Below are 57671 nucleotides of genomic sequence, written 5' to 3'. Positions count from 1 at the left end.
CTCCAGACGCGATCATTGCTTCCATCGCAGCCTTCACCACTGTTCCATCAATCGGTTCCTTCGGATTTTCGATTGATAAACGAGCGGGTTTCCCATACTCTGTCACAAACTCCAATTCTAATGTTTTAGCCATTTCATTCACCTCCCCCTATCCGTTATTTTCCCATTACGCTAGTAATTCAGAACTGTCGACTCTCTCCATGCTGTTGAGAGAATCATTGGACAAATTGATAACAGCTTGTGCTGCTTGTAGAAGTTGGTCAGCTGTCGCTAACTTTTGGATATTGTTGAAAGTTTTCGCCTTTAGAATCGGTTTACCGTCATCTTCCATCCCCACCTGGAACACCAAACGCAGCTTAGACGTTGCTATAATTGCTCTTGCCATCGTAATCACCTCCTTTCACCCCTTTATATATGGAAAAGTAGGCGAAAAGGACAGGGTCCTTGAAAATAAATTTTTAAAAAAGGATTTAGCTCATTTTAGTGAGTTAAAATTTCATGGCATTGAGTTGTATAGAAGGTTTGCCTTAAGCTATGAATAAACATTAAACCGACACCTTTTTTACTGCAAAGGAGTGGAGAAATATTGATTTAGAGGGATTTTAACAAAAACTAATCAAACATTTGGTTAGAATATTGGTATAGGGAAAATGATAGAAGAATGTTAAGTAAGGGAGAATTTAATTTTTTTTCAGGGATAGTGTGGAATTTTCAGAGAAAAGCCAGCAAGGGATTCGACAAAAAATTTCCTTGGAAATGAGAAAATACGTTATATACAAGTCAATATTCCAGAACTAATCAAACGTTTGATTAGGGAGGAGTTCGTAGAAAACAGTCGAATGTTATACTAATCATTAGAATTTAAGGCGCAGTTCAATAACGAGATGAAAGAAGTGTAGCTATGAAGTTAAAGAAAATACACCATATTGCTGTTATTTGTTCTAACTATGAAGTATCAAAGGATTTTTATGTAAGAATTTTAGGGCTTGCTCCAATAAGAGAAGTGTATCGAGAGGAAAGAGACTCTTATAAACTAGATCTCGAGGTGAATGGCCAATATCAAATTGAGCTGTTTTCGTTTCCGAACCCGCCAGCACGGCCGAGTTATCCGGAGGCTTCGGGTTTAAGACATTTGGCCTTTGAAGTAGACGATATCGAAGAGGTAGTTCGTCATCTAACCACCATGCAAGTGGAAGTGGAGGATATTCGTATAGATCCCTGGACTCAAAAGAAATTCACCTTCTTTGCTGATCCGGACGAGTTACCTATAGAACTTTATGAATGTTAATATCGAGCTGAAGGGGGGAAATCACAGGATTTCCCCCTACAATTTTAACTAATCATCAGCAAACAATTCACCCAGATATTCAGAGTGGTCAAGATACTGCAGCACAAATTCCTCTAAGGTCATGGGGATGCCGGTATCTTCTAACCAATAATCATAGCTTACTGCAATCGTTTTTTTGATGAGGTCGTTACCCCGCCACTTTCTGGCCAGGGGATGAGGAAGGCTGTAGAGGACATCACTTACATCCTGGATACTGGTCATGATAACACCACCTTAAAATGGCTTTTAACTACTATATGTCACAGCTAATTAATAAGGCTGTAAACGCTGAAAAAAATAATAAATCTATGACTTTTGTTGTATTCAAATATCCAGTTTATGAAGTTATTATATTTAGATGGAATGGTTTGAATTCAATAAAAGAGAGAAGGTATTTTTAGAATGTCTTTGGATAGGTTTGTCATGGCTTTTTTGCCGATAGGGATTGACTATGACATGTTAAAAAATGTAGGAATTTCTATCGGGATTTTGGTTTTATTTATTCTTTTTCGAAACCTCTTTACGAAGTATGTCTTTCAGTTGATATTAAAATTGTCTAGAAAAACACCAACTGATTTTTTTACACAAATATGTTTGAGTTTTGAGCGTCCGTTAGGCTGGGGGTTCATTATTTTAGGCTTGTATCTCGCCATGGACTATTTTCCTTTTATCGAACAGCACAATGCGTTATTTTTAAAATTTTTGCGTTCGATGGTTATTGTTTTAATTACATGGGGATTGTTTAATTTATCCTCGCCTTCTACGGGGATTTTAGTCAGTGTGAATCAAAAGATGAACAATAAGATTGATTTAATTCTTCTTCCGTTTATATCAAGAACGGTTCGTGTCATCCTTATTGCCATTAGCATTAGTATTGTTGGTCAGGAATTTGATTATGACGTAAATGGTTTGGTCGCAGGTCTTGGGTTAGGGGGGCTGGCGTTTGCCTTAGCTGCAAAAGAAGCGGTAGGAAACCTGATCGGTGGAATTGTTATTGTGACTGAAAAGCCTTTTTCCATTGGTGAGTGGATTTTAACCCCTAGCGTGGAGGGGACAGTTGAAGATATTAATTTCCGAAGCACAAAAATTCGAACGTTTAGTCAAGCGCTTGTCACCGTTCCCAATTCAACACTTGCGAACGAACCGATTACCAACTGGAGCCGTATGGGAAAACGACGCATCACTTTCCATTTGGGGCTTAATTATCAAACCTCTAAGGAACAAATTCAAAGAGTGGTTCATCGGATTGAACAAATGTTAAGAACGCATGAAGAAATTCATCCGGATACGATAATGGTAGCTTTCGATCAATACAATGATAGTAGTCTTGATATTCTGTTGTATTTTTTCACGAATACGACCGTTTGGGCAGAACATGTTAAAATCAAACATGAAATTAACATTGATATAATGGGGATATTAGAGGAAGAGGGAGTAGAAGTCGCCTTTCCAAGCCGAACCATTTACGTATCTCCACAATCAAGTGAATTATTTCAAACTATGGGATCTTTTGATTAAAATTGTGACCTCGGGGACGGTTCTCGTGGTCACACTGACCTCAAAAAAGAACGATGAAAACCGTCCCACTGGCTGGGTTTTAAAAGCTTGAAATCAGGAGATAGTATTATATAAGGATTTGTGTTAGCATATACAGCGATATAGAAAAGGAAGTGAGCATACGTGATTAATATAACTGTTCCAAAACCAGACGTTACGATTACCAAACAGGACAACCCTGAGCTGAGTAATATTTATGGATTTACCGATTTTCACCTTATCACTCGTGAAAAGGGCGGCATTTACATGTTTTATAACAAAAACGATGAGCTGCTGTTTGTAGGGAAAGCAAGAAAGTTACGCCCTCGAATCAAAAAGCATTTTGAGGATACGGTGTCCCCTATCAAAAACCATCGTGATGAAGTCACAAAAATTGAAGTCTGTGTCATTGAAGATCCCGTACATAGAGAAATTTATGAGACGTTTATCATTAATGAATCCAAGGCGAAGTATAACGTTGACAAGGTATTTTTTAGATAATGAATAAGGCAATGGGGAAATCCTGTTGTCTTTTTTATATGGAAAGGTGAGGGGAATGGCTACCTATATCTATACTTATGCCAGCTATGAAGATGAACGTTCATTAAGGTCTTTGGAGATGCGCTCATTATTTGGAAGTGAATCTCATACAAGTATTTTAGAGAGTTCGATAAAAATTGATCCCAGCCGAAGTCCGTTTATGAAAGAAAGAATAGCCGTCATTTTTGAAGAGGAGAGTTATCACGAGCTTCTTGAGAATCTCGCAATCTTGCAAATCAGGGAAACGTTTAAAGTGATGTATGTGAAAATTGGCAGTGTGGAGGAAACCTTCGAGAAGCGGCGCGCCATTGAGAGGGAAGTCGGTTTACATATAAATGGTGTGGCTGATATTCGGCAGCCGCAGCGATTGTTTGGGGTCATGAATATCAACGGAAAATGGATATTTGGTGATTATGTGGAAAGCGAATCGGTGTGGTATCAGCATCAGCAGAAGCCGCATCATTATTCCACTGCGCTCAGCACCCGTGTGGCAAGAGCAGTGGTGAATATCGCCATTCCGGATCCAGCCGGAATCAAAGCCATTGACCCTTGCTGTGGAATCGGAACTGTCCTGGTAGAAGCACTGTCGATGGGCATTGATATCGTGGGGAGCGACAATAACCCTGTTATTCTGGCGGGAACACGAGAGAACATCGCACACTTTGGTTTTTCATGTGAAGTGAAGTTTGAAGATATGCGGAACATCACCAAGCATTTCGACGTTGCAGTTATCGATTTACCCTACAATTTGTGTTCGGTTATTTCGCCTGAAGTACAGCTGGAGATGCTTCAAAGTGCCCGGAGGTTTGCGGATAAAGTGGTAGTCGTAACCGTTGAACCGATTGATGAGATTCTACTTAAAGCGGGGTTTGTGATTGTTGATCGAGCGGTTGCGAAAAAAGGAGTTTTTACGCGTGAAGTGATTGTTTGTGGTTAATGTTTCAGAGGCAACGGACCTTAAGAGGATTAATTTGTTGATGAGAGAGTCCATGGTTTCAAGTTCGACATCTTTCCCCCCATTTTAATAACAGAAGTTCTTTGTTTATAGGTGCTCTGTGTGGTTTTAATTAAACGTTTGTGTAATATCAAAACGTGTGGATTTTTGTAGAATACTAGTTTTTATGAATTATTATTGGGGAGATTTATCGATGCCTGAACTGGTTCGTCGACAGGAATTTTTCTAGTAAGCATGCTTGAGTTCATTGCCAAAAGGGTTTTAGCCCGATTTAATCAAACGATTAGTTGGTTTATTTTTGGCTAATCAAACGTTTGATTAGTTTCGTAGTAATGGCTGCTAATTGAGGCTTTTATTTAATAATGTGGGGAGGAATTTGTCAGATGATTTCATTCCTAATCTACAGAAATGCTTTAAATTAGAGGGTGCCCCAAAGGTTAGGGGCACCCTCTAATTGCGCTTGGCAGCGCACCTGTGAAAATGTTACTTATTGACCTTGCCATAAATGGATTAAATCCTGATTTTGTCCTCTGGCAAAGACATCCGTACGATTTGGTCCCCATGAGACGGCGGCTGGTGCTGAGGTTAAGCTGCCTTCAAGGTTTTGCCATGCTTCCCAGCGTGAGCCATTCCATTCTCTCCGGTATAGCTGGTTCCCTGTACCTCGAACAAAGACCTCTAATTGATTTGGACGTCTGGAGGAAACGGTTGGAGCACTTGTTAGTGTTCCTCCAAGGTTCTCCCAATTGCTCCAAGAGCGGCCATTCCACCATTTATGAATTAAATTATTATTTTGTCCCCTTGCAAAAACATCTATCCGGTTTGGATTCCAGGAAACCGCAGCGGGTTCAGAGGTTAATGTACCGCCAAGGTCTTCCCAATCCTCCCAGCGTGAGCCATTCCATGACTTCTTATAAAGACGATTCCCATTTCCTCTCACAAAGACATCAAGCTGGTTTGTTCTCCGGGAAGAAGCGGCAGGACCGCTTGTTAAGACGCCGCCAAGGTTTTCCCAGTCACTCCAACTGCTGCCATTCCACCATTTATGATAAAGGGCGTTATCAGTGCCGCGAACAAAGACATCGATTCGATTTGGTCCCCAAGAAACAGCACCTGGAGCAGATGTCAACCCACCGCCAAGGCTTTCCCAGTTACTCCATCTACTGCCATCCCACCAAATATGATAAAGTGCATTGTCTGTGCCACGGCCAAAGACATCCAGACGATTGTTTTGCCAAGAGGAAACAGTAGGTGCAGAGGTTAATGTGCCACCAAGGCTTTCCCAGCCTGACCAGCCTTGGCCAGGTTGACCGCCACCGCCACCACCATCGGAATTCAGTAGATCCAATACAATTTCAATGACCCTCGTTAATACACGATCCATGGTATTTTCCGGTATATTCAATTGCGTAAATAATAAGCGAAACCATGGTACCTGTCTTTGAAACTGTCGATAAATTTGTGCAGCTGATTGATTCGTGTCTGTCTGGTTAAGCGTGTAATTAACGATAAAAAGAAAAACATATTCCGTAATCTGTCTGTTCATTCCCGCACGTTCGAGCTGGGAAAATAAATTATTATGTTGGGAACGGAGTTTCTGCATAACCTCCTGGGCAGTTACTTGTTGGCGAGTGTTTAAATACGAATAATCATTGTAGTACATGGGCATATTGGGTTGTACCCAATAATAATATGGGTTTCTATACATGTAGATTCCTCCTCTTTTTCATTAGCATATGTTTGGGAAAGACACTTGGGCATGAAAATGAATAAGGAGCTTGTTTTGAATTATAGTGGGCAATAAGGTGAATTGGGGTGGAAAATACCAAATGAGAAAAGTAACAAAAAAAGGAGTATTCTACAACGAGAACACTCTTTTAAAATTGCTAATATTCACGTAATCAAGGGTCTCGCAGGGCTCACTAGCTGGTACAACCTTAAATTCATGGAAATGTTATAGACTTTCCATTACTGGAACTGTAATTAAAATATTCATAGAAGGGTGGGCGGTCATTTTTTTTTCTAAAGTGTTTTTATCTTTTTAGCAATGAGGTCCGTTGCCTTTTTCGGATTTAGTCGATATAAAAAGTCCATTATTTTTGCATCGTTTCCGGCTAATACTCGGTATTTTTTATTTTCCATCCCTTTAATAATGATGGCAGCTGCTTCATTTGGGCTGAGCATCTTATATGAATGGCTTTCAACGCCTGTTATTTCAATTCCAGCATTTTGGACAATGTTCGTGTCGACTCCTCCAGGAAAGACGACGGTTACGCCAACATTGGTATCTCTAAGCTCTAAATGAAGGCCTTCTGTTAACATTTTGACGGCTGCTTTTGAAGCTGTGTAAATCGTTTGGTGCGGAACAGGAAGAAATCCACCCATGCTTGAAACATTTGTAATGTGAGCTTCGGGTCGATTTAAAAGGTGTGGTAAAAACGATTTACACATATAGAGCGTACCGTAAAAGTTTACATCCATGACCCTTTGAATTTGTTCATAATCAAGATCATTCACGCTATGGAACGGTTGAATAATTCCTGCATTATTAATCAATCCATCTATGCATCCGTGAACGGTAAGGATTTCTTCTGGAAGCTTTTCCACATCATCTCTGTTTGCTATATTGGCAAAGTGTATTGAAATTTTGTCACCATAGACGGTTGCTAATGACTTTATTTCCTCAAGCCCGGATTTGTGGAGGATGGCTGCGACTATAGCTCCTTTTTCTAAAAGCTGGCAAACGAGTTCTCTCCCAATTCCGCCGCCAGCACCCGTTACAACAATAACTTTATTGAATACCTTCATGCTATTCCCCCATCTTTTTTTAATGAAATTAACCAAAACCTACTGAAAATCAGGAATTTATTAATCATTATATATGATACGATTGTAAAGTGATGGAAATGTTGAAATACTCTGTTTATTGGTAAAATGCTGATAAGAGGGAGGGTATAATATGAAGCAACTGTATATAAAGCAGAAGGTCTTCAGTCTTAGTGGCAAATTTACAGTAAAGGATGAGCAGGAGAAGGATGTATATTACGTGGAGGGCAGTTTTATGCAAATTCCCAAGACTTTCTCCATTATGAATACTACAAGAGATGAAGTAGCACTCATTACGAAAAAGGCGTTCAGCTTTTTACCGAAGTTTTTTGTTGAGGTGAATGGTCGAGAGGTGCTAACGATTAAGAAGGAGTTTTCCTTCTTAAAAGCACGCTATACCATTGATGGTGCAGGCATTGAAGTACATGGTAATTGGTGGGATATGGATTTTCAGGTTTTACAGCATGGTGATGTCGCAGGTCAAGTGAGCAAGGAGTGGTTCACTTGGGGAGATAGCTACAAGATACAAATATTGGACGAAAAGATGGAAACCATTATGATTGCACTCGTTGTAGCAATTGATTGTGTGAAGGCTGACCAAGCAGCTGCTTCTTCTGCAACGATAACTTAACTTCGGAGTATAAATAGTAAAGGCTGATGGTTATCATAAACCAATCATTTGTCCTTCATCCAGTGGATGAAGGACATTTTTAATTAAGTCCAATATTGACCTAAATCAAGGTAATAGATGATTTGGCTCGTTAAAATAAGCTTATTAAATTTAAAGGAGACAGAATATCATTATGAGAAAACATATAAATGGAACAAAAATGGCATTCGTTTGGACTGTATTACGAATTTGGTTAGGACTTCAATGGATCGAAGCAGGTTATTATAAAATTACATCTGGATTTGAAGTAAGTGGATTTTTACAAGGCGCCATTTCAAATCCTACCGTTCCAGGTTGGTATGCCGGATTTCTCGAAGGATTTGCGTTACCCAATATAGAGTTTTTTAACATCCTTATCCCGTGGGGAGAATTTCTTGTTGGCTTAGGATTAATTTTAGGGTTCGTGACCATTCCAGCATTAATCGCAGGTGCCTTCATGAATATTAACTTTATTATGGCGGGTGTTGGATTATCCAGCCCGGATTCAAAGTTTTTCGCAGTAGCGATGATTCTATTATTTATTGGAAAAGGGAGGTATTACTACGGCCTTGATAGATATGTTATCCCATATTTAAAAAAGCAAAAAAACCATGGGGACAGTTCTGCTGGTCTTTCCTGAGGCTTTTTCCGAAAATAGTAACAGCACCTTCTCTAAATAGTAGGAGAGGTGCTGTTTTGTTTTTTGGAATCCCTAGATGAACATTGCCTTTGCTTCCGTTAATATTCTCCTTTAATGACAAAAAACGAGCCTCTTATTGTTCCTGCTAGTTTAGACTTCTGCCTGGCAAACTTAAACTTCCCTTCTAACTCCTTTGGTACCTCCATACCCTCAGAAAGCTTAAAACCAACGGCCCGCTTCGGCTTAGGGCCATCAATCGTATACAGGACGTTGACTTCAAGACCATCCTCATAAAAGACGTAAGCCCAATTGATATTTTCCACTTGGAAACGCGAAGCTTCTAAAGGCTTGGCCGCAAACTCAATATCCCGTTCTTTTTTCAAAATTTGGTTCACATAATCAAGGGTTTCTTGGCTTTCGCTAGCGGGTACAACGGTAAATTCATGCTTATATTTGTTCATAAAGTAACGGGCTTCATTCGCGCGTAAACCAGCAAGCGTTTCTGCAACTGGAGAAGACTCCAAACCAACTGTCGAAACAGTTTTAAAATCTACGATATAGGACATTTCCAACTCTCCTTATCTCTCACTACTTCCTAACAACCGGAATCCACATTTCACCAAAAACTAAACCATTGCGCTGCCCCATCTCAACCGATGCATTTGGCCCGCCAACATAGGCAACATCACTTGCTTCTGGCAAGGCTTGGCCAAAGGCTATGCCAGTCAACATATTACTCAACTCTTCAGACGTATTCGCTTCGCCTTTCACAACGAGGTATTCCCCTTTTGGAAATTGAATTATTCTGGTTGCTTCCGGCAACGTTTTCTCTGTCATAACGCCAGCATAGTGCATCATTTTGTTATTCACCGCTTCGTTCACGGCAAAAATGTAGTCGTTTGTAGCTACAGCTTTTAAAGTGTCAAGCGTTCCATCTTGTTTGACGGCATGCCAAAAGTCTGACTTTTCCTTCATAATGCCGGCATAGTCTGTGTAATCACTTTTAAGCTCGGTTCCAAAACCTAAAACCGTAAAGCTATCTTTTTCTTCTAAAATATAATCTGCCATATTCAAAACCATCCTTTTTTTTAAAATTAATTTGTCTTTTCACTTACTGAGTTTATAATAATCTTAAACCATGTCAAAAAGTGATACTGTTTAGGAGTGCGCAGCTAAATGAAAAAAGTTGAACGGATTAATATCATCATGCGTTATATCAACAATCGCTCCCACTTTACCATTTCTGAAATCATGCAGGAATTTAACATCTCTCGTTCAACGGCTATTAGAGATATCAGAGAAATTGAAGCCATGGGGATGCCGCTTGTTGCTGAAGTGGGAAGGGATGGGGGATATTTTGTCATGCACAATTCTGTCCTGCCACATGTCCGCTTTACCGATAATGAGGTTAAAGCTCTTTTTATAGCCTTTATGGCCACGAGAAACCAACAGCTCCCCTATCTAAATAGTCGTCAGTCTTTAGCTGAGAAGTTACTAGGCCTCATTTCAGAAAACCAGCAGGATGACCTTGTTCTATTAAATCAAATCTTGCTATTTGAAGGGACCAACCCGAATAATCCTGACCTGCTTGACCTATCAGATCTCCCACATCCGATGTTAGAAAAACTCATCCAAACCCTACTTTTGGACCGGTATTTATTGATTACCATTAAAGAAGGGAAAGTCATAAAGTCTTATCCCATTTATCTCTTAAACCTTTATCGTGAAAAAAGCCTGTGGCTGATTGAAGGCTTTGACCTAAAGGAAGAAAAGAAGCATATTTTTCATGTCGACAATCTCACCGATGTAAAACCCTGCCCAGCGAACAAAAGATGGAATAAGAAAAAAATACTAGAAAAACTAAGTAAGCAGGAAGAAATAATTAATCTTTACCTTGAACTCGGTCCCAAAGCGATTGTCCAGTTTAGAAAATACCACCCTTTAAAATTAACCATTTCCTATACAAATCCTTACCAAGCCACAGCCATTTTAAAGACTTTTATCAATGTCAATCATCCCGAAGAATTGACTGAAATAATAAATTGGCTGCTTTTCCTCGGTGAAGATATCAAGGTCAAGGAAATGCCAGTAGAAGTTTACGAAGGTTTACAAAAGAGATTAAGATTATTCTGCCCATAAACAGTGTTAGGTAAAACCATGGGGACGGTTCTTCTGGTCTTTCCACTGAGGTTTTTTCCAAACATCAAAACAGCACCTTCTCCAAAGAGTTGGAGAGGTGCTGTTAGTTGCATGAAGTTTGTTGCTGTTGCACCAATATTAGCTCCTAGTTGGCAAAAAAACTCTTACTTCGGTGCCTTTATTTACTTCACTATCAATCTTTATCGTTCCATTATGTTTTTCAATAATACGGTTGGAAGTTAATAATCCCAGCCCTGTTCCCTTTTCCTTGGTTGAAAAGAATGGTTCACCGATCTTCTTTAATCGTTCTTTCTCAATCCCACATCCATTGTCAATAAAGATAATTTCAACTCCACCTTCAGGGACATACCGCAAATAGATAAAAATGTCCCCATTACTTCCAATGGCTTCAATCGCATTTTGAAATATATTAATAAGTACTTGTTTAATTTCATTTGGATTACACATTATTTGGTAAGAATGATCTAATTCTGAATGAATCGTAATATTTCTCATGTTTGTTTGACTCTCAAATAGAGTAATCACATTTCTGACGAGCGTATCCATATTTTGAAGAGAGGTTGGCGAGTTTTGGTTTGGTTTCGCTAATGATAAGTATTCGGAAACAATTGACTCCATTCTCGATATTTCCATTAACATGATTTGTACGTACTGGCGATCAAATTCCCCGTTTTGATTCACTAACTGCAAAAAACCTTTTATTGAAGTGAGAGGGTTTCGTATTTCATGGGCAACACCAGCAGCAAGCTCACCTACCACAGCAAGCTTTTCTGATCTTAATAATAGGTCATATGCCTTCTTTTGTTCTGTAATATCACGGCCTATCACTAATAGATTTTTCCTGCTGCCGTCTGAAAAAAAAGTAGGAACCTTTATGATATCGAAAATAGCGGAGAAATGATTTTCTCTAGACAGGTCTAACTCGAATCGATAGGGAGTGCCTTTCTCCCAAGAAATCTCATCGTTCGAAAAGCAATTTTGAAAGTTTCTAAACCATTCATTTTTGGAAAAAAGTTCGTCTAGATGTTTATTCCTATAATCAATGTTTTCCAATTTAAATAAGGCTTTAGCATATTGATTCATTTCAATAAATCTTCCTGTGCCATCCTGAATATAAATTAAATCGGGCATTGAATTGATTAGGGCTAAAATTTGTTGTTCATTGTCCTTTCTTACTTCTTCCTTTTTCGCATTATCATCTCTTTCTACTGCTTTGCTATAGCGAATTTGCAGAAAAGCTACTAGAAAGGTAACAGAAAGTGTAAATAAAAAGTAAAAAAAGTCACCTTTGTGATAAGAATAATTAAGACGCTCTTCGAATTGATAAAAATAGGCCCCTATAAAAATACTAAGGATGCTCATTAAGATGACGGGGCGGTAGTCATGATATAAAGTTAAAATAAAAATGACAAAAAAAATGAGGTAGAAATTAGATATTACAGGTTCATTATCTATAAGTACATATGTAACAAATGACATCCCGAATACACATAAATACATGGTTTGCTTAATAAAAAGTTTTTTGAAAACGAAAATGGAAATGGTTCCACATACTAAAATCCCGCTGCCGAAAAGGATGCTGATAAAAATAGGATCTTTATGTTTTACAATTTGGACTAACATACACAGGATAAAGCAGCCCCATAAAATACGGGTTAACACAACATTTTTACTATGGATCTTTTGAATATTCACCTTATACTTCACCTCTAAGAAATGCATGAGCTGCCTTTTCATTCTAATAGTAACATAGACGAGATTTTTTGGGACGGCACATTGTGACGAATGGAGAGTATTTAAAATGGATATTTTTTTCGTTTGAAAATGATAAATAATTTAGTGTGAATAACTTGGAGCAGTATTTTGATCCAGTGCAAGAAACCCAGCAACTAGAGTGTTTAGACCGAGAGAACCGTCCGAAGCCACTGAAAAAGTCGTTAATATGAACAATGAATACGAATTTTCATCAATATATAATAAATAAAAGAAGGCCAGTTATCTACATATAGTAGGTAATTGCCTTCTTGTTTTTTAAAATTGGACTTTTTCAGCGATCTCGAACCGTCCTTATGGTCCCCTATGGTCTCGAAAAAGGTTCATTATTTCTTCACATTAAAACTTTGATTTTTTGAAAAGAAAGCGTTATAATTAAATTATGAAACGCAGTTCCACAATACGGAACATAAAAAATACTACATAAAAGGAGAGGTACACTTTGGAAATCAGGTATTCAACACACCCAGATCATGCCAAAACATTTACTACGGAAGAAATTCGTAAGCATTATTTAATAGAAGCATTATTTGTACCAGGAGAAATTAAACTGGTTTATTCGATGGAAGAACGTGCAATTACTGGCGGAATCACGCCTATTGAAGAAACGATTTCTTTAGAGGGGAATGATCAGATGAAAGCTGACTATTTCCTAGAGAGAAGAGAAGTGGGGATTTTCAATGTTGGCGGCAACGGCCAAATCACTGTTGATGGTGAAACCTATGCTATGGAAAATAAAGATTGCTTGTATATCGGATTAGGTAAAAAAGAGCTGCTTTTCTCAAGTGAATCAGCAGAATCTCCTGCAAAATTTTATTTGTATTCTGCACCAGCTCACAAAGAATATCCGACTCAGCACGTTGCCTTTAAAGACATTGAAGGTGATAGATTAGGAGCATTAGAAACTGCAAATGATCGAGTTATTCGCAGAATGATTCACAAAGAGGGAATTCAGAGCTGTCAGGTTGTTATGGGGATGACTCAATTAAGTACGGGAAGTGTGTGGAATTCAATGCCCACACATACACATGACCGGAGAAGTGAAGTTTACCTTTATATTGATTTAGATGAAAATGCAAGAATGTTCCATATGATGGGCGAACCAACACAGACGCGTCATATCGTGATGAAAAACGAACAAGCGGTGATTTCACCTCCATGGTCGATTCATTGTGGTGCTGCTACAAGCAATTATACTTTTATCTGGGCAATGGCAGGCGATAATAAAATCTACAACGATATGGATCAAGTAACAATGGACGAATTGAGATAATTTGAAATAAGCCAGACTACTAAAATAGAAATATAGGGGTGCTATATAATGAGTTTAAGAGATTTTTCACTAGATTTTTTTAATTTAACAGGTAAGGCTGCTATCGTGACAGGAGGAAATACTGGTCTTGGCCAAGGGTATGCTGTCGCACTAGCGAAAGCAGGTGCAGATTTATTTATTGTCTCTTATGATACGAACTGGGATGAAACAAGAGCGCTAATTGAAGAAACAGGAAGAAAGGTATATTTTCATCAAGCAGATTTAACAGCTAGAGAAAGTTTACAGTCCATTGTTGATACTTGCCTAAGTGTATATGGAAGAATTGATGTTCTTGTTAATAATGCAGGGACCATCAGACGTAATCCGTTACTTGAATACAGAGAAGAAGATTGGGATGCTGTTATGGAAATTAACCTGAACGCTGTCTATCTTCTAAGCCAAGCTGTTGCCAAAGTAATGGTACAGCAAAAAAGCGGAAAAATCATTAATATCTGTTCGATGCTGTCCTTCCAAGGTGGTAAATTTGTTCCGCCATACACAGCAAGTAAACATGCCGTGGCTGGTATTACCAAATCCTTTGCAAATGAGTTAGCGCAATACAATGTCCAAATCAATGCGATTGCACCAGGCTATGTTGCAACAGCTAATACTGCTCCCATTCGTGCAGATGAAGAGCGGAGTGCAGATATTCTTTCTCGTATTCCAGCTGGCCGTTGGGCTACACCGGCAGACTACATGGGAGTCGTTGTATTCCTTGCTAGTCAGGCATCTGATTATATGAATGGACATGTTCTTGCAGTGGACGGCGGCTGGTTAGTCCGCTAAAACGCAAGGATACCCACATCGGAAGGGCGATGAATCCGGGAGACGTTATAATCTGTCTCCCAGAGGATTCTCATTTGGCGGGGATTATCGCGGCGAAAAGTAAAAGGTTAGAAAAGTAGTCCTTATAGTGAAATTGTAAGCGGTAGCAAATGCGAATTTGAGGTAACGATTTCGAGTAGACCATCGTTTTAGTCCAGTAGATTAAATATCCTTATGCAGACTTGAGAGGCAGGTATTCAAAATGAATATTTTGAAGTCAATTAAAAAAATCCCAGGTGGATTAATGTTAGTTCCATTAATATTAGGGGCCCTTGTCCATACGTTTACACCCGGAGCGGGCGAGTATTTCGGAGGATTTACCAATGGATTGATATCAGGTACGGTTCCAATTTTAGCAGTATGGTTTTTCTGTATGGGTGCAAGTATCAATATTAAAGCATCAGGTAAGGTTTTATTAAAATCAGGAACACTTGTCATAACAAAGATAGCGGTTGCATGGGTAGTTGCCGTTATTGCTATGCAATTCCTGCCGGTTGATGGAATACAAACAGGTATATTTGCTGGATTTACTGTTCTTGCGCTAGTAGCTGCAATGGATATGACCAATGGTGGTCTTTATGCTTCTATTATGCAGCAATATGGCTCAAAAGAAGATGCGGGCGCATTTGTCTTAATGTCCCTTGAATCAGGTCCGTTAGTTACCATGTTGATTTTAGGCAGTACGGGTGTAGCTGTTTTTGAACCACAAGCTTTTGTTGGTGCAGTATTACCATTCCTAATTGGTTTTACTCTTGGTAACCTTGATAAAGATTTACGTGAATTCTTTAGTAGAGCGACAGAAACAATGATTCCATTCTTTGGTTTTGCTTTAGGTAACACGATTGACTTAGCGGTAATTGGAAAAACAGGTCTTAGTGGTATTTTACTAGGTATTCTCGTCATCATCATTACAGGTGTTCCATTATTACTAGCTGATAAATTTATCGGAAAAGGTAATGGTACAGCAGGAGTTGCTGCTTCTAGTACAGCTGGGGCTGCAGTAGCCAACCCAATGCTGATTGCCGAAATGAAACCGGAGTTTCTTACAGCAGCACAATCCGCTACTGCGATGGTGGCAACGTCAGTCATTGTCACATCAATATTAGTTCCTATTATAACAGCTTATTATTCTAATTATATGAAAAAGAAAAATGGTGAGTTAGGCAGTAAAAAAGGGGAAAAACTTACGGCTTAATAACCTAGGGAGACAAATCTATGTCTCTCTTTACATTCAGGGAGGAATTCACATGAGCCGAATTATCACTGTGGGGGAACCTATGGCCCTTTTTGTTGCAGAGCAAGAGGGTCCATTAGAAAATGTTGATCGTTTTAATCGATTTGTTGCGGGTGCTGAGGTTAACTTCTCTATCGGTATGTCTCGGTTAGGACATACTGTTACGTATATTACCCAATTGGGAAGCGACCCATTTGGGAAAAACATCGAAAAATTCCTGCAAATGAACAAAATTGATACTAGTTATCTGACCTATGATTCTAGCCTTTTGACGGGAATGCAGTGGAAGCAAAAGGTGGCAAGCGGTGACCCGGAAGTGTTCTCCGCGCGCAAGAATTCTGCGGCTTCCCATATGGATCTTGATACCATTGCAAATTTGGACTGGGATGGCTTCGACCATATTCATTTGACAGGCATCCCGCCAGCATTGTCGGCTGGCTGCCGGGAGATGGTTTATGAATTGATGAAAGAGGCACGAGCGAGGGGTGTGCAAATTTCTTATGATCCTAACCTGCGTCCCGGTCTTTGGTCTGATAAACAGGAAATGGCTCAAGTTATTAATGATCTAGCCTGTCAGGCAGACATCGTTCTTCCTGGTATTGAAGAAGCGAAGCTGTTAACAGGCAGCGAAGGCGTTCATGAGATTGCGGCTTACTATCATGCTGCGGGTGTAAAAACCGTTGTCATCAAGCTTGGGGCCAAAGGTGCATTTACCTCCTCTGAAGGAGAACAATTTTATACGGAGGGTTTCCCTGTTGAGAAAGTAGTCGACACAGTAGGAGCTGGTGATGGCTTTGCTGTTGGTGTGGTCAGCGGAATACTGGAAGGACTCCCCATCGAGGAAGCGGTTAAACGCGGGGCAGCCATTGGGGCTCTTGCTGTTATGTCACCTGGTGATAATGACGGATTACCTGATAGAGAGAGTTTAGAAGGTTATATGAAAGACTCGAAAGTAGAGCTTTAGGTAAATTGCAAAAGTAAAGGAAACCATTTTTATGTTTTCTTTGCTTTTGCTTTTAGTGTTCTTTTATAAAAGCTCTGTTAGTATTCATTGTTGATTATTAGTACAACGATAGTAAAGGTTGATGAAAGACAAATCAGGAGAACTCCCAATGAGATTAGTCCTTCATAAGCATGATGAAAGACAAATCAAGAGAACTCCCAATGAGATTAGTCCTTCATAAGCATGATGAAAGACAAATCAGGAGAGTTCCCAGTGAGATTAGTCCTTCATAGGAATTTCCGGGAGGAAAATCAACATCTTTCTTTAACAAAGCCATAAAAAAAGGTATTCTCGGAATGAGAATACCACCTATATTCAAGAACCCGAGTATCCTAGGTTCCTTGAGATTGCTATACTATACTGTTTCATTTTTTCAATTAATGCACTGTTGATCAATTCCATTGTCACACGGTTACTCGGTCCAGAAATACTAAAGCTTGCAATGATTTTTCCTTTGTGGTCATAGATTGGTGCAGCAATACACCTTAATACTTCTTCATTCTCAGAATTATCTAACGCATAGCCTTGGATCTTAACCATTTCAATTTCTTTTAAAAAGGCTTCCTTTGAGGTGATTGTGTACGGAGTCTTGGGAATAAACTCAGTATTTGAAATCACTTGTTCAAGATGGTCTGGAGCAGCATCTGAAAGTAATACTTTTCCTACACCTGTACAATACATGGGAGCACGGCTTCCAATGCGAGAATACATTCGGATGGTTTGATTACTTTCAATTTTATCGATATAAATCACTTCTCCGTGATCCTCTATGCATAGATGAACGGTTTCATTGACTTCTTTTGATAGTTTCTCGAGATAAGGTTTTGCTATCGTCACAATACTTGAGTTATTTAATAGGTTTCTAGAAAGAAAGAGGACTTGTAATCCGAGTTTATATTTGTCTGTTTCTTCATCTTTTACCACATAATTCATACTTACTAAAGTAGCTAACAGACGATGAATCGTACTTTTGGTTAGACCAACCTGCTCCGTCAGACGCGCAATTTGAAGGCCGTCGGGGTATTCGGAAAGCTTGTTTAATATCGTTAGGGCACGTTCAATGGATTGAACATTAGACATTACATTCTACCTCTTTTATTGGTGAAATTTAGAAGATATTCCTTTTTTATGTTATTTATTATGGAACATCATTCTACTATATGATACGTTAAATAGAGGCAGTTTGTAAAATCAATCATTTAATATAGCCAATTATTTTACTATTATTTTTTTAAAAAGAATGGATTAGCAGAAAGGATGGACATGATGAAAAAAATTAATATTTTATCAAAAGTGACTGAATGTGGCGTTGTGGCTGTTGTCAGGGCAGATTCAAAGGAAGTGGCCGTTAAGATTTCCGAAGCCTGTGTTGAGGGTGGTATTCAAGGAATTGAGGTTACTTTTACCGTGCAAGGCGCCGATGAAGTGATTAAAGAATTAGCTTCCTTGTATAAGGATCATCGTAATGTGGTGATTGGGGCAGGTACGGTTCTTGATGCTGCAACAGCCAGAATTGCGATTCTAGCAGGAGCGGAGTTCGTTGTTAGTCCCGCATTTGATGAGGAAACGGCAAAGCTATGTAATCTCTATCAAGTGCCTTATATGCCAGGCTGCATGACGATCACTGAGATCAAACGTGCACTGGAAGCTGGAGTGGATATCGTTAAATTGTTCCCTGGGAATGCATTTGGTCCTGAGTTTGTGAAATCCGTTAAAGCACCGCTTCCACAAGTAAACATCATGCCAACTGGCGGGGTGGATTTAGATAACGTTGAACAATGGATCAAAAATGGATGTGTCGCGGTTGGAGTAGGCGGCAATCTAGTAGCACCAGCCAAAACAGGAGAATACGAAAAAATCACCGAATATGCACGACAGTATATTGCTAAGGTGCAGGCTGCAAGGGGCTAAAGGGACATGGAGGGACATGGGGACGGTTCTCGCGGTCATTTTTGAAAAAACATGGGAATCGGCAATAAAAAGGAGGAGAAATATGATGCCAACAAATTTAAAGGACACCACAACCTTACATAATGGTGTGAAAATGCCATGGATGGGATTAGGTGTTTTTAAAGTAACCGATGGGGAAGAGGTTATCCAGTCTGTAAAAGCTGGAATAAGGAATGGATACACGAGTATCGACACCGCTTCTTTTTATAAGAATGAAGAAGGTGTTGGACAAGCCATTAGAGAATCGGGTGTTCCCCGTGAAGACTTGTTTATTACGACAAAGCTTTGGAATGCCGATCAAGGCTATGAATCAACCTTAAAGGCCTTCGATACCAGTCTTAACAAGCTTGGGCTCGATTACTTGGATCTTTTTTTAATTCACTGGCCAGGGAAAGATAAATATAAAGAGACATGGAAGGCTTTTGAAGAGATTTACAAACAGGGGCGTGTGCGTGCCATTGGCGTCTGTAACTTCCAGGTTCACCATTTAGAGGATTTAATCGCTTCTGCTGAAATTAAACCGATGGTCAACCAAGTAGAGTTCCATCCACATTTAACACAAAAAGAGCTGCTAGCCTATTGTAAAAACGAAGGGATTCAACTTGAAGCGTGGTCGCCGTTGAAACAAGGCCAGCTTCTAAACCATCCTATTCTTGAAGAGATCGCTCATAAATATAATAAATCCGTTGCACAGGTCATCTTGCGCTGGGATCTTCAACATGGTGTCATTACAATTCCCAAGTCTGTCAAAGAACAGCGAATGATTGATAACTCCAACGTTTTTGATTTTGAATTAACCTCAGAAGATATGGAAAAAATCGATGGACTCCATCAGGACAGTCGTGCAGGATCACATCCAGACACAATGAGCGTTGGTTTTTAATGAAATGAAGCACGACTAATCATTTGTTTCTTAAATAGAACAACTCATCTTTTTTAAGATGAGTTGTTTTTTGTTAAATATCATCTACAATGATATAGGTTGCCTTAATGGGTCCATGCACGCCAACGACTAGGATCATTTCGATGTCCGCTGAGTTGCTTGGTCCTGTGATGAAATTGATACAGGAGGCGATTTGTTCGCCGTTTTTTACTTTTTCATTTATGATACGGGCCGCTTGTGTCATGCGGGGAACGATGCTGCTTTTTGGGATAATAATAATAGAAGTCGCCGGTAAAAAGCTGACGGTTCTGCCTTTATCCTTGCTGCTGAAGAGAACCGCTGTGCCTGATTCTGCCAGTGTTACATCACTGATGGTAATTCCGACATTGGCAGCCTCAGCCTTCGCGATATTTTCTTCGCCTTTTGTATGGTCCCAAACATGAAGATCAATCCCCTCTTGAGGCCAGTCTTCCTTCATTAACTTTTCGAGGCCAAATTGAGAAAAGCGCTCATCTTTCCATGTGACAATGGGTCCTCCGCCATTTTGGGTTACCACTTCTTTTAATGATTCCGATAGCGAAGCCGTTGAGGTCATGACAAATTTCGTATGAATATTTTTACATTGTTCCCGTAATACCTCTACAAGCTCATCTTGTGTAGCGCCTTTTAGAACTTCATCCTGGGGATGAAATTTCCAGACCGGTCTTTTTATTTCCGTTTTTTGTTCACGGCCAAGTGAGCTGGCGATTTTTCCTAAAAAAGCATCGCGATTCTGTATTGTAGCGGTCATGATGGATTCCCTCCTTGTGGACGATTTTTAAACCAATCACGGAATCTTTCTTTATTTGGTGCAGGGAAATCTCTGGAATCTGTCCATGCTTTTAAGGGTCCCGGACCTTTTGAGATTTTATCATCCTTGGTAAAGGGTGACATGACAGGTCCCGCTAGTTTTGAACCAAATTTATAAAGAGCAGGGGAGGATGCACCAAAACCGAATGCCTTCATCAAAAGCTTTTCAGAAATCGGAGCCCGTCCTTCTTTTTCCACGATGACTTGGCGATGTTTATGAAGAAGCTGATGGAGCGGAATCTTCACCGGACATGCCTCTGTACAGGCCCCGCATAAAGTAGAGGCATAGGGCAGCTCTTTATAATCATCATATCCGCCCAGTAACGGTGAAAGCACCGCACCAACAGGACCAGAATAGATGGAACCGTATGAATGTCCTCCGACATGCCGATATACGGGACAGACATTTACACAGGCTGCACAGCGGATACATTGAAGAATCGATTGGAATTCTCCGCCAAGAATGTCCGATCTGCCGTTATCGACAATAACAAGATGAAACTCTTCTGGTCCGTCGACATCGCCTTCTTCTTTTGGTCCCGTTAACGTGGTGATATAGCTTGTCAGTTTCTGCCCTACAGCACTTCTCGTTAATAAGCTAACAAGGACCTCCATCTCTTCAAAGGATGGAACCAGTCTTTCCATTCCCATAACGGTAATTTGTGTTTTCGGTAAGGCGCAAACCAAATCGGCATTTCCTTCATTTGTCACGAGGGTAATCGAGCCGGTGTCCGCAATGGCAAAGTTACATCCTGTGATTCCGATATCAGCTGTCAAATATTCCTGACGCAGTTTTTCACGTGCATGTAGAGCGAGCTCTTCAGGTTTTTCTGTCTGTTGATATCCATGCTTTTCTTTAAAGACATCGCGGATTTGTTCCTTATTTTTGTGGAGCGCAGGAACAACAATGTGAGAAGGAGGCTCGTGGTCATCCACTTGCAAGATGTATTCTCCTAAATCGGTTTCAATTACTTCACAGCCTAATTGCTCAAGACCTGCATTTAAATTGATTTCTTCCGTCACCATCGATTTGGATTTTACGATTTTTTTAGCATTTTTCTTTTCCGCCACATTCTTAATATACTCCGTTGCCTCTTCAGCACTTTGCGCAAAGAAGACATGTCCGCCGCGCTTCGCGACATTTTCACTTAGCTGATATAAATAATAGTCTAGGTTTTCCAGTACATGCTGGCGGATTTCTTCCCCGTGTGAGCGCCATTCCTCCCAGTTCCCTAACTCTTCGGCAGCACTTAAACGACGTGATTGAAATCGCCCTTGGGCACTCGAAACCGCACCGCGCATGAAGGAATCGTGCAGCCCTTTATCAACGCGGTCCGTAAACTTATCTTCGCTTGTTTTCATCGACATTGGTCATCCCCCTTTTTATCATGTTATCTATTTTTCATCGGCTATTTAGGACCTCTGCAATATGCATGACTTTCACCGGCATGCCTTTTCGATTCATGCGTCCGCCAATATTCATTAAGCATCCAGCATCCGCGCCAATTAAAATATCTGCTCCGGTTTCTTCCACTGTACAAGCCTTTTCATCGACCATTTGCTCTGAAATATTCCCCATTTTAACGGAGAAGGTCCCTCCGAATCCACAGCATCTCTCTTTACCTGGCAGCTCGGTAAAGTTTAATCCCTTTACATGACTTAAAAGGGTCATCGGTGCTTGTTTGACTCCTAGTAATCTTGTCATATGACAGGAGGTGTGGAAGGTTGCTTTTCCTTCTAATGCTGCACCTACATCCTCGACTTTTAACACATCGACGATAAATTCCGTGAATTCATATGTTTTATCCGCAAGGGCTTGCGCTTTAGGTTCCCAAACAGGATCACCCTTAAAAATGTGCGGGTATTCTTTGAACATATAGGCACAGGAACCAGCTGGTGAAACGATATACTCCGCATGTTCAAAGGTAGTAATCATACTTTTCATTGCTTCTTTGGATTCTTTTACGTACCCACTGTTATAGGCAGGCTGGCCGCAGCAAATCTGTGATTCTGGAAAATCAATTTCACATCCCAGTCTTTCTAGTACTTCCACTGTTGCTTTACCAACATCACCTTGAAACATATCTACTAAACAAGTAGCAAAAAGGGTGACCTTCATTTTCCTCGCTCCCTTATACCTAAACTTAAATTTACATTATGTCCTTTTAATCAACAGGTCATCTGATGACCTGAATATAATAAACCATATCTAATATTTAATAATATAACAAATTATCTAAAAGTTGTAAGTGTTTGCATTAATTTTTTTAAAAAAATTTTCACTTTAAGGCTTGTGGTGAAAAAGAGCCTTCAAATTGTATGAAGGCTTCATCATTGGTTTCTATTTAGTCGTTTCAAAAAAATATTTATTAAGGATATTATCGACATTTTTGAGATGTTCAATCATAGCCATCTGAGCCTTTTCTTCGTTCCTTTCTAGAATGGCATCAAAGATTTTAGCATGTTCTTTTACTAAGTTTTCTGTCGTTGTTTGTTTAGAGAATAACCATAAACGCCTTGTTTCTTTCATCGTTTCGATCATAAGCTCTGACACTTGATCGAGTAAAGTGGATAATATGGGATTGCCGGCTGCAGCAGATACGGCTAAGTGAAACTGAAAGTCCGCCTTCTCCCCCAGCTCTTCGTCGCCTTTAACCCGCTTCATTTCTTCGAGAGCTTTGGCCATCGCTGCTAAATCTTCTTCACTTCGATTTTTTGCTGCTAAACCAGCTGTGCCCATTTCAATAATTTTTCTCACTTCTAAAAGATGGATTACATCCTTTTTTTTCATAAGGATGGCGGTTGATAGGGGAAAGGTCATTTGCTTTGCGTCAAATTCTTTAATAAACGTTCCTTCTCCTTGCTTCATTTCGACTAATCCCATTGCTTTCAAAGCAGATAGTGCTTCACGTATAGCTGACCTGCTAACTTGAAAGTTCTCTGCCAGCTGCTGCACAGATTCAAGCTTACTCCCGGGCACCAATTGTCCGTTTCGAATCATTTCATGCAGCGCTTCGGTAACTTCCTCATATATTTTTTTTGGTTTAATTTTTTTATATTCCAAGCCGATCCACCTCATCTAATTGATATTTATATTATACATGAAGAAGGCGTTTTTATTTTTTTCAAAAAATTTTTACAAAGTTATTGAAAAGTATTTACATAAAAAATATAATTACAAACAGACGGTCATCTGATGACCATATCTATTGATTAATGAAAAATGAAACCGATTACTTTTGCAAATGTAAGAGAAAGAAACATTAAAAGGGGGAGCCATTTTGTCATTTACACAAAATTTTACTGTGGTTGGGGATAGTCTTACGTGGTCAGCTATCGTTGCTCTGATTCCAATTCTCTATTTTTTCTGGGCATTGGCCATCAAGAAAATGAAGGGATATTTGGCGGGATTAACAACATTACTTATTGCGTTGCTTCTTGTGGTAACGTTTTACAAGATGCCAATTGAAACCGCCGTTATGTCCGCGGTACAAGGCGGTGTTTATGGATTAACACCGATTGGCTGGATTATTATTACTTCTGTTTTTCTTTATAAAATCACGGTGAAAACAGGACAATTTGATATTATTCGCAGTTCTGTTTTGTCTATTACAGAAGATCGACGCTTACAGGCATTATTAATCGCCTTTTCTTTTGGTGCTTTTCTTGAAGGGGCAGCAGGCTTTGGGGCACCAGTAGCCATTTCGGCTGCCTTATTAGTGGGACTTGGATTTAATCCTTTATATGCTGCAGGTCTTTGTTTGATTGCGAATACAGCACCGGTTGCATTCGGCGCCATTGGAATTCCAATTACGGCCATGGAAGGACCTACAGGAATTCCAGCCATGGAAATTTCAAAAATGGTCGGGCGTCAATTACCATTTCTTTCTGTTTTTATTCCTTTTTATCTGGTTGTGATGATGGCAGGTTTTAAAAAAGCTTGGGAAGTCATGCCAGCGATATTGGTTTCAGGTATTACCTTTGCTATAACACAATATTTGAGCTCGAATTTCATAGGTCCTGAATTGCCGGATATTCTTTCTGCTTTAGTTTCTTTATTTGCATTAGCGATTTTCTTGAAGTTCTGGAAGCCAAAAACCATTTACCGCTTTTCTTCTGAACAAGAGTTGGCAGCAACGTTGGCAGTGAACGCTTCTAAAAGGACAGAAACCAGTTATACCGGCGGTCAAGTATTTAAAGCGTGGTCTCCATTTTTAGTATTAACGGCATTTATTTCTTTATGGGGAATTCCAGTGGTCAAACAAGCGATAACTGGGCATTATGAGGGTGCAAATGTAATCTTAAAAGGAATCAATGCTCTAGGACAGGCTCTTACTTTTATGCCAGAAGTGCCTTTCCTGCATGAAAAAGTCATTAGCGGTTCATCAGGGGAAGCAATCGCTGCGGTTTTCAAGCTTGAAATTTTAGGAGGAGCTGGGACAGCCATCCTTTTAGCCTCGATTGTGACGAAATTTATCCTTGGAATGTCATGGCGTGATTGGGCAATCACATTAGGGGAAACCATCAATGAAATCAAATATCCGCTCTTAACGATTTGTGCCGTTGTTGGATATGCTTATATTACAAATTCTTCTGGAATGAGTACGACGCTCGGAATGGTTTTAGCGAAAACAGGGGCATTGTTCCCGTTCTTCTCGCCAGTATTAGGTTGGCTTGGGGTATTCATTACCGGCTCCGATACCTCTGCTAATCTGTTATTTGCTAAACTGCAGCAGGTGACATCGACATCGATTGGGATGGATCCGGTATTAGCGCTTGCCGCTAACTCATCAGGCGGGGTAACAGGTAAAATGATTTCCCCACAATCGATTGCCGTTGCTTGTGCTGCCGTTGGATTAGCAGGAAAGGAATCAGACTTATTGCGCTTTACCGTCAAACATAGTCTCTTCTTATTACTGCTCGTGTGTATCATCACCTACCTGCAAAGCAATGTATTTTCATGGATGATTCCTTAAAGACCGTGGGGACGGTTCGAGACTACTGAAAAGTTGTTGCTTTGAACAATGAACATGAATTTTCATCTATATATAATAAATTAAATAAGGCAGTTATCTACATATAGTAGGTAACTGCCTTCTTATTTTTCAAAAATAGACATTTTCAGTGGTCTCGGACGGTTCTTGTGGTCTACATTAATACCATAAAAGACCAGCAGAACCGTCCCCATGGACACTATTTCACTTTGATTACGATCGTTGTTAATGGGTCAATGGTCAGCGTTCCATTCTTAAGTGAGAAGCCTGACTTTTTGGAAACCGGGGTTGCGCCTGCTTCGTCGCTGTCTACGACTACCTTGCCTTTAGAGAGGTTATTGTCTCCAAGTGTCAAAGTGCGTGCTTTAGTATCGGCATTGACGAACACATAGTAGGTTCCAGTATCGTCAGTGGAAACAGCTTTATAAGCGATAACAAGGTCCCAATCCTTTATTTCAGGAAGGTCAAGCAAACTTACATTTTGGTTAACCAGCTGTTGGTCGCCCAAACGGAAAGCATTTGTTGATTTCCTTAGCTCAATCAAACCTTGAGTAAACTCGCGCGTCTCTGTATTGATTGGATATAGCTTCTTATTCACAGCCTTCTGCCAGTCAAACATATTGATGGCATCGGATGAATCATAAGAATCGTGAATAAAGTATCCAAATGAGCTGCCTTGTTCGTCTTTCAGTTCATGGTATTTCTGTTCTGGAACACCTTCACCGAGCCATTGCTTTGTCCGGCCGTATTCCTGTCCTGCATGCAGGAAGGCGGTTCCCTGTGAAGTCAGAATCAGAGAATTTCCGATGCGGATCCGTTTATGGATCTCCAGATTGTTTTCCGGAATGGAAGGATCCTTTTTAATCGATTGGGCGATGACATCGTAAAGTGTCATGTTGTCGTGCGCCTCGATGTATTGAACCATGTCACCAGGATCATCCTCAGATGTGTTGGACGGCTGGCCTTTAATATTGTTAAAAATGGTATCGATGCTTCTTGCTCCGCCTGTGATAAATCTTGGTTCGCCTTCTGAACCGAAGCCAGATTTCAATTCATTGCGGATTTCATCAGAGAATACTCCGACATTGTCAGTCTTGTCCATCCAATCCTGGTCCGCACCCATGCCTTTTAGTTCAGGCTCGCTGATATGTCCGGCAAATGTTCTCCAGCCTTCACCGATGAACAGGGCATTTGGATTGATGGAAGCTGCGGCATCATATGCATTTTGAATAGAAGGGTAGGTAGCATCACCCATCATATCAAACCTCATGCCATCGATTTTGTACTCATCGAACCAGTACTTTACTGAGTCGACCATCAGCTTTTCAGCCATTTTATGGCTTGTTGCCAGGTTGTTTCCGAAGCCGCCGAGGAAGTTGCCCTTATCGTCTTGGAATGCATAGTAGTTTGGAACAATGTCATTTAACATGCTTGATTTGGCCATATGGGTGTAAACCACATCAAGGACTACGCCCATACCGGCATCATGGATGGCATCAATTAATTTTTTCAGCTCTTTGACGCGCGCTTCAGGATTACTTGGATCTTCTGAATAGGCGCCATCTGGAGAGAAGTAGCTATGCGGATCATAGCCCCAGTTGTATTCATTTCCTCCGGCCGAGTAGTCAAGCTCTCGTTGTCCCATCTTGGTTTCATCACCATAGTACCACGCCATTACAGGAAGCAGCTGCACGTGTGTGATGCCCATTTTCTTCAGATAATGGAGTTTATCAATGAAGGCGGTGTAGGATCCCCATCTTGCATTCAGATCCCCCTCGATGGACGGGTCGGAAGTGAAGTCACGAATATGTGCCTCGTAAATGATGGCATCCTCGCGTTTTTCATACCCTTTGATGTTTGCAAAATCAAAGTCTTCAGGGTCTGTGCTGCTTAAGTCAACAATCGCTGCCTTGCCGACACTATCTCCATCAGGACCAGCATCACCCTTCGTATTGACCGTGAAGGCTGCCATTGACTTGGCATACGGGTCAAGAACTTTGTTTGTTACTCCAGCATTTGTCACTTCATATTGGTAAAAATAATCCTTTAAATCAGCTGTGTTCAGGTCGTCCGGATTAACCTCAGCGAACCAAACTCCTTTTTCACCTTTTGTCAGTTCTATGCTGCCGATTTGTTCAGCTGCATTATCCTTATTGAAGAAGTTTGCCACGACCTTGCTAGCATTTGGAGCCCAAAGTTTAAGGGTGACAGCGCCGTTGTGATAGGCTGCGCCAAGGTCATTTCCTTCGTATCGATACGTAGAGTCAAGTAATCTCCAGCCTGTAGATGCTGAAACGGTCCTGCCTGCATACGTTACGGATAATGGAAGTTTTTCCATGTCGAATGCTGCTGTTACTTTTGCAGAAGTTGCTCCAGTAATTTCAACAGATTCAACGGCTACTGTACCGCCGTCAGCGTCCTTGATCTCTAGTGCGCCTTTTAAGCTGTCTGGTGTCAGACCTTCTGTCATCGTAAAACCAAGTAGAATACTATTTTCAGAGATGACTTCTGCTTTGGTGATTCCTGTTGCCTGCTCCCAATAAGGTGAGATGTAGACATTGTTGTCGCCTTGTCTGATCCAAAGGTGATTATATTTGTCCAGCAGGTTGAAGGACTTGTCTCCGCCGTCTTTACCCGTATCGCCTTTGGTTACATCCATCACAAGGAAGCCTAGGTTTTTCGCACCTTCTGCAAGCTTCACGTCAACATACGCGCCGTAGCGGTCTGTACCGGAGAAAAGAGATGCTCCTGTCGGCCAATTTGCAGATGGTGATTTAACATCACCCCATAGCCATGCGCCGAAATTTTGGTAATCGTTGTTGTCGCGAACATAATGAATGCGTACGGTGTTTTCCGGCAAATCTACTGGTTCATAGGTATAGACCTTGTCCGATCCTTGTTTGACCCAGATTTCGTTTATTTCTGGAGATGTGATGGTAAATCCTTTGTCTCCGCCGTCTTTACCGGCATCGCCCTTGGTGATATCCATAAGAAGGAATCCAATGTTTTTCGCACCCTCTTTAAGCGGTACATCAATATAGGCACCGTAGCTGTCTGTTTTTTCAAACATAGTCGCTCCAACAGGCCAGTTGGCAGAAGGGGAAGCTACATCATTCCACAGCCAAGCACCGTAATTTTCATAATTACCGTCTGTACGATTGTAGTGAATACGGATGTGGTTCTCAGGAACTGGTTCAACACTGCCTTCTTCACCTTCACCCGCAGCTGCTGCAGCTGTGATGTTCCCGTTTTCCACTGTAAGCAGTACTGTACCGCCATCTGCATTTTTTGGAATGGTCAATGTGACTGTGCTATTAGCTGAAGCAGTGTAAGTTTGATTTGAATAATGGTCTGTCACAATTGCGTCTTGGGAATCCAATGTAAAAGCAACTTCCTTGGCGCCGTCTGCGATGTTTAAGCCGACATATGCTGCTTCGTTTTTGTAATTGCGGGCAAAAACAAGGAACTTGTCGCTGTCAGAGCCGCCAATTGTCAAGCGTTCACCTTTGGCAAACACCTCTGAATGATCAGCCCTAAAGTTCAAGACCTTCGTATAGTGTTGTAGAACATCATTGTTTTCAACCTGATTCCAGGCAAGGTCATAACGGTTGTCGTATTGTGGATAGTTGTTGGCACCGCTTTGGCCAAGCTCTTCGCCGTAATAGATGACCGGCTGTCCCTTTGCTGTTGCCTGCAGGGATGCTGCCAGCTTCAGCTTGCCTTTGTCATTTCCTTCCTTATAGAGGAATCCATCTTCGTCATGGCTTCCGAGGAATTGGCCAAGAGTGGCACTGTTATCGATTTTTCCGTTGCGTGCTATCAGGGCATCGTTTGCACCTTTTAGTTGGCCGTTTACGAAATTGTGAGCGATGTCTTTGAAGCCAAAGTCAAGCAGGGAATCCATCATGCCTGACTCAAGATATCCGCCGTTATTGTCAGCGCTTCCGCCCCAGACTTCACCAATCATTTTGTGTTCCGGCATGATTTTGGTTAGTTCAGTTTTAAATGATGCTAAGGTAGCTTTCTCGACATGTTTTACCGTATCGACACGGAAGTAGTCGATGGTATTTCCGTTTGCTGTTCTAGACTTTTCAATCCAGTCGGTTTGCCAGTCAATGATCGCTTTTCGGACTGCTGGATCTTCGGTTTTTAAATCAGGAAGACCTGCGAGCTCACCCACAACCTCATCGGTTCCAACACTAGAACCTTGGCGAAGAAGGGAACTGAACCGGGTGCGGTCTGCATCAGTTGGGTAGCCTGCTGGCGGATTCGCCACAGTCCCATCGATTTCTTTTAATCCATAACCCGTGTGATTGACGACTACGTCGACCATGATTTTGATACCGCGCTCATGAGCTGCGTCAATCAGGTTATGGAAATCTTCCATACTTCCAAAATGAGGGTTCAATTGGCCAAAGTTATTTGCCCAGTAGCCATGGTAGGCATAGTAGGAATGGCCTTCCGGATTGTTATAGCGCACATCGTACTTAATGTTGTCTACGATTGGGCTGATCCAGATGGTATTGACACCAAGCTTGTCCAAGTAATCTAACTTTTCAGAGATGCCTTTGAAGTCTCCTCCTTGATAGGTTCCACGGTCGTTTTTGGCATCGTAATTCTGATTATACGGGTCGTTGTTTGTAGAATCGCCATCAAAGAACCGGTCTGTCAGCATGAAGTAGATAATACTTTCATCCCAGTCAAAGTCATTTTCCCCAACGGCCAGGCGGGCTTTCACCTCTACTGAAGCTGAACTATTATAGTAGTTTCCGTAGGAGTCAATCACAGTAAGAGGAATCGCTTTTATTCCTGCCGTGATATCGTCATCTACGGCAATACTGATTTCTTTTAACGCCGGGTCTATCTCAAGCTGCTCTCTACCACCAAGGGAAGAGATGTCCGCAAACATTTTGCTGACTTTCAGTTCATTCGTCAATCCCTGTACATCAACAGTCAGAACCGCATTTTGATTATAGTCCATCACTGCAGGCTGAACGGTGCCCGAAACGGTTAGATTGGCATTCTGGAAATCTATCACTGAAATGCCATTCACACTGTTGTAAGGGTCACTTACTTCCTCCGATGTGCCATCTTTTTTGGTCACAAGGTAGGTATATTCGTTTTTGCCATTCGGAATGTTGTTGTATGTAGCTACAAATCTCTCATTCTCTGGTTCAAACGTCATTGGAGTTGTTTTTCCATCGAAGTTTAATTCTACCTTTTGTATCGTATCCATACCATCGTTTGCAAAAAGCAGTTTATCACGATAATAGAACGTCGCATTCCCCTTGTCGATAACAGGGGCGGATCCGTCTGGAACGATTCGGATTTGTTCCACTCCACTTGTGATATAAGCCTTCGTAATACTGTCATTCTTATTAACTGGAATAAAACGGTCGCCAAATTCCTTTTGTGCGGTATTCCAGTCATACGTGCTCCGAAGGACAAAGCCCATTTGCGTAGTTTCTGAGCTTACTGGAATAGTAGCAGTGGCGTAGTTGTCTTGATAGGAATCGAAATTGACTTGACCATCACTAATGCCAGTATTCCAAGTCCAAATGTTCCAATCGCCAAATGTTTTATCGTCACGAATGTACGTGAAACGAATCTCGCGATCAGTTGAAGCAGTTGTCTCCGCCTTCGTTTCGGCTGCAGAAGCTTCCTGGCTTGGGATATAAGGCATCCACAAGCTCAAAAGCATAATCGCAGTCATGATGATGGAGAAAGTCCTTTTTGTGGTTTTTCTCATTGACAGGATTACCCCCTTTAACTTTTTGCGCAAGCGCTTGCACAAGTGTGTAAAAAAAGAAGCGTTTTTTGTGCAACCTGCTATAAAGAATCAATTAACAGGTAAGTCTCTATAATGCAGAAACTTCCAGTCTATTAATCTCTCGATAGAAATTGCTAACAAATGAGTGAAATACTTAGTGCAAACGCTTGCATTTTCAATATACAATAAATTCAGTCAAACTACAAGGACCATGGGGACGGTTCTGCCGGCTTTTTTTGCCAGCAGAACCGTTCTCATGGTTTTCCTTGTCTAGCTTATCTTTTTTGTCTAGAATACTTATTGTATTCAATTAAATTAAATCATTCTTCTTTAGGGGAGTCATAAATGTTTTCTTCCTATTCCTTTTTTCAGTTGTTTTTTACTAAGTCTAAATGGGTTTCGTTACTTCTTACGGCTCTTTTAACAGCACTCGCCAGTGAAATCAAAGTGACTCCCTTCAATGGAGAGGCTTTTCGGTTCGGATTAGGGAGTATCACCTTTTTTCTCATTATTCTTATTCATCCCCCGGCATCATTGGTTCGAACGGGGATCTTCACGGGCTTGTTCGTCGTTTGTTTTCGGATTCTAGCTGATATCATGGTAGAGCCTGAACAGTTCCTTGCAAGCATCAAGCATCATCTGCCTGCATTTCTGTTTTACTTCTTATTTGGACTGGGTCTTAGCATCATTAAAATAGAGAAATACAAAACGTTTCCCCTTCTCCTAGGCTCTTTTGCTGCAGGTATCGAGTTTATCGGAAACGGTGCAGAGCACATCGTGCGTTCCTTGTTCTTAAACCATGCAAATTTAGGTTTTCAGGAATTGGCATTATTATTTGGAGTTGCCTTACTTCGAAGTTACTTTGTCGTGGGGATTTATAGCTCCATCACGGTTTCAGAACAAAAAAAGCGAATGCAGGAAATGCTTGAGGTTGGTTCGGAATTATATTCAGAGACTCTCTATTTACAGAAATCACTGAATCATATCGAACAAATTACGGCATCCAGCCATGAATTATATCGAAAATTAAAGAAAAGCAATCAGGCTGAGTTAAGTGTACAAGCCTTGCTCATCGCTCAAGAAATACATGAAGTGAAAAAAGATTCACAGCGGATTCTTTCAGGTCTCTCAAAAATAACGATTCAAAAAGGTAACGATGACCTTTTTCTATCTGATGTTCTAGGATTTGTGGTTTCAGCGAATGAAAAATATAGTGATATGTTAGGAAAGAAAATCACTTTTACTTTAAAAATGACCACTGATTTTCTCACCCATCAACAAATCCAGCTGCTGGCATTATTGAATAATCTGACTGCTAATGCTGTTGAAGCCATTTCAGAAAAAGGGAAAATTGATATTGAAATAAATGAGGAATCTGAGGAGTTCATTTCATTCATCATAAAAGATTCCGGAAGTGGAATTCACGAGAAGGATTTATCCATCATCTTTGAACCGGGCTATACAACTAAATTCAATGATCATGGAGTTGCGGCAACAGGCATTGGTCTATCACATGTCGAAGAAATTGTACATACGCTTCATGGCCATATTAAAGTAGAATCACAGACGGAAGAAGGGACGACCTTTCGAATTCTGCTGCCTGCTGAAAACATTCGGAAGAGGTGAAGGAGCATGCGCTATTTTATTGTAGACGATGATACAGCAAGTCGTAGAATGCTGGAGAAAATCATTATAGAGGGCAGCCTTGGAGTCGTAGTTGGCGAAGCCGGATCTGGTATTGATTCCCTATCACCGATCCTTTCGATCCATCCTGATGTGGTCTTAATCGACTTTTTAATGCCAAAACTGGACGGAATTGAAACGATTGAAAGTTTGCGGCAACGAGGGTTTCAAGGGCAATTCATCATGATTTCTCAAGTTGTCAATAAGGAAATGGTGGGCGAAGCCTATGAAAAGGGAATTGAGTTCTTTATTCATAAACCGATCAATCGGTTAGAAGTCCAAAGCATTCTGAAAAAAACTTCCGAGCAATTCCGTCTAAAACAATCGTTAATGGCCATCCGGGAATCGCTGGCCTACGTGGGTTCAGAAAAGATGACCTCACAACAACGAAGTGTAAAAGAAATCGTCCATTCCATATTAAATGAAATGGGTATTATTGGCGAAGCAGGCAGTGAGGATATGGTATTGATGATGGAATTTTTACTAAAGCGTAAAGATTCCGCTGCATTATTGCCCCCGCTTAAGGAATTATACGAAAACATTTGCAGCTCTCAAAAAGATGTTAAAAAGGAAACGAAATCAATCGAACAGCGTATCCGCAGAGCGATTATGGCAGCACTTAACAACTTAGCTTCGTTAGGAACCTTCGATTATACCAACCCTAAATTTGAATACTATGCACCCCGTTATTTCGATTTTCAAGAAATAAGAGTGCGAATGAAAGAAATAGATTCAGATACTACTGGTACATCGAAAGTAAAAATTAATATAAAAAAGTTCCTCCAAGTCTTATACCTTGATACGGCAGAAAAATATAATCAACCTTCATAAGAAAATCCTTTCCCAGCTCTTTAGAAAAGAGAAGGGATTTTTTTATCTGGAGATTAAAATAAGATTACAAATTTATTCACTCATGTCGGATTTCGTAGGATTTAATAAGTTGCCCGTATCATTATCTTACATTTTATAATTTACAGAAAATTACTGAAGCGCTTTCATAAGAAGATAAGGGGAGGCTATTAAATGAAGAAGATTAAATTTGGTTTAGCGTATCAAATTCTTGTCGGGTTGGTTTTGGGGATTATTGTTGGAGCCATTTTTTACGGAAACCCTGCGGTTAGTACCTATTTACAGCCGGTTGGGGATATCTTTATCCGCTTGATAAAAATGATTGTCGTTCCAATCGTTATTTCTACGCTTATTCTTGGGGTTGCAGGAACCGGGGATATGAAAAAGTTAGGGAAACTCGGCGGGAAGACCATTCTTTATTTTGAAATCGTTACAACGATCGCGATTCTTGTAGGATTATTTGCAGCGAATATATTCAAGCCTGGAGTAGGCGTGGATATGTCGAAGCTGGCAAAAGGTGATATTCAAAAGTATGTGGATGCAACAAGTGAAGCAACCAGTCATAGTTTTGCTGATACCTTTGTCAATATTATTCCGAGTAATATCATCGATGCTTTAGCAAGAGGGGACATGCTTGCCATCATTTTCTTTGCTGTTATGTTCGGTTTAGGAATTGCGGCAATCGGTGAAAAAGGAAAACCGGTTCTGGCGTTCTTCCAAGGTACAGCAGATGCAATGTTCTGGGTAACCAATCAGATTATGAAATTTGCCCCATTTGGCGTATTTGCCTTAATAGGTGTAACCGTTTCGAAATTTGGTGTAGAATCGTTAATTCCGCTGGGTAAATTAGTGATTAGCGTTTATGGAACCATGTTATTCTTTATTATTGTTATTTTAGGCGGTATAGCGAAGTTATGTGGGGCGAGTTTACTTCATCTTGTAAAGATTTTAAAAGACGAACTGATTTTGGCCTATTCTACAGCTAGTTCAGAAACCGTCTTACCAAAAGTGATGGAAAAAATGGAGAAATACGGATGTCCAAAAGACGTTGTTTCTTTTGTCGTTCCTACAGGTTATTCCTTTAACTTAGACGGTTCCACGCTGTATCAAGCACTAGCCGCTATTTTTATTGCACAAATGTATGGAATTGATTTAAGTATTTCTCAGCAAATTTCCTTAATGTTAGTGTTAATGGTTACCTCTAAAGGAATTGCTGGAGTACCAGGTGTTTCCTTTGTTGTTCTATTAGCTACATTAGGAACAGTTGGCATTCCGCTGGAAGGACTAGCATTCATCGCAGGTATCGATAGAATTCTAGATATGGCTCGTACCGTAGTTAACGTAATCGGAAACTCACTAGCAGCCATCGTAATGTCTAAATGGGAAGGCAGATTTGACTCGAAAAAAGGGAAAGAATACATTTCTTCCATTCAGAAAGCAGCATAATACCGAAATACCGTGGGGACGGTTCTCCTGGTCCAAAAGACTAGGAGAACCGTCCCCATTAGTTTTAGTTCCAGTTTGTGTGAAAGACTCCAGATAGATCGTTGCGTTCATAAGTATGTGCACCAAAATAGTCGCGTTGTGCCTGTAAAAGGTTAGCATTCGAGATGCCTTTTCGATAACTATCAAAATAGGTAAGGGAAGCACTTAAACATGGGAACGAAATACCAGAATTGATTCCTTCACATACCACTTTTCGCAAGCCCATTTGGTAATCGATAACCTTTTCGGCAAAATAGGGAGAGATTAATAGATTAGCCAGATTTGGCTGTGCTTGATAAGCTTCACTTATGACGTTTAGAAATTCTGCACGAATGATACAGCCGCCGCGGAAAATCAGCGCAATATCCTTTAATGGTAAATCCCAGCCGAAAAGTTCGGAAGTCATTTTATATTGGGTAAATCCTTGTGCGTAGGCACAAACTTTCCCCATATATAAGGCCTGTCTAATGTAGTCAGTCCACTCATTTTTATCCAATTGGTGCTGTTCGTACTTAGGGCCTGTTAGAATCGATTGGGCAAGCACCCGTTCCTCTTTTAAAGCAGAGCTGTATCTGGCAAATAATGACTCGGTAATAATCGAAGCTGGGATGCCGTTATCGATGGCTTGGATACTGGTCCATTTACCCGTACCTTTTTGGCCGGCTTTATCCAAAATCACATCAATGAGCGGTAGGCCTGTAACTTCATCCTTTTTTCGTAAAATTTCTGCCGTAATCTCGATTAAATAACTTTTCAATTCACCTTGATTCCAGGTTTCAAAGATGTCAGCAATTTCATGAACGGATAATTGTAACCTTTCTCTTAAAAACGTATAGGCCTCGGCAATTAATTGCATATCTGCATACTCGATTCCGTTATGTACCATTTTTACAAAGTGACCGGCACCTTTTGGGCCCATATAAGCACAGCAAGGGGTATTGTCCACTTGGGCTGCTATTTTTGTAAGAATAGGTGCTGCTTTTTCATAAACTTCTTTATCACCGCCGGGCATAATCGATGGTCCTGTTAATGCACCCACCTCACCGCCGGAAATTCCAATCCCTAAATATCCGATTCCTTTAGACTTCAACTCATCGTATCTACGTTCCGTATCTTCATAATGGGAATTACCGCCATCCATAATGACGTCGCCCTCTTCAAGATGTGGTACTAACGCTGAAATCACCGAATCAATCGCTTTGCCCGCTGTAACCATAACAAATACTTTTCTCGGAGTTTCTAAAGACTGTACGAAATCCTGAATTTCATAATAAGGCGTAATCGACTGTCCATCAAGTTTTTCCACAAGCTGGTCCGTTAAATCTCTCGTGTAATTATAAACAGCTGCGTGTTCCCCTTTACTTGCCATGTTTAAAGCAATATTACTACCCATAACCCCTAAACCAATAACACCAATTGTATTCAACATCTATATCTACTCCTTTAATCTAAAGATGAATAGGCAGTAAAATCCCTCTCAAAAGAGGAGTTTTACTGCCCTGAATGCTTATACAAATAAGCTTAAAAATAGGATAAACACTAATCCAGCTACGGAAATAATCGTTTCAAGCAATGTCCATGTTGCAAATGTTTCTTTCATGCTTAAACCAAAATACTCTTTAAACATCCAGAAACCAGCATCGTTAACATGTGAAGCAACTAAACTTCCGGCACCTGTTGCTAGTACAACTAAAGCAAGGTTAACATCTGTTTGTCCTAACATCGGAATAACTAAACCAGCTGTTGTCAAAGCCGCAACAGTGGCAGATCCTAATGCAATCCGTAAGATCGCAGCGATAATCCAAGCAAGCAGGATGGGGGATAATGAAGTTCCTTTGAATAATTCAGCAACATAGTCACCTACACCGCCAGTGATTAATACTTGTTTGAAGGCTCCGCCTCCACCAATAATTAAGAGCATCATTCCAATATGCAAGATTGCTTGTGTACAAGATTCCATAATATCTTTCATTGGAATCTTTCTTGCTAATCCCATTGAATAGACCGCAAATAATAAGGAAAGCAGCATGGCAGTACCCGCATCACCAATAAAACGGATAGTTGCTAGTAAACCATTATCTTCAAAGCCGATTGTTTTTTGCAATAACGTAATGATCGTAGCAATTGACATCAAAATAACAGGAAGTAAAGCGGTAAATACACTGATTCCGAAACCAGGTGTGTCTTCAAGTTTAAACGTTTTTTGTTCACCTAAAGAGGCAATGCTGCCAGTTTTTGTGAAAGACGCAGGTACTAATTTTTTTGCGATTTTTGTAAATACAGGTCCAGCTAAAATAACGGTTGGAATAGAAATAATGAAACCATAAAGTAAAACTTCACCAAGGTCTGCGCCAAATTCACCCGCAATAACCGTTGGTCCTGGGTGCGGCGGTAAGAAACCGTGTGTCACGGATAATGCTGCTACCATTGGAATACCAAGGTATAAAATCGAAACTTTTAATTCTCTTGAAATCGCAAAGACGATTGGAATTAATAATACTAAGCCTACTTCGAAAAATAGTGCAACACCAATAATGAATGAGGCTGCTACGACTGCCCATTGAATATTTTTTTCACCAAATTTATGAACAAGGGTCATCGCAATGCGCTGCGCGCCGCCTGAATCTGCGATTAACTTACCCAGCATCGCGCCTAGTCCAAAGATTAGCGCTAAGTGTCCAAGCGTTCCGCCTAAACCTGCTTCAATGGTTTTAACAACTTCCGCTAGTGGTATTCCAAGTGCTAATGCAACACCGAACGATACAATGATTAATGAAACAAACGTGTTTAATTTTAAACCCATGATTAATATAAGTAATGCTACAATTCCAATTGCTACAATAACTAATGGCATTTTGTAAATCCTCCAAGATTTAATCTAATTGTATTTTGTAAGCTTTCTTTGATAATTGGCAATCATTGTATAATCTTCTTCTAATACTCTTGATAAGTGAATAAAGATCGGCAGCAATTGCCTGTATTCTTTTGCGGCCGCTTCTTCAGGTGTATGTGTAAAGGTGCTGCCAACCATTTCAGAAACAACTTCAAAAGAATCGATTTTTCCAGTTGCATAGAGTCCTAAAATACAAGCCCCAAGGCATGAACTTTCGTAGCTTTCAGGAACGACGACTTCTGATTCGAATATGTCGGACATCATTTGCCGCCAAACCTCCGACCTTGCGAAGCCTCCCGTTGCTTGGATTCGAGTAACAGGAGCTTCCATGCATTCTATTAATGCTAGAAAAACGGTGTATAAATTATAAATGACACCTTCCAGGGCTGCTCGAATCATATGTTCTTTCTTATGTGACAAGGTTAAGCCGAAAAAGGATCCACGCACGTCTGGATTCCATAATGGCGCTCGTTCACCTGCAAGGTATGGATGGAATAACAATCCATCTGATCCTGGTCTTACGCGTTCGGCAATCTTGGTTAATACTTCGTAAGGATCAATTCCTAATCGTTTCGCCGTTTCTACTTCAGAAGAGGCAAATTCATCTCGAATCCAGCGAAGGACCATTCCGCCATTGTTTACCGGTCCGCCTATTACCCAATGTTTTTCCGTTAAGGCATAGCAGAATATTCTACCCTTTTCATCTGTTTGCGGCTTGTCAATAATCGTTCGAATCGCACCGCTTGTCCCAATGGTGACGGCAATCTCACCTTTTCCAATCGCATTTACACCTAGATTGGAAAGGACTCCATCACTGGCCCCAATGACAAAAGGAGTTTGTGGGTCAATCCCAATTTGTTTGGCTAAGTCGTGATCACAGTTGCTGAATATCTTGGTCGTAGGCACGAGCTCAGATAATTGATCACGTGTTATACCGGCAATGTTTAATGCTTCTTCATCCCAATCTAAGTTTTTGAGATCCATCATACCCATGCATGATGCCAGAGAATGATCGACAACATATTGGTTGAAAAACTTTTTAAAAATAAATTCTTTTATTCCGATATATTTTTTTGTCTTACCAGCAATTTCAGGACGTTCATTCACTAACCATGCTATTTTGGTTAATGGTGACATTGGGTGAATCGGTGTTCCCGTTCGCTTGTAGATTTCATGCCCATTCAACTCATTTTTTATTTTATGAGCCCAGGCTTCACTTCGATTATCCGCCCAGGTGATACAAGGTGTCAGTGGCTGGTCGTTCTCATCCATCGCAATGACACTATGCATGGCGCTGCTAAATGAAATGAAAGATGGCTTTTTATCAGAATGACGTTTCGTAATATGGGTAATCGCTTGCAAGACTGCCTGATAAATCTCATTTGGATCTTGTTCGGCTGTAGACATATCCGGTGTGTAAAGTGGATAACCATGATTCTCTACATGGATGACTTCGCCTTTTTCCGTAAATAATACAGCTTTGGTACTTGTTGTACCGATATCTACACCTAACATGTAATTAGTCATTTTTATGCACAGCTCCTTTAGCTAGCATTTGTTGTGACATCCATAGGTCATCTACTGTTCCTTGAACTTGAACATCATCAAAGTTTAGATGTAAAGATTCAAGCATGAGTGCTCGATCCTTAGATTCTATCGCTTCTATATAGATCTCATGATTTCTTATAACCCTTGTAAAGTCTTCAAACTCTTCTTTAATGCGCAAACGCATCGATAAAAGAATTAAGCATTCCATAACAGGCTTTAAGTTATCCCAAATCATCAGCATATGAGAATGGTTAATGGACCGAATAATCGTTTCATGAAATAAGACGTCCTGTAGGGCAAATTCGTCAGCATCACGATATTTTATCGCGACTTTCATCATTTCTAGTATTTTACTAAGCTCTCTTGCTAGTTGATTTGTTTCCATCTTTATAAGGCGTTCGAACACAAACGTTTCAATGAGCAGTCGGACATCATAAATCTCTTGTATTTCTTTTTCTGTTAAACCAACAACGACTGCACCCATTCTTTCCAATCGGATGAGATTTTCAGCAGCCAGGATTTTTAAAGATTCACGAATAGGTGATCTGCTCACAGCAAAATCCGCAGCTAGTTTATTTTCCGATAGGATGGAGCCGCTTTCAATCGTGCCAGAGATGATACGCATTCTAAGTTCACATGCTACACGCTCACCAGCGGAAGCTTTTGAAAGGCTCTTTTCGGGATATAAAAATTCCTTTGAATCTATCATAAGTTCACCCTCTTATTTATAATACAAGGATACTTGTATACAAGTATTATAATAGGATTTTCAAAATATGCAAGCGCTATTATTTGGTTTTGACAGATTCTCGTCATTTGATGCCGTGGGGACGGTTCTCTTGGACCTATTCTTTGGCATCCTTACTTGGCAGGTGTCTGAACACTGCCAAGTAAGGATGAGCTGGTGAAAAAGACCATCAGAACCGTCCCCGCGGTTCCCTCGGTTTTTCCCCGACTTCACTTTTTAAACCTTTTAGTAATGAGAAGCACATGACGATCATGATGATGGCAAAAGGGAGGGCGGCTGCGATGGAGGCTGTTTGCAATACGTTCAATCCTCCAGCTAATAGTAATACAGCAGCCAATGCTGATTGAATAACGCCCCATGTCATTTTAATTTTATTTGAAGGATTTAATGTGCCGCCTTCACTCAGCATCCCCAAGACAAAGGTGGCTGTATCGGCAACCGTTATATAATATATGGCTACGACAGCAAACCCTAAAATACTTAACACCGAACTTAAGGGGAGATAATCAAAGAATGTAAAAATAGCCAATGACACGTTTTCGGTAATATTTTTTGCTAAATCATGGTTACCTGTTTTTTGAACGATATCAAGCGCGGCCCCGCCAAATATGGACATCCAGAGACATGTTCCGAGTGTAGGAACAATTAACACGCCAATGACAAACTCTTTTACCGTTCTTCCCTTCGAAACGCGGGCAATAAACATCCCTACAAATGGCGCCCAGGCAATCCACCATGCCCAATAAAATAGCGTCCAGGAGGCAATCCATTCCCCTTCCCCAAAAGGTTTAAGCCTTAAACTCAAATGAATAAAATCACTAATATAAAGACCTGTCGTATTAAAGAAGACCTTAATAATCGTCACGGTAGGACCAACAATCAAAATCAGCAGCATGATCGCAAAAGATAAAATCATCGCCGCATTGGATAAGAATTGGATTCCTTTCTCCAAACCTGTATTGATGGAGATGATAAAAAGGACTGTCGCAACCGCAATCACGATTAGTTGGACGAATAACTCATTAGGAACACCGAAAATATCATGCATTCCAGCGGTAACCTGCATAGCACCCAGCCCTAAAGATGTGGCAATCCCAAAGACGGTTGCGAAAATAGACAGGACATCAATCGTTTTTCCTATCGGTCCATAGATTCTATCACCCAGAAACGGATGAAACGCCGAGCTGATGGCTGCAGGAAGCTTTTTGTTATATTGAAAAAAGGCAAGGGCAAGACCGATTACCGTGTAAATGGCCCATGGATCAAGTCCCCAATGGAAGAATGTATATTTCATGGCCGTATTGGCTGCATCAAGCGTATATCCTTCCCCATAAGGAGGAGTCGTGTAGTGGGTAACCGGTTCAGCGACACTCCAATACACAATTCCAATCCCCATACCTGCACCGAACAACATCGCGAGCCATGATGCCGTACTAAAATCAGGCTTGTCTGTTTTTTTGCCCAGTCGAATATCGCCATATTTAGAGAACAGTAAATAGATGGAGAAGATGACAAAGAATAGGGCGGCACCAAGATATACCCATCCCAAGTAATCAATCGACCCATTGTAAATCGTATCGGTAACCTTAGCGAGATTCTCTGTAAAAAAGACCCCCCAAACAATAAAGATGAGAGTGAGTAACAATGATAAAATAAAAACAATATTTTCATTCAGTTTTTTGCTGTCCATGTAAACCTCCTGCTAGGTGTAAGGAAAAATAAGAAACCTTCCCGTTTTAATCCATTCAAAGAGCATTCATTTATCAAGGAGATGATAGAGAAATTCCCACTTGGCACCCTTCATCAACTCTTCTTGCGGCAACTCCAAACCGCCTCCGAGGTATACCGTTTTACCTTTTAGAGCGACGACCATAGCCTCAAATCCTTCATCATTTTTATAAATATCTCCAATAGCAGGGAAGGGTTCGTTGTTGGGGTTATAGGTGGACCCAACGTCTTGTAGGTTATCTGCATCTACACCTTCACTATTTTGATAATCAATCGAAGTGCTCCCATTCGCACGGCCCGGTACCATTAATAAATACTCGTTATGCTTAATTCCATGAGAATTACTTGTAACGACCCCTTGTTTATCAACGGTCTCAACAACATCGATTTCATTTAAAGAATAAGTATCCAAGGAATCCGGCATCGGATTATGAATTAAAATATAATCTCCTACTTGAGCTTTGCGATCATGACTAAGCGTATAAGCTTTATGATTAAAAACAAAGCTGTCAAGCTCCTTCGGTTTGACCTTTTCTACACTCGCCGATTTGGTTAATTGCTGCGTCAAATCCCTAAGCCTAATAAGATGAACAGATTCTTTATACATAGGTTTCACGCCATATACCCTATGCAATTCATTGTTGTAATAGACAAATTGTCCTTTGCGTACTTGATACAATTTCACAGATAGTTCTCCCTTCCAGGTTTTTAATTTTGCATTCCCATGGGGACGGTTCTCTTGGTCATACTTACTTGGCAGGTGTCTCAAAACTACTTATAACCAGTAACCAAGTGAAAAATGGCCACCAGAACCGTCCCACGGTCCCTCGGTATTAATTTTGGTTAACATCAATCAGTGTAAGTTCATTGGTTTGATTTAATGCATTCTTCAATACTTGCTCAAACTCATTCAATTGATTGGGTCTTGCTCCTTTTATTCCAAAGCTAGCAGCAAGCTGCACAAAGTCAGGGTTTCCAAAGTTTGTACCAAAGCCATGGCTGAATTTTTCCTGCATCATTTGTTCTTCTAGTTTTAACGCAGAATCATTTATGACGATGATGATCATTGATAGGCCTAATCGTTTCGCAGTCTCTAATTCAGAAATATTCATCAACGCCCCGCCATCCCCAGTAATACAAATAACGGGCGCATCCGGGCAAGCTAATTTGGCACCAATGGCACCAGGCAGGGCAATCCCCATTGAGGCTAATCCATTGGAGATAATGAGTCGACCGGCTTGTTTTGGTTGATACGTACGGGCAATGGATATCTTGTGGGCACCTACATCTGAAATGACGATCGTCTCTTCCGGTGTAAGTTTTTCAATAACAGTTAAAATATTTTCTATCGATAAGGATTGATTAGTTAGATCTAAATTAAGTTGATAAGCTGTCTCAATCCGTTCTTTTAGCTTCCCAATTGGAACCCACGGCCTAGAGGGGATATCCAGTTTATTAAGTACCTGGAATGTCTCCTTTAAATCACCGGCCAACTCCGCGCTAACAGGGTAGTACTCGTCCATTTCGGCTGGCAGTGGATCGATATGTAAAATAGGGCGTCTCTTTTTATTCCAGTCCTTCGGTAGTTTTTCAACCAAATCAAAACCAACGACAAGTAATAAATCAGCTTCCTCGATAAGCGGTAATGCTTCATCGTCTTTGTTGAAACCGAATGTGAAATAATTCAGCGGATGGTTTTTAGGTATTACTCCTTTGGCCATAAAACTATGAATAACAGGTGATTGTAAGTTCTCAACAAATGTGAGCAGTTCTGCTGCTGCGTCTTGCCTTATAACCCCATTTCCTAAAATGACAACTGGTTTTTGGCTCTGAGCTATTAGTGTACGAGCATCCTCGATTGCTTGTGAAACAGGTGTGCTTTTTGGAATAAGTGTTACAGGCAAGATTTGAGTTGGAATCATTTGAGGCGCTAGGTTCTCGGGTAATTCAATTAAAACTGCGCCTGGCTTTTCCATTTGTGCTACTCTAAAAGCCTTACGGATGATGGTTGATATGGTTTGCGAATCCTTAATTTGAACACTCCACTTGGCAGCGGGTTCAAATATTTTCACGATATCTAAATATTGGTGGGATTCCAGATGCTGCCGTTCAAGGCCGGCTTGTCCTGTGATGGCTACAACCGGGGAATGGTCAAGAGTTGCACTTGCTATTCCGGTCAAAAGATTGGCTGCCCCAGGTCCTAATGTCGCTAAGCAAACGCCAGCTTTTTTTGTTAATCTACCGTAAACATCCGCCATAAAAGCGGCTCCTTGTTCATGACGAACATTCACAAACTGAATCTGTTTCGATTTAGACAATGAATCCATCAGGTCAAGCGTTTCCTTCCCCATGATGCCGAAGATATACTCAACACCCTCATTTTCTAAGCACTGCACAAGTAAATCTGTTGCTTTCATTAGAATCCCCTTTCAAGCTTCACTTTTCCTATTTTTCCCGTTAACTCACTAAAAAACCAAAAAAGTTCAAATGGGTTGCCATGGGGACGATTCTTTTGGTTCCAAAAAACCATAAGAACCGTCTCCGCGGTTATTTTTAACGTATAATGAATAGTAGAATGATGAATAATCAGGAGGAATTATGCCTAAGAGGAAAATTGTATTTACTGGTGGAGGTTCTGCAGGACATGTAACGCCCAATATTGCCTTAATAAAGGAGCTGGACAATTGGGATAAATATTATGTCGGTTCGAAAAAAGGAATTGAAAAAGAGTTAATCGAAAAAATCGGTATTCCTTACTTCGGTATAAACAGCGGGAAACTTAGAAGATATATAGATTTTGAAAATTTCGTGGATATATTTCGAGTAATAAAAGGATGTTTCGAAGCGAGAGGCGTGCTAAAAAAGATCAAGCCTGATTTAATATTCTCTAAAGGCGGATTTGTTTCCGTTCCTGTCATCATAGCAGCTAAATCATTAGGAATACCCATTTTTATTCATGAAAGTGATATGACGCCAGGACTAGCAAATAAAATTTCGCAAAGATTTTCAACACGTATCTTTACTTCCTTTGAAGAGACCAAAAATTTTTTCCCAGCAAATAAGGCTATAGATATTGGTTCTCCGATTAGGAAAGAAATATTAAGTGGTTCAGCCATAAAAGGAAGAGATTTTCTTGGGTTTGATCATTATAGTCCCATTTTAACGATTATGGGTGGAAGTTTAGGGGCGAAAAAAATAAACGAAGTAGTCCGGCAATCTTTGGATCAACTAACAGCTAGTTACCAGGTTGTTCATTTGTGTGGGAAAAATAACCTAGATAGCAGCTTATCCTCCCATCCTAGGTATAAGCAATTTGAATATGTTCATGATGAACTCTCGGATATATTAGCTGCAACGGACATCGTTTTGACTCGAGGCGGTTCAAATGCCATATTTGAATTCCTAGCCTTAAATAAACCAATGCTTATTATTCCATTAGGACTAAATCAAAGCAGAGGCGACCAAATTTTAAATGCAAAGGCCTTTCAAGACAAAGGATACTCGCTAACATTGGAAGAAGAAAAAATTACTAATAAAACACTTATAGAAAATTTAAATATGGTTTATAAAAATAGATACGAATTTAAAAAAAATATGAAAGATTCACATAAAGGAAACGCATTACAAACACTTGTGGATGAAATTAATAAATTGTGCTAAGGGTGTGCTATGGGGACGGTTCTTCTGGTCCCACTCTTTGGTAATACTTACTTGTCGGGTTTGTAGTGCTGCCTTGTAAAAAAGACCATTAGAACCGTCCCCATGGACCAAGCTTTATCCATAGCCAACAATACACAAGGGAAAATAAGTGAATAATGAGGACATTCCAAACTCTAAATTCGATTAGAAATGGACCTAAGACAGGGAAGTGGAAGAGGTAGAGTAAGAGGCATATCCCTATAGATAAAAATAAGCTGGAAAAGGATATTACTTTCCATACCTTGTTAAAAAGGAGCAATCCAAGCCCTATGCCGATGGCCATCGCACCTGTCGTAAATGGAAAAACAATAAGTTCTGAAGGTTGAATGAGCAGTAATAGAAAAATGGTAAGAAAATAGCTTAATAGTCCATACATGGGTTTGAGCAACATGCTAATGATGATGGGTGCAGCGGAAAAGGGGCTTATTAGCATTCCGATTCCTGGGATGATTCCTCCTGCACTCTGTAATAGAGCGGCGATTAAACTCATTAACGCGGAAAACACCAATTTAAAGGCAAAACTTCTCCGATATCTTCGTTTAGTCATGATGGGTAAGATGTTTTCCTTACTATCCTTATTCCAAAACATGGATATTCACCCTTTTTGTCCTAAGTAAAAATAGCGTATTTGTATAAAGGTATTCTCAAACCCAAGCTTGTAGAATGAATATTGTGGTTCCCGTTACCTAAGTAGATTTGTATTTTCATAGAAAAAAATCAGGAAATCATTAGATTCCCTGATTTTGATATTCTAATAAACCACAACTGGATCGTAGACATTGAGATTATCATACACAGCTTTCATCACACTTGGAGAAACGTTGACGCATCCACCGGATCCTTGTGTAAGATAGGCATTGCTGTTCCAGTTTGTTCTCCAGCCGGCGTCGTGAAATCCTTGTCCGCTGTTTGTAAAGGGAGCCCAATAATTGACTTCCACGGCATAATCGGCTTTGCCGACAGCGCTGCCCTTGAGTGTGTATGGTGTTCGTTTAAAGAGGATATACCATACTCCAGGTGAAGTATCTTCACCCGTACTATGCTTGCCGGTAACCACATTCGTGGTTAGGACCAATTGTCCATTCTTGTAAATCCAAATACGCTGTTCGGCAATGGATACTTCCGCATAATTACCGCCAATGCCATTGTTTGCTGTCGTTTCATAGCCATAGCCCTCATTGCTCCAGCCATTTCCGTGAATATTAGAAGCAGAAATCGATTTTTCTCCCTTTTCAAAGGCTGCTTGAACAAGGGCTGTTTCCTTTTCGACATCAAGCGCCCAGCCATAACCTTCTCCCTTAACCGATATGTCGGAACCTGAATGGGTCTTAAAGGTGAAGTTCTTACCTAATGTCGATTGAGCGTCATTAATTTCAGCAATTTTATTTTTCAAATCGCTTGGGTCTATTGTGACGTTCATATCTTTTGTCACAGTGGCATTTTTAATCAGATCGCTGCCCTTTAAAGAATGTACTTTATCCTGGACCTTATAGTCCACCGTATGCTGGAGGAGTGCTTCCAGCTTTTTCTTTTCGTTAAGGATAGTGGTACTTTCCTCTGTTAGCGGCTGTAAAAGTGCAGGACTTAAATGGATTTCACTCGTAAACTTCTGACTTTGGAAGTCCTTCAGCAGGCCTTCGATATCATATTGATCTCCACTAATGCCTTTGGTAACCACAATTTCACCTTGTTCCAGCTTAACTTGAGCATCTGCAGGAGCTTTTAAATTCTGATTCATGGAGATGAGTTTTTGTTCCAGTTCCTCTTTCAAACTGACACTGAGATATGGGTCTTCTTTACTTGGTGTTAAGGAATACTCTTTAGACTCGAATATAGGAAAAAATGTCCACTGACTTTTCAGTAGTTTTTTAACTTCAGGCAGGTCATTTTCGGCAAAGCCCGACTGAGTATCTTTTCCATCTATTATTTGTTGTTCTCCGACATAAACGACGTTACTTAAAACGGTGGTTTCTAATTTTTCAAGCGCCTCTTCTGCGGTCAGCCCACCGACGTCAATGCCATTAATCTTGGCCTTTGGATTAAAGTGAGTGGACTGGTAAAAGCTCATTGCTGCACATAGGAGTGCGATAACGATGATGATACCTGCTGTAATGAACTTCCAATTCTTAAACCTTTTAAATGAATTTCCTGTTTTCATTTCTACCCTTGATTCTTGTATAGCATTTTCCATGTAAATCCCCTCCGCTTACCTTTAAACACAGCATTCAAAGTCCATCAACAAATAAGTCCATATTCATCAAAGCTATTTAATCCTTTATAAAATACTACTCCTATTTTACTAGATTGAATAGTAAAATCTTTGTCGTTTTATGTAAATAAGTGGAAATTTTTTTCATTTGGTTCAGAAAAGTTTATTAAATTCATTGCAGACGAGAAAATTCTAAAAGAGATATGAAATTACACAAGAAGTTCCAGCTGTGATCATTTATCCTTCACTTTGAACCGTAGGGGAAAGCTTTAACCTAGGTAACAGCGAAGGGGTAATGGTAAAATAAGCAACAAATGGAGAAGGAGATTACTATGTCTAAACATGATAAAACTTACGTGACGAAAGCTGACTTTATGCTTCATGGCGGAGATTATAATCCTGATCAGTGGTTAGACCGTCCAGACATATTGGCAGATGATATCAAATTAATGAAGCTTTCCCATACCAATACGTTTTCGGTTGGAATTTTTGCATGGGCGGCACTTGAGCCTGAAGAAGGAGTCTACCACTTTGAATGGCTGGATAAAGTGATTGACGATATCTATCGTATCGATGGCCGAGTAATTTTAGCGACGCCAAGCGGGGCTCGACCTGCTTGGATGTCACAAAAATACCCGGAGGTGCTTCGCGTGAATGGAGCTAGAGTGAAGCAGCTGCATGGCGGCCGGCATAATCACTGTTTTACTTCACCTGTTTACCGTGAAAAAACACAGAAGATGAATACGTTGCTGGCAGAACGTTATGGGAAACATCCGGCCTTATTGATGTGGCATATTTCCAATGAGTATGGCGGTGAATGTCACTGTGATCTTTGCCAGGATGCCTTTAGAGGCTGGCTGAAAAAGAAATACAATCATGATTTGAAATCCTTGAACGATGCGTGGTGGGGTCCGTTCTGGAGCCATACGTTTACGGATTGGTCTCAAATTGAATCTCCTTCTTCGATTGGAGAAAGCATGGTTCACGGTTTAAATCTGGATTGGCGCCGTTTTGTTACGGACCAAACGATTGATTTTTATAAAAATGAAATTGTTCCCATCCGAGAATTGACGCCGGAGATCCCGATTACGACAAACTTTATGGCAGATACGCATGAGCTAATCCCCTTTCAGGCGCTTGATTACAGCAAATTTGCCAAGCATCTGGATGTCATCAGCTGGGATGCGTATCCGGCCTGGCATAATGATTGGGAGAGCACAGCGGATTTAGCGATGAGAGTAGGCTTTATTGATGACCTCTATCGTTGTTTAAAACAGCAGCCATTTTTATTGATGGAATCGACTCCGAGCATGGTGAATTGGCATCCAGTCAATAAAGCAAAGCGACCAGGCATGCATATGCTTGCCTCAATGCAAATGGTGGCACATGGCTCTGACAGTATCCTGTACTTCCAGTGGCGGAAGTCCCGCGGGTCTTCGGAAAAATTTCATGGCGCGGTCGTTGATCATGATAATCGTTCTGAAAACAGGGTTTTCCAAGAAGTGGCGGAAGTTGGTCAAACGCTTGAAAAATTGGCCTGTGTTGTTGGGACGAACCGTCCTAGTGACGTTGCGATTCTATATGATTGGGAAAGCAATTGGGCGCTTAATGATGCACAAGGATATGGGTTAGAGACGAAACGTTATCCACAAACCTTGGTAGAGCATTACCGAGCTTTCTGGGAACAAGATATTCCTGTGGATGTGATTACGAAGGAGCAGGATTTCTCGGCCTATAAATTATTGATTATTCCGATGCTTTATTTAGTGAATGAAGAGACTATTGCTCGTTTGAAGAACTTTGTTGCCGGCGGCGGCAGGTTAGTCACGACGTATATCAGCGGTATTGTTAATGAAAATGATTTAACCTATTTGGGCGGATGGCATAAGGATCTGCAAGAGGTCTTTGGAATCAACCCTGTTGAAACAGATACGTACTATCCTTCAGATCGGAATTCTGTGATGTATCGCAATCAATCCTACGAGTTAAAAGACTATGCGACGATTATGGAAGTGAATACTGCGAAGGTCGAAGGTAGTTATGAGGATGATTTCTATGCGGGGACACCAGCGGTAACAAGCCATGAATATCAAGGTGGGAAAGCCTACTATATCGGCGGCCGTTTAGAAGATCAATTCCAGCGGGACTTCTATCAAGAATTGATTAATGAGCTGTCACTTGAACCAGTAATTAAGGTTAAACACGAAAAGGGTGTATCCGTACAAGTTAGACAAGCAGTCGAAAGTGACTACATCTTCGTAATGAACTTCACCGAAGAAAAGCAGCCTGTTGCGATTGCGACACCAGTACATGACCTAGTTACTGGAGAAGAGGTTAGCGGAGAGCTTATATTGGAAAAATACGAAGTGAGAATTCTTGAGAAAAAGAAATGATGGTGTGAAATAATTGGGTGCCTGTCACCGCTCGTGGACACTGTCCACCTCAGGCGGACAGTTGCTTGATTTTAGTCCGCTGGTGGGACAGGCATCTTAATTTATTTCTACAGCTTCACTTCAACTGGACGGGCTACCACTTCGTCTTCACTGGTAACAGCAGGTTTTTTCGACCAATAAGTCGCAAGAATCGGCCCAGAAATGTTATGCCATGCAGCAGCCAGCACGCTTGGAAGTGCTGCCAGTGGCCCAAAGTGTGCGGTCGCAAGCGCAACGCCTAAACCAGAATTCTGCATGCCTACTTCGATAGAAATCGCTCTTCTATTAACTTCATTCTGGCCAAGTACTTTTCCTGTGAAATAGCCAAGCAGAAGGCCGAATCCATTGTGAAGCATGACGGCTGTAAATATTAGAAGGCCAGATGCTGCAATGCTTGCTGCATTGCCTGAAACGACTGCGGCCACAATCGTGATAATAGCCGCGACTGAAATAAGCGGTAAAACAGTTAAGCTTTTTTCCACTGCCACAGGGAAAAATTTCTTAATTGCCAGACCTAAAATAATCGGCACAATGATCACTTGGACAATGGACAAAAACATCGCAACAGGATCAACCGGCATCCATTGACCTGCCAGCAAAAGGAGAAGCAATGGTGTCATGATCGGTGCCAATAGAGTTGAAACGGAAGTCATGGCGATGGACAATGGTACATTTCCCTTTGCCAGATACACCATAACGTTAGAGGCTGTTCCCCCTGGAACACATCCAAGTAAAACCAGTCCTGCAGCCAATTCTGCCGGCAAATTCAAAAGCTTCGCAATGACAAAGGCTACAGATGGCATGAGGATGAACTGTGCACAAACACCGACTATTACAGGCAATGGTTTGGTAAAGATGATTTTAAAATCGACCGCCTTTAAGGTAAGCCCCATGCCAAACATGACTATGCCGAGCAGGATGGTGATATACTTCCCCAACCCTAAAAATGGATCTGGAACCATAAAGGCAATAACAGATATTAAGATAACCCACACCGCAAAATATTTTCCTGCAATCGTACTGACCGCTTCTAATACCTTCATACCATCACGCTCTTTCTTTTGTTTTCAAAATTTTATTTGGATTAAAAAGATTGTCTGGATCTAAGGCCTGTTTGATTTTTTCCATTACCAGAAGGGCATGTCCATGTTCTTTTTGCTGATATTTCTGCTTGCCAACACCTACTCCATGCTCACCCGTGCATGTTCCGCCTCGCTCAAGGGCATAAAGAACAATTTGTTCATTAAGATTTTCAGCCCTTTCAATCTCTTCTGGGTTACTCATATCAATCATCAATAGAACATGATAATTTCCATCTCCCACATGCCCAAGGATTCCTCCAGGAAGTCCCAGTGAATCCACCGCTTCCCTTGCGTGGCTAATAGCGCCAGAAAGTTCTGAAATCGGCAGACAGACATCTGTCACCATCATTTTTTTTCCAGGATTGCCGTGAATATAGGCATAAGCAAGATTATGTCTAGCCTCCCACAAACGATTTCTTGAAGCATTATCTTTCTCAAATTCAATATCGAGACAATGATGGTCTTCAACTATTTCTCTCGTGAACTCTACATCCTGCTTCAAGCCGGCCTCATTACCATGAAATTCCAAAAATAGTGTTGGGCTTTCGTTATAGCTTGTTTCACTAAATAGGTTTACCTGCTTCATGGAAGGTTCATCCACTAGCTCCACCCTGGCAATCTGAACACCCGCCTGTAAAATGGAAACAACCGCTTCAACCGCATCATTCAATGTAGGAAAAGAGGCTCTTGCCGCCATTACATGCTCTGGAATTCCATATACTCTTAACGTCAGTTCCGTAAAGCAGCCAAGCGTCCCCTCGGAACCAACAAATAAACCATTCAGGTGGTAGCCTGATGAGGATTTAGCAGCTAAATTACCAGTATGTATGATCGAACCATCTGCGAGAACCACTTCCAGGTCACGCACCTGGTCACGCATGACCCCATATTTTACCGATGTTGTTCCACTGGCATTGGTTGCGGCCATTCCGCCAAGCGTAGCGTCAGCCCCTGGATCCACAGAGAAAAATAGACCATATTTTTTCAATTCCTTGTTCAGCTGTGTGCGTGTCACACCAGGCTGTACCCTTACAAGGAAATCATTCTCCCGCACTTCCAGGATTTTATTCATGAGTGAAAAGTCAATTGTAATTCCATGCTCGTACGGTATGACATGCCCCTCGAGACTGGATCCCAGCCCAAAAGGGACTATTGGAACTTTATATGTGTTTGCCAGCTGCACAATTTCACTAACTTGCTGTGCTGTTTCTGGAAAAACAACAATATCAGGGAGATTCTCACTATGGTATGATTCATCCCTGCCATGCAATTCTCTTACTGTTATATTTTCTGTTACCTGCTGCTCAAAAAGAACCTCTTTTAAAGCATCTACGAGGCTCATACCAGCTGTTTCCATCCTATACTCCTTCTTTCCTTACTGAAAATTTGGTCAAACCAATGATAAAATTGGTCCAACAAGTTAAGTTAATTATACAGAGTTATCAGAAAAATTCAATTATTTATTTTATTATTTATTAAGTCTTGCTTAATAGATTTTATGTCTGTTACATTTAGGATAGTTTTACCAGTTCTATTTTGTAGGAGGTTAAGGTGAATGGCGGAGAAAAGAAAGACCTATCTAGTTTTAGTAGATAAAATTACTGAATGCTATCTTGCAGGAAATCTTAATCCGGGAGAGCGGCTGCCTTCAGAAAGAGAACTGGCAAGCCAATTTAATGTCAGCCGGACAACCATAAGAGAAGCTCTAAGGGCTATGGAACTGAACGGGCTGATTGAAATCCGTCAAGGAGGCGGAAGCTACGTTATAGTTACTGACGTCCAATCAAGAAAAGAAGAAATCATCACAGCTGTCAAAACAGAAAATCCACTGGTCTATGAAATGCTAGAACTCAGGCGTGCATTAGAAGTAGAATCCGCATTCCTTGCAGCTAAGAGAGCCACATCAGCAGACTTGGAAAAGCTGCGTACAACTCTGAACAATATGGCGCTGTCGAAACAGAATCCAGAGCTGGGGTTAAAAGCGGACTTTGACTTTCACATTGGAATTGCCGAAGCAACTCATAATTCGATATTCATTGAATTGATACATACCCTCAGAGGACATATGGAGAATACAATTAAGGCTACTCAGAATCATCGCTTTAAGGATTTGTCTCGTTACGCAGATACAATGGAAGAACATAAGGAAATATATCTCGCTATAGCTACTGGGAATGCGAATAGAGCGAAGGAATTGATGGAGAGGCATATTACGAATATTAGGGAAGAATTGGTGGAGTCGATGGTGTTCGATATAGGGAATTGAAGATTTCGTTGTTCGTTGTCCAACAGAAGAATAATGGCTCAACACGTTTTATTTTTCTGTAAAAAACACTACAATCCCTAATAGAATAGGTTTTGTAGTGTTTTTTTAAAATAATTAGTTTAATATTGTCACCTTTACTTGTTGTCTTCCAAAATTGATTGCTTCTTGTTTAGATGGAATAAAGATGTCAATTTTATTTCCTTTAATGGCTCCGCCCGTATCTCCGGCGATTGCTTCGCCATAGCCTTCTACATAAACTTTACTGCCGAGCGGTATAACAGATGGGTCAACGGAGATGACCTTTTGATTTGGGTTTGCTATCAGGTCAATTCCAGTTGCCGTAATACCAGAGCAGCCTTCACATGAAGCTGTATAGGCTGTAGCTTCTACTATAATCTCCTTTGAACTAGGTGCTGCGGCTTCCACTGCAGGTGCGCTTTCAGCTGGAGCTGATGCTTCCACTGCAGGTGCGCTTTCAGCTGGAGCTGATGCTTCCACTGCAGGTGCAGGTGCAGGTGCAGGTGCACTTTCAGTCGGTGTTTCTACTGCTGGCTGTACTGGTTTTTCTGATAGAGAAATAGTGTTATTTTTTAATCCTTCGAAGATTACTAGATTTAATCCTGGGTGAATGAGGTCGCTATACAGTTGGTTCCATTCTTTAATTTGTGAAACGGTTACCTGATGATCAATACCAATCTCCCATAATGTGTCGCCTTGTTTAACGGTATAGCGTTTCTCGGGGGCAACGGTTAGTACATCCCCGGGGTGAATGAGGTCTGTGGTGAGATTATTTAACTTTTGGATATTTTCTACTGACAAATTATTTGCGCGTGATAGAGCCCATAGGGTGTCCCCTTTTTGTACTGTGATTGAAGCCGCTTGTACATTAGCACTTACAGTTACTGAGAGTACAGCAACTGCTAAAATAGATATGATTTTCTTAAGCATTCTTTTACCCTCCATGTTCTTTGGTTGCTAAGTTTTAATAATCGTAACATAGAATTTTCTGAGAAAAAGAACAGGGAGGTGTTAATTCGTTTACTTACGTGGCATTCATATTGCAATAATATTTCTGAAAAATAAAGGAATAATCAGGTATGGATCCTGCGCTAATAGATAGGATAGTAGTAACTTATCCCTATTTATCTATTGAATTTGATTCATTAATATATGTAACTAGTGGCAGCGATTTTCCATTTCTTTGCTAATATACCATTTGTATGGAAAAGTTCAGCTGTATAAAATCATTACCGTAAGAAAACTTTTATGACAACTATATTAAAAGAGAGGAGGATATTATGATAAAAAGTAAATTTGCCCTCATTAGTTCAGTTATTATTTTAGGTATATGTATGTATTTATATTTCCCGTTTCCTAATAATGTAACGGTGGAAGCACTTTCAACATTCATGTCGTTTCCAATTCGCAATAAAGATGGCTATATTTTACTTGGTATAATTGGGTCAGTATTGTTTATCATCGCTATGATATTACTTGTCATTGGTATGAAGAAATATCACTTTCGAACAATATTAATAGTTTTAATAGTATATGCACATTTACCAAATCTTCTAATTACGATGTATCAAGAAACGTTAGCGAGTGGCATTACAGCTATTTCATACGCTGGCAATGGCAAGTGCAATTTTGGGTCTGTAGGCAAAGACTTATTGAATGGGGAATGCAATCTTGTATTACATAATCGAAGTAATGAGGCTGTGTCATTTGAGTTAGAATTTATAGATTCTTTACTCATGGGAGACGAAGTACGAATGGAGTCACTTATGAATTTAGCTGGTCCGTATAGGATTACAATAGAAGCTAATCGTAAAAAGTCTATTCACTTGAAGGAATTACTCGAATTATCAGATGTTCCAAAACATATTGAAGGAGGAACATCATCTGAAATTCATTTTAAGTTAATTGACGAGGAGATTACACGCACTTTATAGTAGTGTTTCGCCGTTTTTGGCGGCTGTTTACCAATAATTGTGTTTTATATTGTATAATAAAATTAACATTATTCGAATTTTAAAACAGTTGACGAGGGGGTATTTTATGTCAATCTTCGCTTACTTATTTTGGGGGTTTTTATTAGCACTTATACTGTTGGGCGTATTGTTCGATAAACTATTTCCAAACAGAGTCAACTTTAAAGATTCAGAACAAGTCAAATCCACTAATCAACAATTAAACGAAAATGCTTCTTTGAACAATAAGAGTACAAATGAAATAGGTGGATCTTTTTTACCCTGAAATTGGATAGAAGAAATGGCTCAGTAAAGTGAACTGAGCCAGTTTATTTTATAAATCACAAAAAAATATATATAAAACGGTACAAATTTGGTTACTTCAACAATATGAAAATCGAAAGATATCTCCCTGGATTTTACTTAACCAAAACAATCAGTACTGGTAATACGAAAAAGGACAATAGGGTAGTCCAAAGAATCGTTTTTGTCAGCACTTTTGGTGACGCATCAAATTTTTCAGCTAGAATGCCGGCGTTGATCGCAACAGGCATACAGGATAATACTAATAGAGTGGAAAACATGATTCCTTCAATATCTAATAGATTTAGACACATTAAAGCAATGAGTGGGGCAATCAATAATCTCATTCCCATGCCTGACCAAAAGGTGATTCGTGTATTTCTGGTGATACTTTCTGTTTTCACATTGGCCATTTGTGCTCCTAAAACAGCTAGAACAATGGGCGGATAGGCTTCTGCAATCATGGAAACTCCGGTGGTGAGACCGCCTGGCAGGGTTAAATCAAATGTGCGTAACACCATAGCAAGCAATACCGCATAAATAGCCGGCAGGGCAAACATCGATTTAACAGCATTTTTAATTGTAAAATGAGAGCGTGCTGCAAAGAAGATTCCTAATGTATGCATCATGACCATCTGCATCACAATGTATACGGATGCCTTTTCGAGCCCCAGCTGACCGAAAGCAAGCAAGGTGAGCGGGATTCCGTAGTTAACTGCATTGGTGAAAGAGGAAATCAAGGTTAACCCAGCTATATCATTGGCAGGAAGTTTGAGTAATTTGCCTAAAATATTTGCCGCAAACGAGAGTAAAATCAGATTTAACAGGGAAAACGCTAGAGTCAAATAAACATCCTCACGCGACAGGCGTGCTTCCATTAATGTATCAAAAATCAAGAATGGAGTTATGTAATATAACGCAAAGTTTAAAAGCGGCTTGATTTCTAGCTTCCCAAACCTACTAAGCAAGGCCCCAGCTATAACTGGTATAGAGAGTGGTAGAATCACATCAAAAAGCGTGGCAAAGATTTCAGCTAACATAAAAAAACTTCCTCTCTAATTAACAAACTATCATACCCTGTGAAGCCTTTTTAGGGGCAATACCGAAAGATGTTTCTTTGTCTCTTCATTATAATGTTTTAAGTACTTTGATACATAATGTATTTGCTTAAAGTGAACAGATCCTTTTCTTAAGAAAGGTTTTGAAGAAAAGTTATTTCGAAAAAAGTAAAATTTTCTGTTGCATAAGTGAATTGAAGATGATACTATAAGGGAGTTGCTTTTAACGCCAGCTTTTTCTAGTTAAAAGCGAGAGAAAAAAAGTTAAATTATTATGTTGAAATAATAATAGAGATGTGATATGATAGTATCACTGTCGCTTAAGACATGCTAGATTGCTCTTTGAAAACTAAACAAACAAGAACGTCAACAAACAATTTTTTAGTTTTTTATAAAACTAAGCCAACGTAACAAAATGAGCTATATCAACTTTCTTGGAGAGTTTGATCCTGGCTCAGGACGAACGCTGGCGGCGTGCCTAATACATGCAAG

General features: G+C 40.4%; 48 protein-coding genes and 1 rRNA gene (1 of these 49 running past the window's edge). 22 read left to right on the top strand and 27 right to left on the bottom strand.

What is annotated here, in order from left to right; genetic code table 11:
* Window positions 1-133, bottom strand: partial view of a DUF2922 domain-containing protein gene (locus ACY3XC_RS24905; protein WP_179158840.1) — the 5' portion only. Its footprint begins 86 nt before the window's first position; only the first 133 of its 219 coding nucleotides appear in the window; its start codon is at window positions 131-133; its stop codon lies beyond the left edge, outside the window.
* 33 nt (window positions 134-166) lie between these two features.
* Window positions 167-385 (bottom strand): DUF1659 domain-containing protein, encoded by a 219-nt coding sequence (locus ACY3XC_RS24900; protein WP_179158839.1) that lies wholly within the window; start codon window positions 383-385, stop codon window positions 167-169.
* Between the two features lie 516 nt (window positions 386-901).
* Here ACY3XC_RS24900 and gloA2 point away from each other — a divergent pair.
* Window positions 902-1288: an SMU1112c/YaeR family gloxylase I-like metalloprotein gene (gloA2, locus tag ACY3XC_RS24895; RefSeq protein WP_179158838.1), complete on the top strand. Its 387-nt coding sequence runs from the start codon at window positions 902-904 to the stop codon at window positions 1286-1288.
* A gap of 48 nt (window positions 1289-1336) precedes the next feature.
* Here the strand turns inward: gloA2 and ACY3XC_RS24890 are convergent, their stop codons facing one another.
* Window positions 1337-1549, bottom strand: a complete 213-nt coding sequence (locus tag ACY3XC_RS24890) for a hypothetical protein (RefSeq protein WP_464870988.1) — start codon at window positions 1547-1549, stop codon at window positions 1337-1339.
* Between the two features lie 180 nt (window positions 1550-1729).
* On the opposite strand from ACY3XC_RS24890, the gene ACY3XC_RS24885 reads away from it, so the two are divergent.
* From ACY3XC_RS24885 to ACY3XC_RS24875, 3 genes are all read left to right on the top strand, one after another.
* Window positions 1730-2845, top strand: a complete 1116-nt coding sequence (locus ACY3XC_RS24885; RefSeq protein WP_256989087.1) for a mechanosensitive ion channel family protein — start codon at window positions 1730-1732, stop codon at window positions 2843-2845.
* A gap of 162 nt (window positions 2846-3007) precedes the next feature.
* On the top strand, window positions 3008-3364 hold the full coding sequence (locus ACY3XC_RS24880) for a nucleotide excision repair endonuclease (RefSeq protein ID WP_464870987.1): 357 nt from the start codon (window positions 3008-3010) through the stop codon (window positions 3362-3364).
* A 55-nt stretch (window positions 3365-3419) separates the two neighbouring features.
* Entirely contained in the window at window positions 3420-4340 is a 921-nt protein-coding gene (locus ACY3XC_RS24875; RefSeq protein ID WP_464871014.1) for a TRM11 family SAM-dependent methyltransferase, read from the top strand.
* 505 nt (window positions 4341-4845) lie between these two features.
* Here the strand turns inward: ACY3XC_RS24875 and ACY3XC_RS24870 are convergent.
* Both ACY3XC_RS24870 and ACY3XC_RS24865 read right to left on the bottom strand, forming a co-directional pair.
* Window positions 4846-6066 (bottom strand): PLL family lectin, encoded by a 1221-nt coding sequence (locus ACY3XC_RS24870; protein ID WP_464870986.1) that lies wholly within the window; start codon window positions 6064-6066, stop codon window positions 4846-4848.
* A gap of 314 nt (window positions 6067-6380) precedes the next feature.
* Window positions 6381-7166 carry an SDR family NAD(P)-dependent oxidoreductase gene (locus ACY3XC_RS24865; RefSeq protein WP_464870985.1) on the bottom strand — a complete coding sequence of 262 codons (786 nt, stop codon included), beginning with the start codon at window positions 7164-7166 and terminating at the stop codon, window positions 6381-6383.
* A gap of 151 nt (window positions 7167-7317) precedes the next feature.
* On the opposite strand from ACY3XC_RS24865, the gene ACY3XC_RS24860 reads away from it, so the two are divergent.
* Together ACY3XC_RS24860 and ACY3XC_RS24855 are read left to right on the top strand one after the other, a co-directional pair.
* A complete protein-coding gene (locus tag ACY3XC_RS24860) occupies window positions 7318-7815 on the top strand; it encodes an LURP-one-related/scramblase family protein (protein ID WP_464870984.1) in 498 nt (165 codons plus the stop codon).
* Window positions 7816-7987: 172 nt separating this feature from the next.
* Window positions 7988-8473 (top strand): DoxX family protein, encoded by a 486-nt coding sequence (locus tag ACY3XC_RS24855; RefSeq protein ID WP_464870983.1) that lies wholly within the window; start codon window positions 7988-7990, stop codon window positions 8471-8473.
* 98 nt (window positions 8474-8571) lie between these two features.
* On the opposite strand, the gene ACY3XC_RS24850 is transcribed toward ACY3XC_RS24855, so the two are convergent.
* Window positions 8572-9039: a phage tail protein gene (locus ACY3XC_RS24850; protein WP_464870982.1), complete on the bottom strand. Its 468-nt coding sequence runs from the start codon at window positions 9037-9039 to the stop codon at window positions 8572-8574.
* 22 nt (window positions 9040-9061) lie between these two features.
* Window positions 9062-9541 carry a GyrI-like domain-containing protein gene (locus tag ACY3XC_RS24845; RefSeq protein ID WP_464870981.1) on the bottom strand — a complete coding sequence of 160 codons (480 nt, stop codon included), beginning with the start codon at window positions 9539-9541 and terminating at the stop codon, window positions 9062-9064.
* A 108-nt stretch (window positions 9542-9649) separates the two neighbouring features.
* On the opposite strand from ACY3XC_RS24845, the gene ACY3XC_RS24840 reads away from it, so the two are divergent.
* A complete protein-coding gene (locus tag ACY3XC_RS24840; RefSeq protein WP_464870980.1) occupies window positions 9650-10612 on the top strand; it encodes a helix-turn-helix transcriptional regulator in 963 nt (320 codons plus the stop codon).
* A gap of 138 nt (window positions 10613-10750) precedes the next feature.
* Here ACY3XC_RS24840 and ACY3XC_RS24835 read toward each other — a convergent pair whose 3' ends face one another.
* Window positions 10751-12328 (bottom strand): ATP-binding protein, encoded by a 1578-nt coding sequence (locus tag ACY3XC_RS24835; RefSeq protein WP_464870979.1) that lies wholly within the window; start codon window positions 12326-12328, stop codon window positions 10751-10753.
* A gap of 520 nt (window positions 12329-12848) precedes the next feature.
* Between ACY3XC_RS24835 and kduI the strand changes: the two genes are divergently transcribed.
* From kduI to ACY3XC_RS24815, 4 genes are all read left to right on the top strand, one after another.
* Window positions 12849-13679: a 5-dehydro-4-deoxy-D-glucuronate isomerase gene (kduI, locus tag ACY3XC_RS24830; protein WP_464870978.1), complete on the top strand. Its 831-nt coding sequence runs from the start codon at window positions 12849-12851 to the stop codon at window positions 13677-13679.
* A 48-nt stretch (window positions 13680-13727) separates the two neighbouring features.
* Window positions 13728-14504 carry a 2-dehydro-3-deoxy-D-gluconate 5-dehydrogenase KduD gene (kduD, locus tag ACY3XC_RS24825; protein ID WP_464870977.1) on the top strand — a complete coding sequence of 259 codons (777 nt, stop codon included), beginning with the start codon at window positions 13728-13730 and terminating at the stop codon, window positions 14502-14504.
* 241 nt (window positions 14505-14745) lie between these two features.
* Window positions 14746-15738, top strand: a complete 993-nt coding sequence (gene kdgT, locus ACY3XC_RS24820) for a 2-keto-3-deoxygluconate transporter (protein ID WP_464870976.1) — start codon at window positions 14746-14748, stop codon at window positions 15736-15738.
* Window positions 15739-15790: 52 nt separating this feature from the next.
* The gene (locus ACY3XC_RS24815; protein ID WP_464870975.1) at window positions 15791-16741 is read left to right on the top strand and encodes a sugar kinase; all 951 of its coding nucleotides are present in this window, start codon (window positions 15791-15793) and stop codon (window positions 16739-16741) included.
* Window positions 16742-17095: 354 nt separating this feature from the next.
* On the opposite strand, the gene ACY3XC_RS24810 is transcribed toward ACY3XC_RS24815, so the two are convergent.
* On the bottom strand, window positions 17096-17860 hold the full coding sequence (locus ACY3XC_RS24810; RefSeq protein ID WP_464870974.1) for an IclR family transcriptional regulator: 765 nt from the start codon (window positions 17858-17860) through the stop codon (window positions 17096-17098).
* Window positions 17861-18046: 186 nt separating this feature from the next.
* Here ACY3XC_RS24810 and ACY3XC_RS24805 point away from each other — a divergent pair, with 186 nt between their 5' ends.
* A complete protein-coding gene (locus ACY3XC_RS24805; protein ID WP_464870973.1) occupies window positions 18047-18691 on the top strand; it encodes a bifunctional 4-hydroxy-2-oxoglutarate aldolase/2-dehydro-3-deoxy-phosphogluconate aldolase in 645 nt (214 codons plus the stop codon).
* A gap of 85 nt (window positions 18692-18776) precedes the next feature.
* Complete coding sequence (locus ACY3XC_RS24800) at window positions 18777-19613, top strand: aldo/keto reductase (RefSeq protein ID WP_464871013.1); 837 nt, start codon at window positions 18777-18779, stop codon at window positions 19611-19613.
* A gap of 73 nt (window positions 19614-19686) precedes the next feature.
* Here the strand turns inward: ACY3XC_RS24800 and ACY3XC_RS24795 are convergent, their stop codons facing one another.
* The 4 genes from ACY3XC_RS24795 to ACY3XC_RS24780 all read right to left on the bottom strand — a co-directional run bounded on the left by ACY3XC_RS24795 (window position 19687) and on the right by ACY3XC_RS24780 (window position 23526).
* Window positions 19687-20403, bottom strand: a complete 717-nt coding sequence (locus tag ACY3XC_RS24795) for a LutC/YkgG family protein (RefSeq protein ID WP_464870972.1) — start codon at window positions 20401-20403, stop codon at window positions 19687-19689.
* Window positions 20400-21830 carry a LutB/LldF family L-lactate oxidation iron-sulfur protein gene (locus ACY3XC_RS24790; RefSeq protein WP_464870971.1) on the bottom strand — a complete coding sequence of 477 codons (1431 nt, stop codon included), beginning with the start codon at window positions 21828-21830 and terminating at the stop codon, window positions 20400-20402. The genes ACY3XC_RS24795 and ACY3XC_RS24790 overlap by 4 nt, the downstream gene beginning before the upstream one ends.
* A 34-nt stretch (window positions 21831-21864) precedes the next feature.
* Window positions 21865-22581 (bottom strand): (Fe-S)-binding protein, encoded by a 717-nt coding sequence (locus ACY3XC_RS24785; protein ID WP_464870970.1) that lies wholly within the window; start codon window positions 22579-22581, stop codon window positions 21865-21867.
* A 222-nt stretch (window positions 22582-22803) separates the two neighbouring features.
* Complete coding sequence (locus ACY3XC_RS24780) at window positions 22804-23526, bottom strand: FadR/GntR family transcriptional regulator (protein ID WP_464870969.1); 723 nt, start codon at window positions 23524-23526, stop codon at window positions 22804-22806.
* A 217-nt stretch (window positions 23527-23743) separates the two neighbouring features.
* Between ACY3XC_RS24780 and ACY3XC_RS24775 the strand changes: the two genes are divergently transcribed.
* Complete coding sequence (locus ACY3XC_RS24775; protein WP_464870968.1) at window positions 23744-25438, top strand: L-lactate permease; 1695 nt, start codon at window positions 23744-23746, stop codon at window positions 25436-25438.
* 217 nt (window positions 25439-25655) lie between these two features.
* Here the strand turns inward: ACY3XC_RS24775 and ACY3XC_RS24770 are convergent, their stop codons facing one another.
* Window positions 25656-31205, bottom strand: coding sequence for a pullulanase (locus tag ACY3XC_RS24770; RefSeq protein WP_464870967.1), 5550 nt, complete (start codon window positions 31203-31205; stop codon window positions 25656-25658).
* A 366-nt stretch (window positions 31206-31571) separates the two neighbouring features.
* Here ACY3XC_RS24770 and ACY3XC_RS24765 point away from each other — a divergent pair, with 366 nt between their 5' ends.
* From ACY3XC_RS24765 to ACY3XC_RS24755, 3 genes are all read left to right on the top strand, one after another.
* On the top strand, window positions 31572-32852 hold the full coding sequence (locus ACY3XC_RS24765; protein WP_464870966.1) for an ATP-binding protein: 1281 nt from the start codon (window positions 31572-31574) through the stop codon (window positions 32850-32852).
* Between the two features lie 6 nt (window positions 32853-32858).
* Window positions 32859-33740: a response regulator gene (locus ACY3XC_RS24760; RefSeq protein WP_464870965.1), complete on the top strand. Its 882-nt coding sequence runs from the start codon at window positions 32859-32861 to the stop codon at window positions 33738-33740.
* Window positions 33741-33932: 192 nt separating this feature from the next.
* A complete protein-coding gene (locus tag ACY3XC_RS24755; protein WP_464870964.1) occupies window positions 33933-35204 on the top strand; it encodes a cation:dicarboxylate symporter family transporter in 1272 nt (423 codons plus the stop codon).
* Between the two features lie 64 nt (window positions 35205-35268).
* Here ACY3XC_RS24755 and gnd read toward each other — a convergent pair whose 3' ends face one another.
* From gnd to ACY3XC_RS24720, 7 genes are all read right to left on the bottom strand, one after another.
* Window positions 35269-36672, bottom strand: a complete 1404-nt coding sequence (gene gnd, locus ACY3XC_RS24750) for a decarboxylating NADP(+)-dependent phosphogluconate dehydrogenase (protein ID WP_464870963.1) — start codon at window positions 36670-36672, stop codon at window positions 35269-35271.
* Window positions 36673-36750: 78 nt separating this feature from the next.
* The gene (locus ACY3XC_RS24745; RefSeq protein WP_464870962.1) at window positions 36751-38097 is read right to left on the bottom strand and encodes a GntP family permease; all 1347 of its coding nucleotides are present in this window, start codon (window positions 38095-38097) and stop codon (window positions 36751-36753) included.
* Window positions 38098-38121: 24 nt separating this feature from the next.
* Window positions 38122-39663, bottom strand: coding sequence for a gluconokinase (gntK, locus tag ACY3XC_RS24740; protein WP_464870961.1), 1542 nt, complete (start codon window positions 39661-39663; stop codon window positions 38122-38124).
* Window positions 39656-40393 carry a GntR family transcriptional regulator gene (locus tag ACY3XC_RS24735; protein WP_179158807.1) on the bottom strand — a complete coding sequence of 246 codons (738 nt, stop codon included), beginning with the start codon at window positions 40391-40393 and terminating at the stop codon, window positions 39656-39658. Before ACY3XC_RS24735 ends, gntK begins: the two co-directional genes overlap by 8 nt.
* Before the next feature lie 208 nt (window positions 40394-40601).
* On the bottom strand, window positions 40602-42122 hold the full coding sequence (locus ACY3XC_RS24730) for a glycine betaine uptake BCCT transporter (protein WP_464870960.1): 1521 nt from the start codon (window positions 42120-42122) through the stop codon (window positions 40602-40604).
* 66 nt (window positions 42123-42188) lie between these two features.
* Window positions 42189-42845: a hypothetical protein gene (locus ACY3XC_RS24725; RefSeq protein ID WP_464870959.1), complete on the bottom strand. Its 657-nt coding sequence runs from the start codon at window positions 42843-42845 to the stop codon at window positions 42189-42191.
* A 148-nt stretch (window positions 42846-42993) separates the two neighbouring features.
* Window positions 42994-44577 (bottom strand): acetolactate synthase large subunit, encoded by a 1584-nt coding sequence (locus tag ACY3XC_RS24720; RefSeq protein WP_464870958.1) that lies wholly within the window; start codon window positions 44575-44577, stop codon window positions 42994-42996.
* Window positions 44578-44758: 181 nt separating this feature from the next.
* On the opposite strand from ACY3XC_RS24720, the gene ACY3XC_RS24715 reads away from it, so the two are divergent.
* Window positions 44759-45820 (top strand): undecaprenyldiphospho-muramoylpentapeptide beta-N-acetylglucosaminyltransferase, encoded by a 1062-nt coding sequence (locus ACY3XC_RS24715; RefSeq protein ID WP_464870957.1) that lies wholly within the window; start codon window positions 44759-44761, stop codon window positions 45818-45820.
* 88 nt (window positions 45821-45908) lie between these two features.
* On the opposite strand, the gene ACY3XC_RS24710 is transcribed toward ACY3XC_RS24715, so the two are convergent.
* Together ACY3XC_RS24710 and ACY3XC_RS24705 are read right to left on the bottom strand one after the other, a co-directional pair.
* On the bottom strand, window positions 45909-46448 hold the full coding sequence (locus ACY3XC_RS24710; RefSeq protein WP_464870956.1) for a hypothetical protein: 540 nt from the start codon (window positions 46446-46448) through the stop codon (window positions 45909-45911).
* A 162-nt stretch (window positions 46449-46610) separates the two neighbouring features.
* Window positions 46611-48050, bottom strand: coding sequence for a L,D-transpeptidase family protein (locus tag ACY3XC_RS24705; protein WP_464870955.1), 1440 nt, complete (start codon window positions 48048-48050; stop codon window positions 46611-46613).
* Between the two features lie 350 nt (window positions 48051-48400).
* Here ACY3XC_RS24705 and ACY3XC_RS24700 point away from each other — a divergent pair, with 350 nt between their 5' ends.
* Window positions 48401-50461, top strand: coding sequence for a beta-galactosidase (locus tag ACY3XC_RS24700; protein ID WP_464870954.1), 2061 nt, complete (start codon window positions 48401-48403; stop codon window positions 50459-50461).
* A gap of 107 nt (window positions 50462-50568) precedes the next feature.
* On the opposite strand, the gene ACY3XC_RS24695 is transcribed toward ACY3XC_RS24700, so the two are convergent.
* Window positions 50569-51543 (bottom strand): bile acid:sodium symporter family protein, encoded by a 975-nt coding sequence (locus ACY3XC_RS24695; RefSeq protein WP_464870953.1) that lies wholly within the window; start codon window positions 51541-51543, stop codon window positions 50569-50571.
* Window positions 51544-51547: 4 nt separating this feature from the next.
* Complete coding sequence (locus ACY3XC_RS24690) at window positions 51548-52939, bottom strand: FAD-binding oxidoreductase (protein ID WP_464870952.1); 1392 nt, start codon at window positions 52937-52939, stop codon at window positions 51548-51550.
* Between the two features lie 198 nt (window positions 52940-53137).
* Between ACY3XC_RS24690 and ACY3XC_RS24685 the strand changes: the two genes are divergently transcribed.
* On the top strand, window positions 53138-53848 hold the full coding sequence (locus ACY3XC_RS24685) for a FadR/GntR family transcriptional regulator (protein WP_464870951.1): 711 nt from the start codon (window positions 53138-53140) through the stop codon (window positions 53846-53848).
* 114 nt (window positions 53849-53962) lie between these two features.
* On the opposite strand, the gene ACY3XC_RS24680 is transcribed toward ACY3XC_RS24685, so the two are convergent.
* Window positions 53963-54796, bottom strand: a complete 834-nt coding sequence (locus ACY3XC_RS24680) for a 3D domain-containing protein (protein WP_464870949.1) — start codon at window positions 54794-54796, stop codon at window positions 53963-53965.
* Window positions 54797-55200: 404 nt separating this feature from the next.
* Between ACY3XC_RS24680 and ACY3XC_RS24675 the strand changes: the two genes are divergently transcribed.
* Complete coding sequence (locus tag ACY3XC_RS24675; RefSeq protein WP_464870948.1) at window positions 55201-55800, top strand: hypothetical protein; 600 nt, start codon at window positions 55201-55203, stop codon at window positions 55798-55800.
* Between the two features lie 437 nt (window positions 55801-56237).
* On the opposite strand, the gene ACY3XC_RS24670 is transcribed toward ACY3XC_RS24675, so the two are convergent.
* The gene (locus ACY3XC_RS24670) at window positions 56238-57161 is read right to left on the bottom strand and encodes an AEC family transporter (protein ID WP_464870947.1); all 924 of its coding nucleotides are present in this window, start codon (window positions 57159-57161) and stop codon (window positions 56238-56240) included.
* 449 nt (window positions 57162-57610) lie between these two features.
* Here ACY3XC_RS24670 and ACY3XC_RS24665 point away from each other — a divergent pair.
* Window positions 57611-57671, top strand: a 16S ribosomal RNA gene (locus ACY3XC_RS24665); the annotation flags it as partial.

It is taken from the genome of Bacillus sp. CZDM1, from assembly GCF_055502545.1.
Note: the sequence above shows the minus strand (reverse complement) of the source record. Positions and strands in the feature narration are given on the sequence as shown.

Excerpts from the sequence above, each read along its gene's own strand:
- ACY3XC_RS24815 (WP_464870975.1), top strand. The coding sequence starts at position 15,791 with ATGAGCCGAATTATCACTGTGGGGGAACCTATGGCCCTTTTTGTTGCA.
- gloA2 (WP_179158838.1), top strand. The coding sequence starts at position 902 with ATGAAGTTAAAGAAAATACACCATATTGCTGTTATTTGTTCTAACTAT.
- ACY3XC_RS24885 (WP_256989087.1), top strand. The coding sequence starts at position 1,730 with ATGTCTTTGGATAGGTTTGTCATGGCTTTTTTGCCGATAGGGATTGAC.
- ACY3XC_RS24860 (WP_464870984.1), top strand. The coding sequence starts at position 7,318 with ATGAAGCAACTGTATATAAAGCAGAAGGTCTTCAGTCTTAGTGGCAAA.
- ACY3XC_RS24890 (WP_464870988.1), bottom strand. The coding sequence starts at position 1,549 with ATGACCAGTATCCAGGATGTAAGTGATGTCCTCTACAGCCTTCCTCAT.
- ACY3XC_RS24675 (WP_464870948.1), top strand. The coding sequence starts at position 55,201 with ATGTATTTATATTTCCCGTTTCCTAATAATGTAACGGTGGAAGCACTT.
- ACY3XC_RS24800 (WP_464871013.1), top strand. The coding sequence starts at position 18,777 with ATGCCAACAAATTTAAAGGACACCACAACCTTACATAATGGTGTGAAA.
- ACY3XC_RS24845 (WP_464870981.1), bottom strand. The coding sequence starts at position 9,541 with ATGGCAGATTATATTTTAGAAGAAAAAGATAGCTTTACGGTTTTAGGT.
- ACY3XC_RS24695 (WP_464870953.1), bottom strand. The coding sequence starts at position 51,543 with ATGAAGGTATTAGAAGCGGTCAGTACGATTGCAGGAAAATATTTTGCG.
- kduD (WP_464870977.1), top strand. The coding sequence starts at position 13,728 with ATGAGTTTAAGAGATTTTTCACTAGATTTTTTTAATTTAACAGGTAAG.
- ACY3XC_RS24810 (WP_464870974.1), bottom strand. The coding sequence starts at position 17,860 with ATGTCTAATGTTCAATCCATTGAACGTGCCCTAACGATATTAAACAAG.
- ACY3XC_RS24700 (WP_464870954.1), top strand. The coding sequence starts at position 48,401 with ATGTCTAAACATGATAAAACTTACGTGACGAAAGCTGACTTTATGCTT.
- ACY3XC_RS24770 (WP_464870967.1), bottom strand. The coding sequence starts at position 31,205 with ATGAGAAAAACCACAAAAAGGACTTTCTCCATCATCATGACTGCGATT.
- ACY3XC_RS24670 (WP_464870947.1), bottom strand. The coding sequence starts at position 57,161 with ATGTTAGCTGAAATCTTTGCCACGCTTTTTGATGTGATTCTACCACTC.
- ACY3XC_RS24755 (WP_464870964.1), top strand. The coding sequence starts at position 33,933 with ATGAAGAAGATTAAATTTGGTTTAGCGTATCAAATTCTTGTCGGGTTG.
- ACY3XC_RS24760 (WP_464870965.1), top strand. The coding sequence starts at position 32,859 with ATGCGCTATTTTATTGTAGACGATGATACAGCAAGTCGTAGAATGCTG.
- ACY3XC_RS24785 (WP_464870970.1), bottom strand. The coding sequence starts at position 22,581 with ATGAAGGTCACCCTTTTTGCTACTTGTTTAGTAGATATGTTTCAAGGT.
- gntK (WP_464870961.1), bottom strand. The coding sequence starts at position 39,663 with ATGACTAATTACATGTTAGGTGTAGATATCGGTACAACAAGTACCAAA.
- ACY3XC_RS24850 (WP_464870982.1), bottom strand. The coding sequence starts at position 9,039 with ATGTCCTATATCGTAGATTTTAAAACTGTTTCGACAGTTGGTTTGGAG.
- ACY3XC_RS24690 (WP_464870952.1), bottom strand. The coding sequence starts at position 52,939 with ATGGAAACAGCTGGTATGAGCCTCGTAGATGCTTTAAAAGAGGTTCTT.
- ACY3XC_RS24735 (WP_179158807.1), bottom strand. The coding sequence starts at position 40,393 with ATGATAGATTCAAAGGAATTTTTATATCCCGAAAAGAGCCTTTCAAAA.
- ACY3XC_RS24795 (WP_464870972.1), bottom strand. The coding sequence starts at position 20,403 with ATGACCGCTACAATACAGAATCGCGATGCTTTTTTAGGAAAAATCGCC.
- ACY3XC_RS24710 (WP_464870956.1), bottom strand. The coding sequence starts at position 46,448 with ATGTTTTGGAATAAGGATAGTAAGGAAAACATCTTACCCATCATGACT.
- ACY3XC_RS24680 (WP_464870949.1), bottom strand. The coding sequence starts at position 54,796 with ATGCTTAAGAAAATCATATCTATTTTAGCAGTTGCTGTACTCTCAGTA.
- ACY3XC_RS24715 (WP_464870957.1), top strand. The coding sequence starts at position 44,759 with ATGCCTAAGAGGAAAATTGTATTTACTGGTGGAGGTTCTGCAGGACAT.
- ACY3XC_RS24745 (WP_464870962.1), bottom strand. The coding sequence starts at position 38,097 with ATGCCATTAGTTATTGTAGCAATTGGAATTGTAGCATTACTTATATTA.
- ACY3XC_RS24765 (WP_464870966.1), top strand. The coding sequence starts at position 31,572 with ATGTTTTCTTCCTATTCCTTTTTTCAGTTGTTTTTTACTAAGTCTAAA.
- gnd (WP_464870963.1), bottom strand. The coding sequence starts at position 36,672 with ATGTTGAATACAATTGGTGTTATTGGTTTAGGGGTTATGGGTAGTAAT.
- ACY3XC_RS24840 (WP_464870980.1), top strand. The coding sequence starts at position 9,650 with ATGAAAAAAGTTGAACGGATTAATATCATCATGCGTTATATCAACAAT.
- kdgT (WP_464870976.1), top strand. The coding sequence starts at position 14,746 with ATGAATATTTTGAAGTCAATTAAAAAAATCCCAGGTGGATTAATGTTA.
- ACY3XC_RS24720 (WP_464870958.1), bottom strand. The coding sequence starts at position 44,577 with ATGAAAGCAACAGATTTACTTGTGCAGTGCTTAGAAAATGAGGGTGTT.
- ACY3XC_RS24790 (WP_464870971.1), bottom strand. The coding sequence starts at position 21,830 with ATGTCGATGAAAACAAGCGAAGATAAGTTTACGGACCGCGTTGATAAA.
- ACY3XC_RS24870 (WP_464870986.1), bottom strand. The coding sequence starts at position 6,066 with ATGTATAGAAACCCATATTATTATTGGGTACAACCCAATATGCCCATG.
- ACY3XC_RS24730 (WP_464870960.1), bottom strand. The coding sequence starts at position 42,122 with ATGGACAGCAAAAAACTGAATGAAAATATTGTTTTTATTTTATCATTG.
- ACY3XC_RS24875 (WP_464871014.1), top strand. The coding sequence starts at position 3,420 with ATGGCTACCTATATCTATACTTATGCCAGCTATGAAGATGAACGTTCA.
- ACY3XC_RS24900 (WP_179158839.1), bottom strand. The coding sequence starts at position 385 with ATGGCAAGAGCAATTATAGCAACGTCTAAGCTGCGTTTGGTGTTCCAG.
- ACY3XC_RS24865 (WP_464870985.1), bottom strand. The coding sequence starts at position 7,166 with ATGAAGGTATTCAATAAAGTTATTGTTGTAACGGGTGCTGGCGGCGGA.
- ACY3XC_RS24855 (WP_464870983.1), top strand. The coding sequence starts at position 7,988 with ATGAGAAAACATATAAATGGAACAAAAATGGCATTCGTTTGGACTGTA.
- ACY3XC_RS24705 (WP_464870955.1), bottom strand. The coding sequence starts at position 48,050 with ATGGAAAATGCTATACAAGAATCAAGGGTAGAAATGAAAACAGGAAAT.
- ACY3XC_RS24685 (WP_464870951.1), top strand. The coding sequence starts at position 53,138 with ATGGCGGAGAAAAGAAAGACCTATCTAGTTTTAGTAGATAAAATTACT.
- ACY3XC_RS24805 (WP_464870973.1), top strand. The coding sequence starts at position 18,047 with ATGAAAAAAATTAATATTTTATCAAAAGTGACTGAATGTGGCGTTGTG.